Source organism: Enterococcus lemanii (assembly GCF_016909125.1).
GTDB classification, from domain to species: domain Bacteria; phylum Bacillota; class Bacilli; order Lactobacillales; family Enterococcaceae; genus Enterococcus_I; species Enterococcus_I lemanii.
Genome location: NZ_JAFBFD010000005.1, coordinates 1 through 57,671 on the forward strand (window position 1 = coordinate 1; position 57,671 = coordinate 57,671).

Annotated in this window: 58 protein-coding genes and 1 other annotated feature; of the genes, 11 read left to right on the top strand and 47 right to left on the bottom strand. The window is 36.6% G+C overall.

Features of this window, described 5'->3' with window-relative positions:
• Nucleotides 1-474: transposase (locus tag JOD14_RS02230; protein ID WP_239576048.1), on the top strand; the 474-nt coding region annotated here is incomplete at its 5' end.
• 454 nt (nucleotides 475-928) lie between these two features.
• Here JOD14_RS02230 and JOD14_RS02235 read toward each other — a convergent pair.
• The 7 genes from JOD14_RS02235 to JOD14_RS02265 form a co-directional block, all read right to left on the bottom strand.
• Nucleotides 929-1,159, bottom strand: coding sequence for a YkuJ family protein (locus JOD14_RS02235; protein WP_204653067.1), 231 nt, complete (start codon nucleotides 1,157-1,159; stop codon nucleotides 929-931).
• Nucleotides 1,160-1,248: 89 nt separating this feature from the next.
• A complete protein-coding gene (locus tag JOD14_RS02240) occupies nucleotides 1,249-2,127 on the bottom strand; it encodes an NAD(P)-dependent oxidoreductase (RefSeq protein WP_204653068.1) in 879 nt (292 codons plus the stop codon).
• A gap of 22 nt (nucleotides 2,128-2,149) precedes the next feature.
• Nucleotides 2,150-3,382, bottom strand: coding sequence for a glycosyltransferase (locus JOD14_RS02245; RefSeq protein WP_204653069.1), 1,233 nt, complete (start codon nucleotides 3,380-3,382; stop codon nucleotides 2,150-2,152).
• A gap of 20 nt (nucleotides 3,383-3,402) precedes the next feature.
• Complete coding sequence (locus tag JOD14_RS02250; RefSeq protein WP_204653070.1) at nucleotides 3,403-4,413, bottom strand: LTA glycolipid anchor biosynthesis glycosyltransferase, IagA/BgsA family; 1,011 nt, start codon at nucleotides 4,411-4,413, stop codon at nucleotides 3,403-3,405.
• 419 nt (nucleotides 4,414-4,832) lie between these two features.
• On the bottom strand, nucleotides 4,833-6,560 hold the full coding sequence (gene ptsP / locus JOD14_RS02255; protein ID WP_204653071.1) for a phosphoenolpyruvate--protein phosphotransferase: 1,728 nt from the start codon (nucleotides 6,558-6,560) through the stop codon (nucleotides 4,833-4,835).
• Complete coding sequence (locus JOD14_RS02260; protein WP_204653072.1) at nucleotides 6,560-6,826, bottom strand: phosphocarrier protein HPr; 267 nt, start codon at nucleotides 6,824-6,826, stop codon at nucleotides 6,560-6,562. The genes ptsP and JOD14_RS02260 overlap by 1 nt, the downstream gene beginning before the upstream one ends.
• A gap of 160 nt (nucleotides 6,827-6,986) precedes the next feature.
• Nucleotides 6,987-7,178: a hypothetical protein gene (locus JOD14_RS02265; protein WP_204653073.1), complete on the bottom strand. Its 192-nt coding sequence runs from the start codon at nucleotides 7,176-7,178 to the stop codon at nucleotides 6,987-6,989.
• A 203-nt stretch (nucleotides 7,179-7,381) separates the two neighbouring features.
• Here JOD14_RS02265 and JOD14_RS02270 point away from each other — a divergent pair, with 203 nt between their 5' ends.
• Together JOD14_RS02270 and JOD14_RS02275 are read left to right on the top strand one after the other, a co-directional pair.
• Complete coding sequence (locus JOD14_RS02270) at nucleotides 7,382-9,616, top strand: ATP-dependent Clp protease ATP-binding subunit (RefSeq protein ID WP_204653074.1); 2,235 nt, start codon at nucleotides 7,382-7,384, stop codon at nucleotides 9,614-9,616.
• Between the two features lie 247 nt (nucleotides 9,617-9,863).
• The gene (locus JOD14_RS02275; protein ID WP_204653075.1) at nucleotides 9,864-10,193 is read left to right on the top strand and encodes a DUF1827 family protein; all 330 of its coding nucleotides are present in this window, start codon (nucleotides 9,864-9,866) and stop codon (nucleotides 10,191-10,193) included.
• 71 nt (nucleotides 10,194-10,264) lie between these two features.
• On the opposite strand, the gene JOD14_RS02280 is transcribed toward JOD14_RS02275, so the two are convergent.
• Nucleotides 10,265-11,845, bottom strand: coding sequence for a peptide chain release factor 3 (locus JOD14_RS02280; protein ID WP_204653076.1), 1,581 nt, complete (start codon nucleotides 11,843-11,845; stop codon nucleotides 10,265-10,267).
• A gap of 182 nt (nucleotides 11,846-12,027) precedes the next feature.
• Entirely contained in the window at nucleotides 12,028-13,404 is a 1,377-nt protein-coding gene (locus JOD14_RS02285; protein ID WP_204653077.1) for a hemolysin family protein, read from the bottom strand.
• Nucleotides 13,405-13,676: 272 nt separating this feature from the next.
• Between JOD14_RS02285 and JOD14_RS02290 the strand changes: the two genes are divergently transcribed.
• Entirely contained in the window at nucleotides 13,677-14,132 is a 456-nt protein-coding gene (locus tag JOD14_RS02290; protein ID WP_204653078.1) for a GNAT family N-acetyltransferase, read from the top strand.
• Between the two features lie 15 nt (nucleotides 14,133-14,147).
• On the opposite strand, the gene ntdP is transcribed toward JOD14_RS02290, so the two are convergent.
• From ntdP to recX, 3 genes are all read right to left on the bottom strand, one after another.
• Nucleotides 14,148-14,681 (bottom strand): nucleoside tri-diphosphate phosphatase, encoded by a 534-nt coding sequence (ntdP, locus tag JOD14_RS02295; RefSeq protein ID WP_204653079.1) that lies wholly within the window; start codon nucleotides 14,679-14,681, stop codon nucleotides 14,148-14,150.
• A 110-nt stretch (nucleotides 14,682-14,791) separates the two neighbouring features.
• Entirely contained in the window at nucleotides 14,792-15,934 is a 1,143-nt protein-coding gene (gene mutY, locus JOD14_RS02300; protein WP_204653080.1) for an A/G-specific adenine glycosylase, read from the bottom strand.
• Nucleotides 15,927-16,721 carry a recombination regulator RecX gene (gene recX / locus JOD14_RS02305; RefSeq protein WP_204653081.1) on the bottom strand — a complete coding sequence of 265 codons (795 nt, stop codon included), beginning with the start codon at nucleotides 16,719-16,721 and terminating at the stop codon, nucleotides 15,927-15,929. The genes mutY and recX overlap by 8 nt, the downstream gene beginning before the upstream one ends.
• 105 nt (nucleotides 16,722-16,826) lie before the next feature.
• On the opposite strand from recX, the gene rlmD reads away from it, so the two are divergent.
• Nucleotides 16,827-18,203, top strand: coding sequence for a 23S rRNA (uracil(1939)-C(5))-methyltransferase RlmD (gene rlmD / locus JOD14_RS02310; protein WP_204653082.1), 1,377 nt, complete (start codon nucleotides 16,827-16,829; stop codon nucleotides 18,201-18,203).
• Between the two features lie 46 nt (nucleotides 18,204-18,249).
• On the opposite strand, the gene JOD14_RS02315 is transcribed toward rlmD, so the two are convergent.
• From JOD14_RS02315 to JOD14_RS02360, 10 genes are all read right to left on the bottom strand, one after another.
• Nucleotides 18,250-22,584: a PolC-type DNA polymerase III gene (locus tag JOD14_RS02315; protein ID WP_204653083.1), complete on the bottom strand. Its 4,335-nt coding sequence runs from the start codon at nucleotides 22,582-22,584 to the stop codon at nucleotides 18,250-18,252.
• Between the two features lie 70 nt (nucleotides 22,585-22,654).
• Complete coding sequence (locus JOD14_RS02320) at nucleotides 22,655-24,220, bottom strand: His/Gly/Thr/Pro-type tRNA ligase C-terminal domain-containing protein (protein WP_204653084.1); 1,566 nt, start codon at nucleotides 24,218-24,220, stop codon at nucleotides 22,655-22,657.
• Between the two features lie 29 nt (nucleotides 24,221-24,249).
• Nucleotides 24,250-25,515 (bottom strand): RIP metalloprotease RseP, encoded by a 1,266-nt coding sequence (gene rseP, locus JOD14_RS02325; RefSeq protein WP_204653085.1) that lies wholly within the window; start codon nucleotides 25,513-25,515, stop codon nucleotides 24,250-24,252.
• 165 nt (nucleotides 25,516-25,680) lie between these two features.
• Nucleotides 25,681-26,487 carry a phosphatidate cytidylyltransferase gene (locus tag JOD14_RS02330; RefSeq protein ID WP_204653086.1) on the bottom strand — a complete coding sequence of 269 codons (807 nt, stop codon included), beginning with the start codon at nucleotides 26,485-26,487 and terminating at the stop codon, nucleotides 25,681-25,683.
• Nucleotides 26,484-27,284, bottom strand: a complete 801-nt coding sequence (locus JOD14_RS02335; RefSeq protein ID WP_204653087.1) for an isoprenyl transferase — start codon at nucleotides 27,282-27,284, stop codon at nucleotides 26,484-26,486. The genes JOD14_RS02330 and JOD14_RS02335 overlap by 4 nt, the downstream gene beginning before the upstream one ends.
• Nucleotides 27,285-27,497: 213 nt before the next feature.
• On the bottom strand, nucleotides 27,498-28,055 hold the full coding sequence (frr, locus tag JOD14_RS02340; protein ID WP_204653088.1) for a ribosome recycling factor: 558 nt from the start codon (nucleotides 28,053-28,055) through the stop codon (nucleotides 27,498-27,500).
• Nucleotide 28,056: 1 nt separating this feature from the next.
• Nucleotides 28,057-28,779, bottom strand: a complete 723-nt coding sequence (gene pyrH, locus JOD14_RS02345; RefSeq protein ID WP_204653089.1) for a UMP kinase — start codon at nucleotides 28,777-28,779, stop codon at nucleotides 28,057-28,059.
• A gap of 136 nt (nucleotides 28,780-28,915) precedes the next feature.
• Nucleotides 28,916-29,797, bottom strand: a complete 882-nt coding sequence (gene tsf, locus JOD14_RS02350; protein WP_204653090.1) for a translation elongation factor Ts — start codon at nucleotides 29,795-29,797, stop codon at nucleotides 28,916-28,918.
• A 107-nt stretch (nucleotides 29,798-29,904) separates the two neighbouring features.
• Nucleotides 29,905-30,696 carry a 30S ribosomal protein S2 gene (gene rpsB, locus JOD14_RS02355; protein WP_204653091.1) on the bottom strand — a complete coding sequence of 264 codons (792 nt, stop codon included), beginning with the start codon at nucleotides 30,694-30,696 and terminating at the stop codon, nucleotides 29,905-29,907.
• A gap of 172 nt (nucleotides 30,697-30,868) precedes the next feature.
• Nucleotides 30,869-31,810, bottom strand: a complete 942-nt coding sequence (locus JOD14_RS02360; RefSeq protein ID WP_204653092.1) for an AEC family transporter — start codon at nucleotides 31,808-31,810, stop codon at nucleotides 30,869-30,871.
• Between the two features lie 177 nt (nucleotides 31,811-31,987).
• Here JOD14_RS02360 and JOD14_RS02365 point away from each other — a divergent pair, with 177 nt between their 5' ends.
• Nucleotides 31,988-32,449, top strand: coding sequence for an arginine repressor (locus tag JOD14_RS02365; RefSeq protein ID WP_204653093.1), 462 nt, complete (start codon nucleotides 31,988-31,990; stop codon nucleotides 32,447-32,449).
• Between the two features lie 57 nt (nucleotides 32,450-32,506).
• Here the strand turns inward: JOD14_RS02365 and JOD14_RS02370 are convergent, their stop codons facing one another.
• The 14 genes from JOD14_RS02370 to JOD14_RS02435 form a co-directional block, all read right to left on the bottom strand.
• Nucleotides 32,507-32,665 (bottom strand): hypothetical protein, encoded by a 159-nt coding sequence (locus JOD14_RS02370; RefSeq protein WP_204653094.1) that lies wholly within the window; start codon nucleotides 32,663-32,665, stop codon nucleotides 32,507-32,509.
• A 207-nt stretch (nucleotides 32,666-32,872) separates the two neighbouring features.
• Nucleotides 32,873-34,564, bottom strand: a complete 1,692-nt coding sequence (gene argS / locus JOD14_RS02375) for an arginine--tRNA ligase (RefSeq protein WP_204653095.1) — start codon at nucleotides 34,562-34,564, stop codon at nucleotides 32,873-32,875.
• Nucleotides 34,565-34,657: 93 nt separating this feature from the next.
• Nucleotides 34,658-34,851: a binding site (T-box leader), on the bottom strand.
• 58 nt (nucleotides 34,852-34,909) lie between these two features.
• Complete coding sequence (gene tsaD, locus JOD14_RS02380) at nucleotides 34,910-35,935, bottom strand: tRNA (adenosine(37)-N6)-threonylcarbamoyltransferase complex transferase subunit TsaD (protein WP_204653096.1); 1,026 nt, start codon at nucleotides 35,933-35,935, stop codon at nucleotides 34,910-34,912.
• Between the two features lie 13 nt (nucleotides 35,936-35,948).
• Nucleotides 35,949-36,398 (bottom strand): ribosomal protein S18-alanine N-acetyltransferase, encoded by a 450-nt coding sequence (gene rimI / locus JOD14_RS02385; protein ID WP_204653097.1) that lies wholly within the window; start codon nucleotides 36,396-36,398, stop codon nucleotides 35,949-35,951.
• Nucleotides 36,395-36,931, bottom strand: a complete 537-nt coding sequence (gene rimI / locus JOD14_RS02390; protein ID WP_204653098.1) for a ribosomal protein S18-alanine N-acetyltransferase — start codon at nucleotides 36,929-36,931, stop codon at nucleotides 36,395-36,397. The genes rimI (JOD14_RS02385) and rimI (JOD14_RS02390) overlap by 4 nt, the downstream gene beginning before the upstream one ends.
• Complete coding sequence (gene tsaB / locus JOD14_RS02395; protein WP_204653099.1) at nucleotides 36,915-37,631, bottom strand: tRNA (adenosine(37)-N6)-threonylcarbamoyltransferase complex dimerization subunit type 1 TsaB; 717 nt, start codon at nucleotides 37,629-37,631, stop codon at nucleotides 36,915-36,917. The genes rimI (JOD14_RS02390) and tsaB overlap by 17 nt, the downstream gene beginning before the upstream one ends.
• A gap of 125 nt (nucleotides 37,632-37,756) precedes the next feature.
• Complete coding sequence (locus JOD14_RS02400) at nucleotides 37,757-38,542, bottom strand: PHP domain-containing protein (protein WP_204653100.1); 786 nt, start codon at nucleotides 38,540-38,542, stop codon at nucleotides 37,757-37,759.
• An 18-nt stretch (nucleotides 38,543-38,560) separates the two neighbouring features.
• Nucleotides 38,561-39,379 (bottom strand): energy-coupling factor transporter transmembrane component T family protein, encoded by an 819-nt coding sequence (locus tag JOD14_RS02405; protein WP_204653101.1) that lies wholly within the window; start codon nucleotides 39,377-39,379, stop codon nucleotides 38,561-38,563.
• A 3-nt stretch (nucleotides 39,380-39,382) separates the two neighbouring features.
• Nucleotides 39,383-41,074, bottom strand: coding sequence for an ABC transporter ATP-binding protein (locus JOD14_RS02410; RefSeq protein ID WP_204653102.1), 1,692 nt, complete (start codon nucleotides 41,072-41,074; stop codon nucleotides 39,383-39,385).
• On the bottom strand, nucleotides 41,074-41,931 hold the full coding sequence (locus JOD14_RS02415; protein WP_204653103.1) for a DUF8171 family membrane protein: 858 nt from the start codon (nucleotides 41,929-41,931) through the stop codon (nucleotides 41,074-41,076). The genes JOD14_RS02410 and JOD14_RS02415 overlap by 1 nt, the downstream gene beginning before the upstream one ends.
• Nucleotides 41,932-42,122: 191 nt before the next feature.
• The gene (locus JOD14_RS02420) at nucleotides 42,123-43,112 is read right to left on the bottom strand and encodes a LacI family DNA-binding transcriptional regulator (RefSeq protein WP_204653104.1); all 990 of its coding nucleotides are present in this window, start codon (nucleotides 43,110-43,112) and stop codon (nucleotides 42,123-42,125) included.
• 18 nt (nucleotides 43,113-43,130) lie between these two features.
• The gene (galT, locus tag JOD14_RS02425) at nucleotides 43,131-44,615 is read right to left on the bottom strand and encodes a UDP-glucose--hexose-1-phosphate uridylyltransferase (RefSeq protein ID WP_204653105.1); all 1,485 of its coding nucleotides are present in this window, start codon (nucleotides 44,613-44,615) and stop codon (nucleotides 43,131-43,133) included.
• An 11-nt stretch (nucleotides 44,616-44,626) separates the two neighbouring features.
• A complete protein-coding gene (gene galE, locus JOD14_RS02430) occupies nucleotides 44,627-45,616 on the bottom strand; it encodes a UDP-glucose 4-epimerase GalE (protein WP_204653106.1) in 990 nt (329 codons plus the stop codon).
• A 22-nt stretch (nucleotides 45,617-45,638) separates the two neighbouring features.
• Nucleotides 45,639-46,802 (bottom strand): galactokinase, encoded by a 1,164-nt coding sequence (locus JOD14_RS02435; protein ID WP_204653107.1) that lies wholly within the window; start codon nucleotides 46,800-46,802, stop codon nucleotides 45,639-45,641.
• A gap of 158 nt (nucleotides 46,803-46,960) precedes the next feature.
• On the opposite strand from JOD14_RS02435, the gene JOD14_RS02440 reads away from it, so the two are divergent.
• Nucleotides 46,961-47,128, top strand: a complete 168-nt coding sequence (locus JOD14_RS02440) for a DUF3042 family protein (RefSeq protein WP_204653108.1) — start codon at nucleotides 46,961-46,963, stop codon at nucleotides 47,126-47,128.
• Between the two features lie 55 nt (nucleotides 47,129-47,183).
• On the opposite strand, the gene JOD14_RS02445 is transcribed toward JOD14_RS02440, so the two are convergent.
• The 5 genes from JOD14_RS02445 to JOD14_RS02465 form a co-directional block, all read right to left on the bottom strand.
• Nucleotides 47,184-47,579, bottom strand: coding sequence for a rhodanese-like domain-containing protein (locus tag JOD14_RS02445; protein WP_204653109.1), 396 nt, complete (start codon nucleotides 47,577-47,579; stop codon nucleotides 47,184-47,186).
• Nucleotides 47,580-47,594: 15 nt separating this feature from the next.
• Entirely contained in the window at nucleotides 47,595-48,563 is a 969-nt protein-coding gene (locus JOD14_RS02450) for an ROK family glucokinase (protein ID WP_204653110.1), read from the bottom strand.
• A 2-nt stretch (nucleotides 48,564-48,565) separates the two neighbouring features.
• A complete protein-coding gene (locus JOD14_RS02455; RefSeq protein WP_204653111.1) occupies nucleotides 48,566-48,772 on the bottom strand; it encodes a YqgQ family protein in 207 nt (68 codons plus the stop codon).
• A gap of 153 nt (nucleotides 48,773-48,925) precedes the next feature.
• A complete protein-coding gene (locus JOD14_RS02460) occupies nucleotides 48,926-49,615 on the bottom strand; it encodes a rhomboid family intramembrane serine protease (protein ID WP_204653112.1) in 690 nt (229 codons plus the stop codon).
• Complete coding sequence (locus JOD14_RS02465; protein ID WP_204653113.1) at nucleotides 49,608-50,174, bottom strand: 5-formyltetrahydrofolate cyclo-ligase; 567 nt, start codon at nucleotides 50,172-50,174, stop codon at nucleotides 49,608-49,610. The genes JOD14_RS02460 and JOD14_RS02465 overlap by 8 nt, the downstream gene beginning before the upstream one ends.
• Nucleotides 50,175-50,549: 375 nt before the next feature.
• On the opposite strand from JOD14_RS02465, the gene JOD14_RS02470 reads away from it, so the two are divergent.
• The 3 genes from JOD14_RS02470 to JOD14_RS02480 are packed head-to-tail and all read left to right on the top strand — an operon-like array spanning nucleotide 50,550 to nucleotide 51,534.
• Nucleotides 50,550-50,735: a type II toxin-antitoxin system HicA family toxin gene (locus tag JOD14_RS02470; protein WP_204653114.1), complete on the top strand. Its 186-nt coding sequence runs from the start codon at nucleotides 50,550-50,552 to the stop codon at nucleotides 50,733-50,735.
• A 50-nt stretch (nucleotides 50,736-50,785) separates the two neighbouring features.
• Nucleotides 50,786-51,172 carry a type II toxin-antitoxin system HicB family antitoxin gene (locus JOD14_RS02475; RefSeq protein ID WP_204653115.1) on the top strand — a complete coding sequence of 129 codons (387 nt, stop codon included), beginning with the start codon at nucleotides 50,786-50,788 and terminating at the stop codon, nucleotides 51,170-51,172.
• Nucleotides 51,173-51,204: 32 nt separating this feature from the next.
• Nucleotides 51,205-51,534: a tyrosine-type recombinase/integrase gene (locus JOD14_RS02480; protein ID WP_239576049.1), complete on the top strand. Its 330-nt coding sequence runs from the start codon at nucleotides 51,205-51,207 to the stop codon at nucleotides 51,532-51,534.
• A gap of 97 nt (nucleotides 51,535-51,631) precedes the next feature.
• Here JOD14_RS02480 and rpmG read toward each other — a convergent pair whose 3' ends face one another.
• Both rpmG and JOD14_RS02490 read right to left on the bottom strand, forming a co-directional pair.
• On the bottom strand, nucleotides 51,632-51,781 hold the full coding sequence (gene rpmG, locus JOD14_RS02485) for a 50S ribosomal protein L33 (protein WP_161903421.1): 150 nt from the start codon (nucleotides 51,779-51,781) through the stop codon (nucleotides 51,632-51,634).
• Between the two features lie 486 nt (nucleotides 51,782-52,267).
• Nucleotides 52,268-53,377: a baeRF6 domain-containing protein gene (locus tag JOD14_RS02490; RefSeq protein WP_204653116.1), complete on the bottom strand. Its 1,110-nt coding sequence runs from the start codon at nucleotides 53,375-53,377 to the stop codon at nucleotides 52,268-52,270.
• A gap of 188 nt (nucleotides 53,378-53,565) precedes the next feature.
• Between JOD14_RS02490 and JOD14_RS02495 the strand changes: the two genes are divergently transcribed.
• Complete coding sequence (locus JOD14_RS02495) at nucleotides 53,566-54,276, top strand: pseudouridine synthase (RefSeq protein WP_204653117.1); 711 nt, start codon at nucleotides 53,566-53,568, stop codon at nucleotides 54,274-54,276.
• A 66-nt stretch (nucleotides 54,277-54,342) separates the two neighbouring features.
• Here JOD14_RS02495 and JOD14_RS02500 read toward each other — a convergent pair whose 3' ends face one another.
• The 4 genes from JOD14_RS02500 to JOD14_RS02515 are packed head-to-tail and all read right to left on the bottom strand — an operon-like array spanning nucleotide 54,343 to nucleotide 57,586.
• A complete protein-coding gene (locus tag JOD14_RS02500) occupies nucleotides 54,343-55,155 on the bottom strand; it encodes a MetQ/NlpA family ABC transporter substrate-binding protein (protein WP_204653118.1) in 813 nt (270 codons plus the stop codon).
• Between the two features lie 9 nt (nucleotides 55,156-55,164).
• Entirely contained in the window at nucleotides 55,165-55,839 is a 675-nt protein-coding gene (gene emtB / locus JOD14_RS02505; protein ID WP_204653119.1) for a metal ABC transporter permease EmtB, read from the bottom strand.
• The gene (locus JOD14_RS02510) at nucleotides 55,836-56,558 is read right to left on the bottom strand and encodes an ATP-binding cassette domain-containing protein (RefSeq protein ID WP_204653120.1); all 723 of its coding nucleotides are present in this window, start codon (nucleotides 56,556-56,558) and stop codon (nucleotides 55,836-55,838) included. Before JOD14_RS02510 ends, emtB begins: the two co-directional genes overlap by 4 nt.
• Before the next feature lie 11 nt (nucleotides 56,559-56,569).
• On the bottom strand, nucleotides 56,570-57,586 hold the full coding sequence (locus JOD14_RS02515; RefSeq protein ID WP_204653121.1) for a lipoate--protein ligase: 1,017 nt from the start codon (nucleotides 57,584-57,586) through the stop codon (nucleotides 56,570-56,572).
• Between the last annotated feature and the right edge of the window lie 85 nt (nucleotides 57,587-57,671).

Here is a 57,671-nt window from a genome sequence, read left to right on the forward strand (position 1 = left end):
GAATTGCATGCTTTGGATTTAGAACCCATCATTCCACTAAAATCCGTGCCGAAAAACGATGGAGAAGTCGATGCTTTTTACGCCCCAACTTGCCTGCTTGAACATAGCTACAAATATGATAGCTATGATCGTCGATATGGTGCCATTAAATATGTTCAGCCGAAAAGCCACTGTAAAACTTGCCCGTTACAGCATGAAGGCCTGTGCCAAAAAGTGATAAAAATCAAACAAATGAATGATCCAAGAAAGTACAATCATCCAGCTCGTGGCACGCAGTCTTGGGTGTTAAAATATAACGAACGAAGCAGCGTGGAGCGGGTCAACGCTTATTTAAAAGAGAATTACCAACTCAACGATACTCGTTTTTACAAAGCCCAGCATGCCGTTGTTTTTTACCATTTAATCCAACTTACTTACAATGCTCGAACCTTTGCGAATCAACGTTTTGCCAAAAAAGTAACCGAAAAGGAATAGTCATGAAATTTCGAAAAATTTACACAATTCGAAATTGGATGAGTGTTGTCTTTTCTATAAAAGTGAATTATGAAATTGGTTCCATTAAAAACTTCCACTAATAAATTATTGATACTTTCAAAATCAGGGCTCATTTCCTCACCATCCAAATAGTTTGATTATCAAATCATTTGACAATCAAACTATAATTTATATTGGTAATAAATGCAAGCTTATTTTTCATTATTTAAACAGTAAACAAGCTTATTTTTTATATTTATATAACAAAAACACTGATAAATCAGTGTTTGAAAGGTTTTTATAAAAAATAAAATACATTTAAATATTTTATTCAAATTTGCTTGTTTTCAAGAAAACAAGGTAGAAATTCTTGAAAAGCAAAAATATATTTTACAAAGCTTAAGTGGTGTAAAAAAACTGAAAAGCAGGATTTATCCTTCTTTCCAGTTTTTTATTATTGAATTAAATCATAAATTTCAATAGCTACCATGTCGATATTATCAAATTGATATGGCTGATTTGACTGACTCTCAGTTAATTCAAAAGTTTCTGTTGAATGATCATAGCTAACGGTACATTTTTCCACGCCTTCTTTTTCAAAACGACGAATTTGCACTTCATTATCTTGTGCTTCAATCATTGCCTCTAAACGCTTAATGATCGCGACTAATTGAGAATGTTTCATTCACTAGTCCTCCTTTTTCTCACTTCTGTTACATTGTATCAAAAGTATAGAGCTCTTGCATTTATTTTTAGCATTTTTTTTAATTTTTTTTATTCTTTTTCATTTGTCGGCCACCAAAGTTTAATTAAGGCTTGCGTTCCGGCATCAGAAAAGCCTTCCTCGGCTAAGTTTTCATACAACTTAAGAGCTAAATCAGTCATTGGCAAAGCTAAATTCATTTTCTCAGCTTCGTCTAAAGCAATTTTTAAATCCTTAACAAAATGTTTAACAAAGAAGCCGGCACTATAATCATTGGCTAAAATTCGTGGCCCATAGTTGGTAAGCGACCAATTGGCGGCACTTCCTCCTGATAAGGTTGCGATAACCTTATCTAGATCTAATCCAGCTTTTTTTGCATAAACGAGCGTCTCTGTTAAGCCAAGCATCGTGCTTGCTACCATAATTTGATTTGCCATCTTGGTGTGTTGCCCTTTGCCAGCACTACCATGGAGCGTGAAGCTTTGACCAAACGCTTGAAAGAGTGGCAAAACTTTTTCGTAAATCGCTTTTTCGCCACCGACCATAATAGTTAAGGTTCCTTTTTGCGCTCCTAAATCCCCACCTGAGACAGGCGCATCCAGACTATGTGCTTGACGCTTGTTTGCGGCTTCTGCAATTTTCACCGCTAAAGAAGGCGTACTTGTGGTCAAATCAACAAATATTTTATTCGTAATATCAGTAGCAAACAAGCCCGTTTCAGCAGTAAAATAGATTGCTTCAACGTCATTTGGATAGCCTACCATTGTAAAAATGATGTCACTGGCTTGTGCGACTTGCTTTGGTGTCTCGCCCCACTTTGCACCCATTTGAATTAGTTCATCTGCTTTACTCTTAGTCCGAGTATAAAGGGTGACTTCATAACCTTTTTTCATTAAATGTTTGACAATTGACTGGCCCATTACCCCTGTACCAATAAATCCTACTTTCATTTTTACGCCCACCTTTAATTTATTATTTCACTAAAATTTTGAATGATTTCAATTTACTTTTTAAACTTTCACTCTTTGAATGTTCCATTTTTTCTTGTGTAAGCTGTTGAAAATGTTGTTGCATTTCTAAATAAAATCGAATCATCTCTTCGCCAAAATACTCGGCCGAAATTTCATGCATTTTCACTTGATGAACAATCGGATCAAATGGTTGATCCACTTGCATATAAGCTAAAACAGTTTTAGGAAAATCTTCTTCTTTTTTAAAAGTACAACCAAGCGACGGGTGACTTAAGAGATTATCTAAATAATCATTACCTAAAACAACCATTTGCGTTTTCGCTGCCATCGCTTCAGTATAAGTTAATCCTTGGGTCTCAGAGGTTGAAGCACTCACAAGGTACTTCGCCGCTCGATAATAGATTGCAACATCTTCATTTGGAACTTCTCCGACAAATATAACAAAAGAAGTTAAGTTCATTTTTTCTACAAGTTGTTGAAGCTCTTCTTTATATGGGCCGTTACCAACAATCATTAGTCGAACTTGCGGTTGTTGTTCAATGATTTGAGGCAAGCCACGAATAATCGCTTGGATATTCTTTTCATAAGAAAGCCGGCTCAATGAAAGTAGTAAGACGTTCTCTGGTCCCACGTTCCACGACTCACGAACAGAGGCAACCATTTTTTCAGTAATATCGGTTCGATCAAAGCGTTCTAAATGGATACCGGTTGGAATAATTCGCATCGGAACCGTTGCACCATACCGGCGAAGCGTATCAACAACTCTTTGGCTCGGACAAACAATCCCTGTCGAATGATTAACAAATTGGCGCGAAAGGTATTTTACATGGCTTGGTCGTACAATTTTTCCTTTTGCAACATAATGTAAATAATCTTCGTACATCGTGTGGTACGTATGAATAACTGGGATTTTCATTTTTTTTGCAACGAGTTTCCCTAATAAACCCGCACCAAATTCTGTATGGGTATGGATCAAATCTAATTCGTGCATTTTAGCCATTAAGTAAGCATCCCACATTCCTCGGATAACGACTCTTCTTTCTTTAAATGAAATAAAAGGGACGCTTGGCATGCGTATGATATTTACTTCATCTTTAGGTGCTTTTGGATCTGTTGTTGTAAAAATGAGTACCTCATGTCCTTGTTTTTCCAGCTGATCTTTTAATGTCTTAATTGATGTCGCTACTCCGCTAACTTGTGGCAGATAAGTATCGGTAAAAAAACCAATTTTCACAAAAAAACCTCCTAACTTCCCTAATTAATAGAAAGTACCTCTTCGTATACATTTTTTAATTGCTTGCCTATTTCTTTTAAATTCCTTGCCTCTGCACTCAACAATCCTTTTTGTGTTAAATCTGGTAATTGTCCTTCAACAATTTTTTCTAAATAATTAGCAAATTCTTCGTTTGTTTTTCCCATGTAACAATTCTCTCCATGAAATAACCATTCATCATAAACAGGAATTTTTCTAACTAAAATATTTTGTCGACTGGCTAATGCTTCTAACACAACAATTCCTTCTGTTTCTTCATAGGAAGGAAAGAAAAATAAATCCGCACCAGAATAAGCCCCCTCTAAAATATCACCTTTGATGTACCCGGGGAATATGACATTGCTTGGATGGTTACCTTGAACAATTTTTCTAATTTGACTAGGAATTGAATACAATGGCGTATCTCCAAACCAAATAAACGTATATTGTGGAAATTTTTTAGCGATTTCAATAAAATCAATAATTCCTTTCCGCTCAAAATATAAGCCCACTGAAATAATTACTTTTTGATCCGCAGCTAAGCCAAAATACGCGCGAAATTTTTCTTCTTTGGATTGGTTAGGAGCATACTTTTCAATTTCAATCCCATTCGAAATCACATCGATTGGTTGCTTGATGCCATAACTATGGATGAGTTTTTTTGAATAAGGAGTTGGCGTAATCAAGCGATCGGCAGAGGAATACAATCGAACTAAGCGTTTTTTATAAAGAGAGGATAGCTGATTTGAGCCTATAAAAGAATTGCGAAAATCTTCTTCCGTTGAATGCGCATGATATATAATTTTCTTTTGATTTTTCCGGGCTTGTTTAATCACTTTTTGACTATGAATGCCGTAAGTATTGATATGTAATATATCATAATCTGTTTGATTTAATTCGCAAGTATATTCAACATCGACCGCCTCTAACGCTTTTCTTTGGTGGTCGTAGGCACGGCCAATTCCTGATTTTGAAAGTAGGTGTTTTCCTTCAAAATAAAGCAACACTTTCATGAAGTTTCCCTCCTAAGTTATTTTCTTGCCTAAGTATAACATAGGAGATTAAGCAATTCCCCCTTCTATAGTCTGATTTTTTAACCCAACGATTTTTAGAGTTTATTTTTAAACAAACAGATTAATCAAAATCTGCAAAAGTAAGTGGCGGGTAAATTTGTGATTTATATATTAGAAGCTTCCGATCTTGATAAAAGTCCACGATTTTCCGTGTTTTACCGTTAAAAGTCTTGCATTTATTCTATAAAATATCGAAGTCAAACTAAAACGGCCCCATAGATAAGAATAGTTTGAAAAAAGCACCTGAGCGATTGGGCCACTTTACTTAATCGGCAGACATTATATAAGGTATCTCTCTTGAAATTCAAAAAAACACGTACTCTTGTCCGAATCGACAAGAGTACGTGTTTTAAAAAAGGTTATTTGATGTATTCTTCCATAATTTCAAGAACATCTTCCATTGTATCGCACTCTGTTAAGGGACGATCAGCTAATTCTTTCATTTTACTTGTATCTAATTTTTTCATTAGGCTACGAGTTTTAAGGATTGAAGTCGCACTCATAGAAAATTCGTCCAGACCAATTCCCATTAACAATGGAACAGCAGTTTGATCGCCAGCCATCTCGCCACACATACCTGCCCATTTCCCTTCAGCATGTGCTGCATCAACTACATTTTTAATTAAACGTAAGATTGATGGGTTATATGGTTGGTAAAGGTAAGAAACTTGTTCGTTCATACGGTCTGCAGCCATTGTATATTGAATTAAGTCGTTGGTTCCAATACTGAAGAAATCAACTTCTTTTGCAAAGCGATCAGCAATGATAGCTGCTGCCGGAATTTCAATCATGATACCAACTTGAATCGTATCAGAAACGGTTACTCCTTCAGCAATTAATTTTGCTTTTTCTTCATCGTATAGTTTTTTCGCTGCTCTAAATTCTTTCAAAGTAGCAACCATTGGGAACATGATACGTAAGTTACCATACACAGAAGCACGTAATAACGCACGTAATTGTGTACGGAACATGCCCTCACCTAGTTCAGATAAACTAATACGCAATGCACGATAACCTAAGAATGGGTTCATTTCGTGTGGTAATTTTAGATAAGGTAATTCCTTATCACCACCGATGTCCATTGTGCGAACAACGACTGGTTTACCATCCATGCCTTCTAGTACTGCTTTATAAGCTTCAAATTGATCTTCTTCTGTTGGGAAATCAGGCGAGTCCATATATAGGAACTCTGTACGATACAACCCAACTCCTTCAGCGCCATTGTTATGAACACCCTCTAAATCTTTAGGTGTTCCAATGTTTGCTGCTAGTTCAAAGTGTTTGCCGTCTGCCGTTACTGTTTCAGCATTTTTTAATTTTTCCCATTCCGCTTTTTGTGCAGCATATGCTTCACCAGCTTTTAGGAACTCAGCTTTTTGTGCTTCTGTTGGATGCACAATGACATCGCCTTCGATTCCATTTACTGCTAAAATATCACCAGCTTTTACTTTATCTGTAATTACACCGGTTCCAACAATTGCAGGAATTTCTAAAGAACGAGCCATAATGGCTGAGTGAGAAGTACGTCCACCAATATCCGTTACAAAGGCTTTCACAAAATTACGATCTAATTGAGCAGTATCGCTTGGCGTTAAATCGTGTGCGACAACAATTACTTCTTCGTTAATCATTGATGGGTTTGGCAATGTAACATTTAATAAGTGAGCTAAAACACGTTTAGCTACATCGCGGATATCCGCGGCTCTTTCTTGCATGTAAGCATTGTCTTCCATCGCTTCAAACATCCCAATATACATATCCGTTACTTCTTTCAATGCAGACTCTGCATTGACTTTTGTATCAGTAATTGTTTGTTTGATTTGACCAACCATTTCTGGATCACTTAAGACCATTAAATGTGCATCGAAGACTTGTGCCTCTTCTTCGCCTAAGCTTTGTGCTGTTTTATTTCGAATTTGTTGTAATTCGTCAGAAGATTTGCTTAACGCTTCATCTAATCTAACCGTTTCTGCAGAAGTATCTTCTACCGTTGTTTTTGTAAAGGATAAGTCAGGTTGTACTAATAGATAGGCTTTTGCAACAGCGACTCCATCACTTGCAGCAATTCCTTTTAGCATTTCAACCATTAGTTAGACAATCCTTCCTTTTTCATTGTTTCAGCGATTGCAACCATTGCTTCTGCTTCGTCTGTTCCTTCAATAGTAATTGTTACATCAGATCCTTGACCTACGCCTAAAGACATAACGCCCATGATTGATTTAAGGTTTACTGATTTACCTTTGTACTCTAAGTTAATATCAGAGTTAAATTTGCTCGCTGTTTGAACTAATAAAGTTGCAGGACGCGCATGAATTCCTGTCTCAGCAATTACGTGAAAATCTTTCTTTTCCATATCGATTAATCTCCTTCATGAAATCAATTATTTTTTTAAGGAACCTTAATTAGATATCGTGTAGATGGCTAATTATAAGTTACCCTTTCAATAGTTAAGGTTACCATTTTTTTAAGACTTAGACAACTATTTTTGTAATAATTACTAATAATCTCCTAGATTATTTGTTCAAGTTGACATATCGGTAAACAACCGTTCCTTCTAATTCTGCTTCACCGACATAAGCTTCTCGGTTTTCTAAAGTTAACCAAACCTCGCGAAATGAGATGAATTCGTCTCGTTTCACAATAATTTCAGTAATTTCACCGTCCCTTAGTTGCTGAAGCTCTTCAATAAAATTCCGTTCACTCATTTATATTTATTCACCTCGAATCTTCTTATTTTCTACTTAATTATAAGCGTTTTTCTTTCACTTGCAAAGAATCCTTTAAGCACTCAGGTAAATTGCTTGCCAATTTTTCAATTCCTTGTATAATAAAATCACAAAGGTCAAAATAGGTCAATGAATTATTTTAACCTTTTAAAAATTCCCTAAAGAAAGCTAGGTGTGAAAATATGTTATGTCAAAATTGTCAAAAAAATGAAGCAACCATTCACTTATATACAAATATCGGCGGGCAAAGAAAGCAAATTGACTATTGTCAGAACTGTTATCAAGCAATAAAAAATCAACAAATCCCCCCTCAGGCAGATAACGGCCCAAAAGATCCTTTTGGTTTTAATAATCTCGAAGACCTTTTCCGCCAATTTTCTCAAGGAATGCGACCAGAAAACCAAATGCACCAAACCGGACCTGCAACTAAAAGTGGCGGAGGCAACCATCACTTTGGTGGTCCAAATGGAAATCAGCCCCAAAACAATTCGCTACTAAATGAATTTGGCACAAACATTACTGAACTCGCACGTCTTGGAAAAATTGACCCTGTGATTGGCCGTGATGCAGAAATTAAGCGAGTAATTGAAATTTTAAATCGACGAACAAAAAATAATCCTGTGTTAATTGGCGAACCTGGTGTCGGAAAAACAGCCGTTGTTGAAGGTTTGGCTCAGAAAATTGTTGATGGAACCGTTCCTCAAAAATTAATGAATAAAGAAGTCATTCGTTTAGATGTTGCTTCTTTAGTTCAAGGAACTGGAATTCGCGGACAATTCGAAGAGCGTATGCAAAAATTAATGGACGAGGTAAAACAATCAGACAATATCATTTTATTTATTGATGAAATCCATGAAATCGTCGGTGCCGGTAGTGCTGGTGAAGGAAACTTGGATGCTGGGAACATTTTAAAACCTGCACTTGCACGTGGCGAACTCCAACTGGTTGGCGCAACAACTTTAAATGAGTATCGTATCATTGAAAAAGATGCTGCTTTAGAGCGAAGAATGCAGCCCGTGCGTGTTGAAGAACCAACTGTTGAAGAAACAATTGAAATTTTAAAAGGACTGCAACCGCGCTATGAAACGTATCATCACGTGCGTTACACAGATGAAGCAATCAAAGCCGCTGCTATTTTGTCCCATCGTTACATTCAAGAGCGCTTCTTACCGGATAAAGCAATCGATTTACTTGATGAATCAGGATCTAAAAAGAACTTGACGATTCAATTACTCGATCCTGCAGTGATTGAAAGCCGTCTAGCACAAGCCCAAGAACAAAAAATGCAAGCTTCTCAAATAGAAGACTTTGAAAAAGCGGCTTACTATCGTGATCAAATTGCTAAATTTGAAGAGATGAAACAAACACAAATGAGTAACGAAGAAATACCTGTTATTACAGAAAAAACGATGGAAGAAATTGTGGAAGAACAAACGGGTATTCCAGTTGGTGAATTAAAAGAAAAAGAACAAATCCAACTAAAAAATTTGGCGACCGATTTAAACAAACACGTGATTGGTCAAACTGAAGCGATTGAAAAAGTTGCTAAAGCGATTCGTCGCAATCGTGTTGGTTTTGGTAAGAAAAACCGACCAATTGGTTCTTTCTTATTCGTCGGCCCGACAGGTGTTGGAAAAACAGAATTAGCTAAGCAATTAGCTTATGAAATGTTTGGTTCAAAAGAAGCCATGATCCGCTTTGATTTATCTGAATACATGGAAAAACACAGTGTCTCTAAATTAATTGGTTCCCCTCCAGGTTATGTCGGCTATGACGAAGCAGGACAATTAACAGAAAAAGTTCGTCGTAATCCTTATAGTCTAATTTTACTAGATGAAATTGAAAAAGCGCATCCCGATGTTCTCCATTTATTCCTCCAAATTTTGGAAGATGGACGACTAACCGATGCCCAAGGAAGAACGGTTAGTTTTAAAGATACTTTAATTATTATGACTAGTAATGCTGGTACGCGCAATGTTGAAGCAAATGTTGGTTTCGCTGCTTCAAGAGAAGGGATTAGCCGTTCGATTTTAAATCAATTGCATCATTATTTTGCACCCGAGTTTTTAAATCGTTTTGATGGCATCGTTGAATTTAAAGAACTTTCAAAAGAAAATCTATTAGCGATTGTTTCGCTGATGATTGATGAAGTAAACGATCAACTCAGTGAACAAGGAATTTCAGTGACCATTACACAAGAAGTTCGAGAAAAACTTGTTGACCTCGGTTATAACCCTAGTATGGGGGCGCGTCCTTTGAGAAGGGTGATCCAAGAACAAATCGAAGACGGCATTGCTGAATTTTATCTCGATCAGCCAAAAGAAAACCAACTAATCGCCATTTTAACTGAAGATGGAAAAATTGAAATTCAAGCGTTCGTTGAAACACCTCCAATCGTCACCGTTGACAACAATTAAAATTTTACTTAAAAGAGTAGGGATTAAAAAAGTCTCTACTCTTTTTCATCCCCGATTCGATAGTAGTAGAAACACTTTTTCATCATTCTTTATTTTCAGTATGACTTTTATTATATTAAATTTAAAATTCCGGCTAAAAAATAGCTCTTTTTGACTTTTTTAACTAAAATTGGTCGATTTTACTTTCATTCTGGTTAAATTATAATTATAATTATCTTAACAAAGAAAAAAAGGCGAGGTGATTTAGATGCGACTTATTAATGTAACCAATAGTTATTCCCGGCTTGTGCTCCAACAACTCGAAAATACCGATGCAGAGTTAGTTAAAGTTTACACATCGGGTAGCCTAACGATTATTTATACGTCTGCACCACTACACAATGAGATAGTCATTGTAAACAAAAAAAGACCGATCAAATCGGAAGAAGTTGATGAAGTCTTAAAAATATTCTTAAGCAAACCTTCTTCTGCTAATGCGCTTAAAGAAGAAGTTTCAATTGTAACTGCCGCCCCTGGCTTAGTTGAAATTTCGATTCCAAAAAAATTAAATAGCAGTCAGCATCGCGTATATGGCTAAGCATCACTTCCTATACACGAAAAGAAACTAGCAATCAACTATGGGTAAGATAGTCTGATTGCTAGTTTTTTTTACATTAAACTCTTTAATTTCACATCTGGATATTTATCCGCAAACCAACGTTCCGCAAATTGGTTTTCAAATAAGAATAATGGTTGATCAAAACGGTCACGAGCTAAAATATTACGACTTGAACTCATTCGCTCATCTAGATCTTTTGGATCAATCCAGCGAGCAATTTTCGAGCCCATTGGCGTCATGACAACTTCTGAATTGTACTCATTAAGCATGCGATGTTGAAAGACTTCAAATTGTAATTGACCAACGGCACCTAAAATGTATTCTTCCGTTAAATAGGTTTTATACAATTGAATGGCCCCTTCTTGTACAAGTTGATAAATCCCTTTATGAAAAGACTTTTGTTTCATCACATTTTTGGCTGATACTTTCATAAACAATTCCGGCGTAAAAGAAGGCAATTCTTCGTAAGCAACGTTTAGTTTTCCTTCAAAAATCGTGTCCCCGATTTGATAATTCCCTGTATCGTAAACACCAATAATATCACCAGCAACCGCTTCTTGCACATTTTCTCTTGAGTCAGCCATAAACTGGGTCACGTTACTTAATTTCATTTTCTTTTTCGTTCGTTCTAGTGTGACATCCATTCCACGCTCAAAAGTTCCGGAGCAGACGCGGACAAAAGCAATCCGATCTCGGTGAGCGGGATTCATATTTGCTTGAATTTTGAAGACAAAACCTGAAAATTCTTCTTCATATGGGCTAATTGAACGACCATCAATGGTATCGTGAGCGTAAGGGGCATGTGCAAATTGTAAAAAGGTTTCTAAAAAGGTTTGTACACCAAAATTCGTTAATGCTGAACCAAAGAAAACGGGTGTTTGTTCGCCACGTGCGACTTTTTCTGGATCAAACTCGTCGCCAGCTTCGGTTAACAACTCAACTTCTTCTAATACTTGCTCATAGATACTATTTTTAGTTAACGGGTAATCCTTTGCTAACTCCCCGTTTTCATCAAGTGAAGTAAAACGTTGCCCACCATAATTTTCTGGACGGTAAAACTCAACTCGACGATTGTAAATATCGTATAATCCTTCGAGCCCTTTTCCCATACCAAGTGGCCAATTCATTGGGTAAGACTCAATATCGAGCAACTCTTCTAGTTCTTCTAATAGATCAAGCGGGTCTCGCCCGTCGCGATCTAGTTTATTAATAAAAGTAAAAATCGGAATTCCACGGCGTTTTACAACTTGGAATAATTTTTTTGTCTGTGCTTCAATCCCTTTTGCACTATCAATTACCATAACCGCACTATCGACGGCCATTAGCGTTCGGTAAGTATCTTCCGAGAAATCCTCATGCCCAGGAGTATCTAAAATATTCACACGTTTTCCTTGGTAATCAAATTGCATAACCGAACTTGTAACTGAGATTCCTCTTTGTTTTTCAATTTCCATCCAGTCAGAAGTAGCAAAGTTCCCTGTCTTCTTTCCTTTTACCGTTCCGGCTTGGCGAATCGCCCCACCAAAAAGCAAAAGTTGTTCTGTAATCGTTGTTTTCCCTGCATCCGGGTGAGAGATAATCGCAAACGTCCGGCGACTATCAACTTGGTTTTTTAACTTTGGATTGTTCATATATATCTATTAATCCTTCCTTTTAATTCTCTTTATTAAAGTGAGCAAATTTCAACTTTCATAGTATAACATGGATTGGGCGCTGACAAAAGACTCTCATCTTCTTAAAAGTCGCGAATCGATCACTCAAAAGAAAGACTGTGACAATTTACTGGCCACAGTCTTTTAAAATTATTCTTAGCTTATCTTCTTGGTTCGTCTTCTTCAAAGTCTTTTCGAAAGAAGCGTCTTTCTTCTTCTGGTTCGACTTCTACTTTTTCAGGATCGTGGAATACGACATGAATTTTTAAAACGCGCGCGCCTTCCATTTCTTCTGACGTCAACGTAATATTGTCTACATTAAAAGATAATTTTGAATCTTTTTCAGGAATTGTCCCTAATGCTGTAATTAAATACCCCGCCATTGTATCGACATCTGACATATGTAGATCAGTATTAAAAGCCGTGTTAAACTCATCGATTAACATTCGACCTTGAATCATATATTCATGGTCATTGATTTTTTCATATAAAGTTTCGACTTCATCTGATTCATCATCAATTTCTCCGACAATTTCTTCTAATAAATCTTCTAGTGTGACTAGACCAACGACGCCGCCATATTCATCAAGTAAAATCGCCATTTGATTTTGGGTTTTCTTTAATTCGTAAAGCAAATCGTCAATAAAAACAGTCTCGGGTACGAATAACGGTTCTTGTAGCAATGCATGGATATCTAAGTGTTCAAAACCAGCTTCATACGCACCTTTAAGTATGTTTTTTGTATGTAAAATACCAATTACTTTATCTTTATCCTCATTGTATACAGGAATCCGTGAGTAATTTTCAGATAAAATCCGAATAAGTGTTTCTTTCACTGGATCATTAATGTCTACCATAAACGCGTCTGTTCTTGGAACCATTACTTCTCGAGCAACTTTTGTATCTAGCGAGAAAATCCCTTGAACCATTTCTAATTCATCGTCTTCTAAGACGCCTTCGTTTTCTAACATGTAACGCATTTCGTCACGTGTCATTTTCGTATCTTCATCATCAAATTCCATTGGTGTTATACGCGATAATAAATTCGTTGAAGCTGAAAGCAACCAGACAAAAGGTTTCGTGATGATTCCCAATATCCGAATGACACCTGAAGTATACCTTGCGACCTCTTCTGATTTATTCATCGCAATTCGTTTTGGATACAATTCACCAAATACAATTGACACATACGTTAAAATGGTTAAGACAATAAACGTAGCAATACTTTTAGCTGCTGCGCCATTCCCAATAATAGGTGCTAAACGAACCGCAAGACTGTCTGCAAGTGACGCCCCTGATAAGATGTTTACCAAGGTAATCCCGACTTGAATCGTTGATAAAAAATTGGTTGGATTATTTAAGATTGTTAATATTTTTTGTGATTGTTTGTCGCCTTCTTCTGCTTTTTGTTCCACTCGGTTCTTATTGATGGATACAACCGCAATTTCTGACGCAGCTAAAAAAGCATTGATCAAAGTTAAGACGATTAATAAAATAATTTGCGCTAGTAGCGACTGACTCTCGGGGTCAGCATTCATAGTTGTTTTCTCTCCTTGTTTCTTAAAAATTTTTATAAAAAAAGCGTGGGTTTCACCACGCTAAAATCGTATCATAATCTTTGAATCAATGCAATAAAAAACATTTGTTAAAATAGATTATCCATACAAAAAAACTTAACGGTAACTCTTGCTTTATATTTACTAACATTCTTAACCCTAGCAAGTAATTGTCTAGAATAAATCCAAAAGAAAGTTATTTTAAACTTTGCTTCTTTAACATTTCGGGCTATACTTAAGTGAGGTGATGAAAGATGAAAATCATAAAAAGAACCAAAGACACAATGAGTCAAATTTATTTAGATGCCCTTTTTATTCGCCATGAAGTATTTGTAAAAGAGCAACAGGTCCCGATTGCGCTTGAGATTGATGAACAAGAAGCCAAAGCAATCCATTTCGTTTTATATGAAAACGAGGAAGCACTTGCCACTTTGCGTCTCCTACCACTCGGAAACCACGAGGTAAAACTACAACGAATGGCCGTTTTACCCGCTCATCGACAGCGACATTTTGGCAAAGACTTAATTGTAGCTGCACAAGATTTTGCGAAAGAACAAGGTTTTAATAAAATTAAACTCGGAGCACAAACAACGGCCATCCCTTTTTACGAACATCTAGGTTTTGTGCCTGAAGGTGAAGAGTTTTTAGATGCTGGTATTCCTCATCGAGCGATGAGCAAAAATATAATAAATAAAGAAGACTGGTTTTAAGCCAGTCTTCTTTATTTATTTCTGTGACAATTGCTTGTAACGATTGTACCAGATATCTATATATCCTGGTGAAAAAGGTCCCTTTTCATTATTAATCCAATCAACTAAAATCTTGACATTTTCTTTTAAAATAAAATCAATATCATCTGGATAACCCATGATTTTACTGTGTAATTCATACTCATCGACATCCAACAATCTTTTTTCTCCATCTGGAAAAACTTTGATATCTAAATCATAGTCAATATACTTTAGTGCTTCTTCATCTAGTAGATAAGGCGAAGCAAGATTACAATAATAGGAAACCCCCTTTTCTCGAATCATGGCAATAATATTAAACCAATATTTTTTATGAAAATACACAATCGCTGGTTCTCGTGTCACCCAACGACGACCATCAGATTCTGTCACTAATGTATGATCATTTACGCCAATCATCGAATATTCACTGGTTTTTAAGACCATGGTATCACGCCACGTGCGATGCAAATTGCCATCATGTTTGTAACTTTGAATACTTACAAACTCTCCTTCTCTTGGAACTCGCATAGCAACCCTTCCCTCAGCGGCATTTTACGCATTTGTTTGGGTGTTCATCGTTCTGACACCACCATCGTTCATATTATAGCAATAAATTTCGTTGTTGCCTAGATAACATTTTAATGATTCACGTTTTCAAGCCATTGTTTGACTAATTTTTGCTGCATTGTTGGAAAAACGACTTGCGAGAAATCAAGCGGTTTTAACCACTGGCTATTTTCTAACTGAATTTCTTCCTTTGTTCGCCCATAAAATAAAAGCAAATGCCACTTCAAATGACTAAAGACATGGGTCACTTCCCCTAAATGACGTTTTTGCCAAACCACTGGAAATTCTGGAAAAGGTTCAACTTCTTCTTCTGCAACTAAAAATAAATCGCCTTGTTGATTTTGCGGTGTCATTTTTTCTTTCATTTCTAAAAAGGCTACTTTTGAAACTTCCTCTAAAGGAAAATGCCACATATTCGCTAACAATCCTTGCGTCGGCCTTTGAACAATTAAAAGTTCACCAACTGCATTTTCAATTACTGCAACAAAATAATAGACGTCTTTTGGCGGCTCTTTTTTAGTTTTCACGGGATATTTTTCTTGTGTATCAGTCTTGTATGCATAGCAAAACTTACTTAGCGGACAATTGTTGCAATCAGGCTGCTTAGGCGTGCAAACACTTGCTCCTAAATCCATAAACGCTTGATTCATATCACCTGGACTTTCAGTTGAAATAATCTCGCGAAAAGCCTGATCAAAAACTTTTCGACTACTGGCTTTAGCAATGTCTGCATCAATGCCAAACAAGCGGCTCCCTACCCGCATAAGGTTGCCATCAATTGCCGGTTCAGGTAAAGAAAAAGCAATACTGCCAATCGCCCCTGCTGTATAAGGGCCGATCCCTTTTAAACTTTGAATTTCTGTAATGGTTGCTGGAAACTCACCAGCAAACGTCGTCATGACTTGTTGAGCAGCAATTTGTAAATTTCTAGCGCGCGAATAATAACCTAATCCTTCCCAAACCTTTAATAATTCTGATTCTTCTGCTTGGGCCAATGCTTCAATCGTTGGGTATTTTTCCATAAAACGATGATAATACCCGACAACTGTTTCAATTCTGGTTTGCTGTGACATAATTTCTGATATCCAAATTTGATAAGGATTTGTCGTGGTGCGCCACGGTAAATAGCGTTTGTTTTGATAGTACCATTTTAAAAAAATAGTTTGAAAATCGGTTATCTCTTGTGCTTGCCATTGTTTTTCTTGGTCATTCATCTTGTAGTAATTCCTCATTAATAAAAACTTGTATTTGATCTAGTTGAAACCCTTTTTGATACAATTGGGTTTTAATTTTTTGCTTTCTTTGTGAGTATGGTAAGCGTTGATGTCGGCGAATAAGCTTTTGGCCTTCTTTGACAAGCGCTTGCCATTCCATTTCTTCGTCTTTTTCAACTGCTAAATTTGCCATTGTTTGTTGAATGATTTCTGAACTAAAACCTTTTTGCATTAAGCCTATTTTGATTTTATTCAATGCTTCTTGATGACTTTTTCGTTGATATTTCTTCAACGCTTTTTCAGCCGCCTTCAATGAAACTTCTAGTTGGTCTTCAAGTGTATATAAGTGCATCGCCGATTGGATGATTTCTTCGTGAATCCCTTTTTGTTTTAACTGTTGTGATAAATAAAAAGGCCCTTTGTCACTTAGACGTATTTGTGTACGAATGTAGCTTTCCGCAAAAACTTGATCGTCAATTAAACATAATTCCTTTAAACGCAGCATAATTTTTTTGCGATCCGTTAGCGTAATTTCTTTTTTCTTTAAATATTGATCCATTTCTTTTTCACTACGTAATTGATAGCTAACATAGTTATAGGCCAACTGTAAGCCAATTTCAACGCCCGATTCCTCTTGGATTGCTTGATAGGTAGCGTCTGTAATTTCCATTCCTTTTAACAGCCGATGCTTAACAAGAACATCTTCTGAAACACGAATTTTTTCGCCACTTTCAAAAGTTACAGTATAAAAAGTTTGTTTTTCTTTTACAATTTGCTTTACAATCATCTTCTCACCTCACAAATTACCAACTTATAGTTTACCACACTTTTTTATTTCTCACGTTAATTATGGTAAAATGAGTCGAATAAAAAAAGAAAGCGGAGACGGATTATGAATGCGATACAATTGAAAAAAGACCAAACGTTACAAATTAAAATTAAGCGCCTGGGAATTAACGGTGAAGGGATCGGTTATTATAAACGTTTAATTATTTTTGTTCCACGTGTTTTACCTGGAGAAGAAGTGCAAGTAAAAGTGACCAACGCGACCCCTAAGTACGCTGAAGCGCAACTCACAAAATTAATTAAAGCAAGTCCAGACCGGATCAAGCCTCCTTGTCATTTTTATGATCGTTGTGGTGGTTGCCAATTACAACACCTGACTTATAAAAAACAATTGGATTTTAAAAAGGATTTACTAAAACAGGCCCTCGAAAAATTCAAACCAAAAGACTATCAAAAATATATTTTAAAAGACACGATTGGCATGGATGACCCTTGGCATTACCGGAATAAAGCACAATTCCAATTACAATACAACGCCGTTCAAAAAAAAGCGGAAGCAGGACTTTATGAAATGAACTCTCACCGACTGGTCGCCATCGATGACTGTCTCGTCCAAGAAAAAACAACACAAAAAGTCCTTAATACCGTTGTTCAATTAATTAACAAATATGCGATTCCTATTTATAACGAACGAAAAAACAGTGGTATTTTGCGAACGTTGATGGTTCGAATTGGGATAGAAACTGGTGAAGTCCAACTAGTTTTTGTTACATCAACACCAAAATTACCTTTAAAAAATGCTTTAATTCGAGAAATCAACGAAAAATTACCCGAAGTTGTTTCAATTATGCAAAATGTTCAAAAGCAAAAAACGTCGCTTGTTATGGGAGACACAACGATTCATTTGTGGGGCAAAGAAGCCATTTCTGAAAAAATTCAAGATTTAACCTTTGATTTATCCGCTCGCGCTTTCTTTCAATTAAACCCGAAACAGACGCGCGTTTTATATGAAGAAGCTCGTAAAGCGTTAGATTTAGCCCCTAATGAGACGCTCGTTGATGCTTATTGTGGCGTTGGTACCATTGGACTGAGTTTAGCGCATCAAGCAAAAGAAGTTCGAGGAATGGACATTATCCCACAAGCAATTGAAGATGCCAAAAATAACGCAAAAAATAAAGGTTTTCATAATACAAAATATGAAGTTGGAACCGCGGAAGAGTTAATTCCTAAATGGTTAAAAGCAGGTTTTAAACCAGATGCTATTGTCGTTGATCCCCCTCGTACCGGTTTAGGTGAACCACTTTTACGAGCGCTAAGCCAATACCCAGCTAAAAAATTAGTTTATGTCTCTTGTAATGTTTCAACTTTGGCAAGGGACCTAACTGCACTGACTAAAATTTACAAAGTCGACTATCTTCAATCCGTTGATATGTTTCCGCAAACCGCTCGTTGTGAAGTCGTTGTGAAATTATCTAAAATTTAAATGAAGCAACTCTTAAAAAGCTTCGGGAAAATTCCCGAAGCTTTTTTTAAAACATATCAAATAAGGATAATTGATTTTCATCTGGCAAATCTTTCAACACACCATTTTCAGTCATATAATCAATTAACGTTTTTGAGACTTTCCCTCTTGTTGCAAGGTCTTCTTTTGATAAAAACGGACCATCTTTTCGCGCTTCAACAATTTGCTTAGCCACGTTAGCCCCTAAACTTGGGACCGCTCGAAACGGCGCAATTAATTTATTTCCTTCAATCACAAAATTCTCGGCATCAGACTTATATAAATCGATCATCTCAAATTCATAACCACGCTCAAGCATTTCATTCGCGATTTCTAAAACGGTCAATAAATTCTTTTCTTTGGTTGAAGCATCCATTCCTTTGTGATTAATTTCATCCATGACTTCTTTTACAGCTTCTTTCCCCTTAGACATCGCAACTAAGTCAAAATCATCTGCCCGGACACTAAAATAAGCACAGTAATATAGGATTGGAAAATAAACTTTAAAATAAGCCACTCGCAAAGCCATTAAAACATAAGCTGCCGCATGGGCCTTGGGGAACATATATTTTATCTTCAAACAAGATTCAATATACCATTCCGGTACATTTTGTTTACGCATCTCGACTTGCCAATCATCTGGAATCCCTTTTCCTTTACGAACACCTTCCATAATATTAAAGGCAATACCATCATCTAAACCGGCATGCATCAAATAAACCATAATATCGTCACGACAACCAATTACATTTGCTAAATCAGCCACGCCATTGCGAATCAATTCTTCGGCATTTCCTAACCAAACATCGGTTCCGTGAGAAAGTCCAGAAATTTGTAATAATTCAGCGAAGGTCGATGGATGCGTCTGTTCTAACATCCCTCGAACAAAACGAGTCCCAAATTCAGGAATACCTAGTGTCCCGGTTTTTGAAAGAATTTGCTCCGGTGTCACACCCAAAACTTCCGTCCCTTCAAAAATTCGCATCACTTCAGGATCATCAGTCGGTATCGTTTTTGGATCAATGCCAGAGAGGTCTTGCAACATACGAATAACAGTTGGATCATCATGACCTAAAATATCAAGTTTTAAAATATTATCATGAATGGAGTGGAAATCAAAGTGCGTTGTTTTCCATTCAGAGTTTAAATCATCTGCCGGAAATTGAATCGGTGTAAAATCATAAACATCCATATAATCAGGAATAACAATAATACCACCCGGGTGTTGTCCAGTCGTTCTTTTTACCCCAGTTGCCCCTTTCGCTAAACGATCAATTTCAGCGCTTCTATAGTGCAAGTTATTATCTCTTTCATAGCCTTTCACAAACCCAAAGGCCGTTTTGTCAGCGACTGTACCAATCGTTCCCGCACGATAAACGTATTCTTCACCAAAAAGGACTTTCGTATAATTATGAGCTTGCGGTTGATATTCTCCCGAAAAGTTCAAATCAATATCGGGAACCTTGTCGCCATGGAACCCTAAGAATGTTTCAAAAGGAATATCATGTCCATCTTTTTTTAGTCGCGTTTGACATTTTGGACAAGCTTTTTCAGGCATATCAAAACCAGAACCGTAAGAGCCATCCTCATAAAACTCAGAGTACTGGCAATTTGGGCAATAATAATGTGGTGCCAATGGATTCACTTCTGTAATCCCGGTCATTGTCGCAACAAAACTCGAACCTACCGAACCACGTGAACCAACTAAGTAGCCATCTTCATTACTTTTATGCACAAGCTTTTGTGAAATTAAATAAATTACCGAAAACCCATTCCCGATAATTGAATTTAATTCTTTTTCCAAGCGTTTTTCAACAATTTCTGGTAAAGGATTGCCATACAACTCTCTTGCTTTATTGTAACTTAAATCCGTGATTTCTTGCTCAGAACCAGGTATTTTTGGTGTATATAAATCATCTTTAACTGGAACAACGGTTTCACAACTATCAACGATTTTATTGGGGTTATCAATCACGAGTTCTTCTGCTAAATCATTGCCTAAAAATTGAAATTCCGTCAGCATTTGATCGGTCGTACGGAAATGAACTTCCGGTAAAGTATGGCGATTTAAAGGATTCCCGTGTCCCATGGAATTAATTAAGATTTTGCGGTAAATCGCATCTTCTTCGTTTAAGTAATGCACGTTACCAGTTGCAACAACCGGTTTATCTAATTCTTTACCAATTTGAACAAGTTTTTTTATGATATCTTCTAAATCGGCCTCATTTTTGACTAGTTCTTGTTCAATTAATGGTGCATACACTGGTTTTGGCATTACTTCAATGTAGTCATAAAACTGTGCTTTTTCTTTTGCTGCCTCGTATCCTTTTTGCATCATCGCTACAAAAACTTCACCTTTGTCACAAGCCGTGCCGATTAATAGTCCTTCTCGCAATTTTTTCAACTCAGAACGAGGAATACGAGGCGCTTTATCATGAAAATACACGAGATTTGATAAAGAAATTAACTTGAACAAGTTTTTTAAACCTGCTTGTGTTTGAGCTAAAATCGTCGCATGAAATGGACGTGCTGCCTTGATTGAATTTGCGCCCCCAACGTGACGGTTCAAATCTTCATGTAAAAACATTTCGTGTTTTTCCATCGCTTCTTTTACAAAGAGCCAAGCGAGGTGACCGGTCGCTTCTGCATCATAAATCGCACGGTGATGTTGCGTTAAACTAACACCAAATTTTTTCGTTAAAACACCTAAGCCAAAACGTTTGAATTCTGGATACAAGTAACGAGCCAATTCAAGTGTATCGATGACCGGATTGTTTGCTTCAGGCAAGCCATGTTTTTTATAAGTCATATTAATAAAACCCATATCAAAAGAAGCGTTATGGGCCACTAAAATACAGCCTTCACAAAACGCTTGAAAAGCTTGAATCACTTCTAATTCGCTTTTTGACCCACGAACCATTTCATCGGTAATTCCCGTTAATTCAATTGTTGTTTTGGATAACGGGTGACCTGGGTCAATAAATTCTTCAAAGGTTGCTTCCACGTTCCCTTTATTCATCTTAACAGCCGCAAGTTCAATAATCGTATCATAAACGGCTGAAAGCCCCGTTGTTTCCACGTCAAACACAACATAAGTCGCATCGTTTAAGGGAATTGGCTGTGCATTATAAGCAACTTCAACCCCATCATCAATGACGTTGGCTTCAATCCCATATAAAATTTTAACACCCGCTTTTTTTCCAGCCTGGTGTGCATCTGGGAAAGCTTGAGCGCCACCGTGATCCGTAATCGCCAGCGCTTTGTGCCCCCACTTTCCGGCTTGGGCAACTAAATCACTGATGCTATTGGTCGCATCCATTGTACTCATATTGGAATGCAAGTGCAACTCCACGCGCTTTCGATCTTCGGGTGCGTAATCTTTGCGACTTTCATGAGCAACTTCAATCAAATCCTGCGCATTCATTACTAAGTCACGCATAAAGGTATCTTCTTGTACGCTTCCACGAACTTTTACCCACGAGCCCTTTTTAATCGCATCAAAAATTTGCTCGTCTTTTTCACCATTTGAAAATTTCTTAACAATAAAAGAAGAAGTATAATCGGTCATTTTAATAATTAAAATTTTGCGATTTGAGCGCAACTCACGAACTTCTTTATCAAAGATATATCCTTGAATGGTTACTCGTCGTTCTTCTTCTAGAATATTCGCCATTGGTGTAATCAGTTCATCCACTGGAATATTTCTACCTAGCATAATCGGACCAGATAACGGCCCCACCTCTTGTTGACTCTTTTTGCGTTTTTCATTTAAAGCAATTGCCTCGGCTGCTTGCTGCATGTAAAAAGCTTGTTGCTCTTCTTGACGCTTCGCCAATGCCTCTAAATCCGCTTGAATTTGCGCTTCATTTGTTTGCGGGAAAAAACGGAATTTAGGAAAACCAAATGTTTGGTATAATGTTTCTAACATTGGAAAATATTGCTGTTGTAAAATAGGGATGACGGCTTCATTTGTTACAGGCAACAGAATTTTTTTATCGACTTTGACGGGCAATTGCGTCTGTAAAACTTGCTTGACAAATGGCGTCGCACATTGTGGTTGCATCAGAACAAACGGCCAATAAGCTTGCAATAAATCTTCATCAAAAGTTGCCATCTTCGTTTGAATGGTCATCTCAATTTCAGCAATTTCTTGAAAAGCCAAAACTAAGTGTTGTTGGAACGTTTGGTAAATTTGCACTGGTAAAACTTCGTCAAATTGAAAAGTAAACACCCATCGTTTCGCTTGTTTATGAACTAAAACTTCAACAATTTCTCCACTTTGGATAATGTGATGTGTTTTTAGCTCTTGCGTCAAATTCATTTGTTCCAATAATATATTAAATTTATCTTTTTTAGCAGACAACTTCGGTTCACCTTCTTATTATTTTTTTCAGGAAAAAGTCTAGGATAACATACTATCCTAGACTAGCGGATTATTCAGTTGTTTGCAAGAGGATTGCTAAAGTATCCGCTAACTCTTCTTTACGGACTTCAACCACCGCTTGGCTCGCTCGAATTTTTATTTCTACCACGCCTTCAACGGCTTTTTCTCCAATCACAATTTCAACAGGACAACTGATCAAATCGGCGTCTTTTTGCTTTTCTTCTAGAGAACTATCACGGTCATCAATCAAGACTTCATATCCTTTAGCAACCATCATTTCTTCAACTTCTTGTGCAAGTACTTGTTGATAAGAATTTTGATAATCGATTGGAAGAATATGCAAATCAAATGGTGCGACTTCTTCTGGCCAATTTAAATGCCCGTTTTTATGATGCTGTTTGGCAATCATTAAAAATAGAAGCGATAAACTTAACTGATAATGGCCAATATAAACTTTTTTTTCTTCATTAGCTGTGTCACTTGTTTTTTGAGTAATCATTTTTTTCATAAATTGCCCAATCTTTACCCCTTTTTTAAAAAGCAATGTCCCTTTTCCATCAGGTGCTAGATCACCTTCTTGTACATATGAAAAATCCCCGAAAGAAACATTTGGCAAATCACGGCCTAAATTAATATTTTCATAATAAGAAGCTTCGTCTGGATTCATCATGGTCATATTCGTTCGATTTTCCACTTCTAAATCAGCTAAAATGGTCCAATCTGGCGAAATCAAATCAAAAGAAAACAACTCATAGGAAGTTCCAAAATACTTTTCAACTTCTTGCTTTTTGATTTCAACCACTTTATGTTGCATTTTTTGACTGATTTTAGCTAAATTTAAACGGTCATTTTTTGCTAAAAATAAAAGAATAGGCTTTTTACTCGCTCTCAAAAAGTAACAAGTAAGCTGATTGCCATCATCGAGTTTAAAACCCGTTGCCGGTATTTTTCTTTCAAGTGGTAAAAAAGTGGCATGGGATTTTTTGACTAATGAATAACGAGTGGCCGCCTCAACTTTGGCGCTATAATCCCCTTGAGTAGACTCGCAAAAAATTGTTTTTCCTTCTGAACTGATGGCTAAAAGATCTTTTATTTCTTTATGAATCGCTTTTTGAGGCAAAGCAATCACACTTTTATATTCCAATTGACAACGAGCTAAAATTCTTTGAAAAGCTTGCTCAAAGCGATGAAAAACTTCGGATAGCTCTGTACTTGCCGAGTGGAAAGAATAACCATCAAGTTCCGTTGGTTCAAGCGCGATTCCACCTGGAAATTGGTATTCTTTGTTTTGTTCAACTTTCACTTGTATTTGGAAGATGTTTAGCAACTCTTTTGAAGTCGCCAGCTGCCCTTCTGTGAGTAACTGAAGCAAGTAGGTTTCACCTTGATCAGCTACAGCGACCGGCAATTGAAATTCAATCGCCGAAAGACTGTGCAACTCCTCCAAAACAATTTTTTTTATTTTTTCCATGACAAGCATTCCCAACGGTAGAAAAACAAAACGATTTTCTTGATATTCCCCTAAAAAACCACCCTCTATTAACAAGGAGGAGGCGGCTTCCTCATCATTTATCGTATTTTTGACATTCGGAACTAATAAATTTGACTGTTTCATAATTTTCTCCTTTACCAACTACCCTATAATTAAAAGAAAAAGCGTTGAATATCGTTCCAAGTTACAAGAATCATTAATAACATTAACAAACCAAAACCAATAATTGAAATAAGCCCCTCTTTTTCTTGACTGATTGGTTTCCCCCGAACACCTTCAATCAAGTTTAATAATAACTTTCCGCCATCTAGTCCAGGTATCGGTAATAAATTAAAGATACCTAAGTTCATTGAAATCATTGCCATTAAATAGATAACCGTCATCGCACCTTGGCTAGCTGCTTGAGAAGACATTTGATAAATAGCCACTGGGCCACCCAGTTGATCAATTTGAAAATTAAAGACAATGCCTTTTAATGCGGTTAAAATTTGTGTAAAACTATTCACACTCTCTTGTAAAGCTCCGACTATTTTTGCAGCAAATCCCGTTTTCATAGGGGCTTCAATCCCTAACTGGCCATAGTCTTTTCCTTCAACCGTCACACTAGTCGAAGTTGCCACAACTGTTATTTTTTGCCCATCACGTGACAGTTCAATTTGTAAGTCTTCGTTTGGATGTTGTTGAATTTGCGTTCGCACTTGTGCCCAATCGCTTACAGCTACCTCATTAATGCTTAAAATCTCATCCCCTGCTTGGATTCCTGCAACTTCTGCTGGACCATTTGGGCTGACCCCGCTAATTATCGTCGAGTTTGGATCAAGTACCCCGCCACGAGCAAAAACCATCCCTAAAAATAAAACAAAGGCCAAAATAAAATTATTCATCGGACCTGCAAAGTTTGTCAGCGCTCTTTGCCAAAGTTTTGCTGATTGAAATTGCACATCTCTTGGAGCAATTCGAACTTGTGTCCCATCTTCTTCAATTATAAAGGCATCATGTGCGACAGGATAGGTAACCGTTTGGCTTTCGTCGCCATTCATAAACCCTGTAATCGTTAATTCATCGATTAAATCTTGGCGAATGAATTCTAGCGGTACACCATTATTTAATTGGACTTTTTTACTTGTATTAATTGTAGTTACGACACCATTTTCATCGATTAATAAACGAATCGGTGTACCAGGCTTTAGTTCTTCTTCTTCATCATAGCCTGCCATTCGAACATACCCCCCCATTGGGAGTGCCCGAATCGTATAAGCTGTTCCGTCTTTTCCTTGATGACTAAAGATTTTTGGCCCCATGCCAATCGCAAATTCACGAACTAAAATTCCAGCTTTTCTTGCAAAATAAAAATGACCGAGTTCATGAATGACAACCACCACAGAGAAGACAATTAAAAAGGTAAGTAATGTCTTCATTTATTTTCCTCACTTTCAATATCTATTGTTATTATTATCGCGTGAATCAGCGAAACCTCTCCACTATTTTATCATAATCGAGAAATTACACAATTCTTCTCCCACTTTGTAACGAGAACGTAAGAAAAGCATGGTGTTTTATGGAAAACGACCATGCTCAACTTTTTAAAAAATACCAAATAAATGCATTATCGGAAACACAAATAACAAACTATCAAAGCGGTCTAAAATCCCACCATGCCCCGGCAAAATAATACCAGAGTCTTTTACACCATAATGTCTTTTGATTGCCGATTCAACCAAATCACCAAATTGACCAACCACAGATAATACTGCTGTCATCAAAATTAAAACAAATGAGCTTTGATTAAAATACGTTTTCCCAGGAAAAACAATTAAATACACAATTGCAATGACTATCGCACTTAATATGCCACCAACTGCTCCTTCAATTGTTTTGTTCGGTGAAATTTCTGGCCAAAGCTTATTTTTACCATACTCGCGACCGACCATATAAGCACCAATATCCGTTGCCCAAACTATCAATAAACCAAAACACAATACAATTAGACTTTCTTTACGTGCGTTGGCAAAAGCACCAAAACCAACCCCTGCATACAAACTAACTAATATCGGAAATCCGGCTTCATCAATTGTATAGGTGTTTTTTGAAATAACAGAAATTCCTAATAATAAAAGAACAATAAGATAAAACAACATAAATTTATCTGTTTTCTCTGGTAAGAATTGAAACCAAGGGTCTCTTGGGAGTGCTAAAATTAAAGCGCCAATTAACGAAAGGCCACCTTCTAAACTAAGTAGTGTTAATCCCTTCATTCGAAATAACTCATAAACACCAACGCCGGCTAATAAACCTGCTAATAAACCAACTGAAATTCCTGCAAAATCAAAATAGACAATTGGAATAAATAATACTAATGCTACAACAGCCGTAATCACTCTTTGCCTCATACTGATTCCTCCTCATTTTTTACAGCACCAAACCGTCGATCTCGATTTTGATAACTCGCAATCGCATTTTCTAACGCTTGTTCATCAAAATCTGGCCAAAATGCTCTCGTAAAAAATAATTCACTGTAAGCAATTTGCCAAAGTAAAAAATTACTAATTCGCTCTTCGCCACTTGTTCGAATGACAAGTTCTGGATCTCTTAAGTCCGTCGGTAAAAAGCCCGTCATTAAATAATCAGCAAACGTGTCTTCCGTAATTTCATTAATATTTCCTTGATTTGCTTGCAATTGGGTATATAAAGATTGAATCGCAGTAATAATTTCTGCTCGGCTGCCATAATTTAAAGCGAAGTTCAAGATTAGTCCTGTATTGTTTTTTGTTTCTTCCATCGCTCTTTCAACCGCTTCTTGTGTATGTTTGGGTAGAAATTCTTTATAGCCCATTACCTCAACGCGGACGTTTTCTTTTTTTAGCTCTGGTACAAACGTATCAAAAAAATCAACGGGCAATTGCATCAAAAAATTCACTTCTTCATTCGGGCGTTTCCAATTTTCAGTTGAAAAAGCATACAGCGTTAATACTTTAACACCCAACTTTGACGCATGCTTCGTAATTTTTTTAACCGTCTCCATCCCTTCTTTATGTCCGGCAACTCGTGGCAAACGACGATTTTGAGCCCAACGACCATTTCCATCCATGATAATGGCAATATGCTTTGGAATTGGCAATTCTTTTGAAAAAGAAAATTCGCTTTCTTCAACAATGTATTTATTTTTTTGCGGCAAAAAACGCAGCATTCATTTTTCCTCCTCTTCGTCAAGTATTCATTCAAGTCATCTAAACTATTATAGCAATAAACGAAAAGAATGCCTATATAAAAAGAATGCTTCAGAATAATTTATAAAAATCTTCGTCTATTCCTCTTATTTTAAACAAATAGAACCATTTTAAGCGTAAAAAAAGTAGCTAGCTTCTCAATTTATTGAAAAGCTAGCTACTACAAACAAATATTAGATTTCTAATAATTCTTTTTCTTTTTCGGCTGCAATTGCATCTAATTTTTTCACGCTGTCGTCTGTTAATGTTTGAATTTCTTTTTCAGAATTTTTCAAATCATCTTCTGTAATCTCACTTGCTTTTTCTTGTTTCTTGTAAGCATCGATTGCATCACGACGCGCATTGCGGATTGCAATTTTAGCATTTTCAGCTGATTTCTTAACATCTTTGGCTAACTCTTTACGACGTTCTTCTGTCAATTGTGGCATAACTAATCGGATCACATTCCCATCGTTGGTTGGTGTAATTCCTAAATCTGAAGCCAAAATTGCTTTTTCAACATCTTTTAAGATCGATTTATCAAAAGGTGTAATCATTAATACACGCGCTTCTGGAATTGTGATTGAAGCCATTTGATTTAGAGGTGTTGGTGCGCCATAGTAAATCACTGAAATGCGATCTAACAGGCTCGCATTTGCTCGGCCAGCACGAATTTGACCTAATTCACGTTGAAGGCTTTCTGCTGTTTTGTCCATTTTTTCTTTTGCTTCGTTAAAAATTGTATCTACCATTTTATTTCCCCCTTACTGTCGTTCCGATATTTTCTCCCATTACGGCACGTTGAATGTTTCCTGGCTCATTTAAATTAAAGACAACCAACGGAATATCATTGTCCATACTTAAAGAACTTGCAGTAGAATCCATCACTTGAAGACCTTTAGAGATTACTTCTAAATGCGTTAACTCTTCAAACTTAACTGCTGCCTGATCAATTTTCGGATCCGCAGAGTATACCCCATCAACATTATTTTTTGCCATTAAGATGACATCTGCATTAATTTCTGCAGCACGTAAAGCAGCGGTCGTATCCGTAGAAAAATAAGGGTTCCCTGTTCCACCTGCAAAAATCACAACACGGCCTTTTTCAAGATGACGTTCTGCCCGGCGACGAATATATGGTTCAGCGATTTGACGCATTTCAATGGATGTTTGTACTCGTGTAGGTACACCCGCATTTTCAAGGGTATCTTGTAATGCTAAAGCGTTCATTACGGTTGCTAACATGCCCATATAATCGGCTTGTGCGCGCTCCATTCCCATTTGTGCACCGATTTGACCACGCCAAATATTGCCACCACCAACAACAATTGCTAGCTCAACACCTAAATCGTGAACGGCTTTTAATTCTTTTACAAATTCTTGAATCGTTGGTGGGTTAATGCCAAAGCCTTCATTTCCTGCTAACGCTTCGCCACTTAATTTTAAAATTACTCGTTGATATTTTGGTTTATGCATGATGTTTCCTCCGTAGTTTCTCTGCTTCTATTGTAGCATAGTCAATGCATTATAGCAGTCAAATTCCTTGAATTTTTCCTAAAAAAAGGGAGCGCATCTAAAAATGCGTCCCCATCCTACTTCTTTCAAAATAGAATTATTTTTTAATTTGGCTCATTACTTCTTCTGCAAAGTTTTCTTCACGTTTTTGAATACCTTCGCCTACTTCAAAGCGAGTAAATGATTTCACTTTTCCACCTTTAGAAGCAACAAATTTTGCTACAGTCATATCTGGATCTTTAACAAATGGTTGATCCACTAATGAGATTTCTGCTTTGAATTTGCTTAAACGGCCAATAACCATTTTATCAACAATGTTCGCTGGTTTGCCTTCGTTTAATGCTTGTTCAGTTAAAATATTTTTCTCGTGCTCTAATTCTTCTGCAGGAATTTGAGATTCGTCTACGTAACGAGGGTTAATCGCTGCTACGTGCATTGCAACGTCTTTTGCTGCTTCTTCATCCGTTGTTCCTTCAAGAAGAGCCAATACTGCAATACGTCCACCTTGGTGTAAGTAGCCACCAAATGCGTCTGCATCCGTTTTTGAAACTAGATGGAAACGACGGAAGTTAATTCTTTCACCAATGACTTGTGTTGCTTCGATTAATGTTTCTTCTACTGTACCTTTAGATGCAGGTAAAGCCATTGCAGCTTCTAAGTCAGCTGGTTTGTGTTCAGCTACTAAAGTTGCCAATTCTTTTACTAACTCTTGGAACATTTCGTTTTTTGCAACGAAGTCTGTTTCTGAGTTTACTTCAACGATTGCTGCTGTATTTCCGCTAATCGCAACTGCTGCTAATCCTTCAGCTGCAATACGGTCATTTTTCTTAGCAGCTTTAGCCATGCCTTTTTCACGTAAGTGGTCAACTGCTTTTTCAATATCGCCTTCTACTTCAACTAACGCTCTTTTTGCGTCCATCATACCGACACCAGTCATGTCGCGTAATTCTTTTACTAATTTAGCTGAGATTTGAACCATCTTTGTTTCCTCCTGATTATTTCGTAATTTTTTAAAAAAAGCTGTTTCAAAGAGTGTTAAGGCTTTGCGCCTAGCCCTTGAAACAGCTCGCTTAATTGTGTATTAAATTATTCAGCTGAAGCGTTGTTTCCTTCAACAACATCAACAATTTCTTCAATTGAAGTTGCATTTTCAACGTCTACTTCTACAACAAAGTCTTCTTCAGCAACTTGATCTTGACCTTGGTTTGCTTCGATAAACGCGTCTGCCATTTTAGCAGTAATTAATTTAACTGCGCGGATAGCATCATCGTTTGATGGGATAACAACATCGATTTCATCTGGATCACAGTTTGTATCAACCATTGCAACGATTGGAATATTTAATTTACGAGCTTCTTGAATTGCAATACGTTCTTTACGAGGGTCAACTACGTACATAACGTCTGGAATTCTTGGCATGTCAGCGATTCCGCCTAAGAATTTCTCTAAGCGTTCGCGTTCTTTATTTAAACCAGCTACTTCTTTTTTAGGAAGTAACTCAAAAGTACCATCTGCTTCCATCGCATTGATTGATTTTAAGCGTGCAATACGTTTTTGGATTGTTTCCCAGTTTGTTAAAGTTCCACCTAACCAACGGTGGTTTACATAGAATTGACCTGAACGAATTGCTTCGTCTTTAATTGCTTCTTGTGCTTGTTTTTTTGTACCTACGAATAGAGCGATTCCGCCTTCGTCTGCTACATTTTTCATGTACTCATAAGCTGCATCAACTAATTTAACTGTTTTTTGTAAATCGATGATGTAGATTCCGTTTCTTTCTGTGAAGATATATTTCTTCATTTTTGGGTTCCAACGGCGAGTTTGGTGACCAAAGTGTACACCAGCTTCAAGCAATTGTTTCATTGAAATTACTGACATTTGTGTTTCCTCCGATTGTTTTTGTATTTCCCTCTTCAACCTCTCATTTTGACAAAAGAACTAATCGCTTAGCAACCCTTCTGCAATCAAGGTGAATGTGGATTTGTGGCTAGCATTCCAGCACACTCCTAGTATTATACAGATAAATTCACTTAGATGCAAGATTTTTCTATTAAAAAATAAACTTCAATAAAAGAATAATCACAAATAAATACCCAAAGATTGAATAAACCAAACTACTCGTTGCAAATTCTTCATCTGCACCATATGCTTTTGCTAAGATTGCCATGGAATTTTGGACAGGCATCGCTGATTGTAAAATAAACACATGGAGCATTAAACTAGGGACTGCAATCACCTTTGACAAAAGAATAACCACTAGCGGACTAATCAGATAACGCCCTAATAAAACGCCCAATACATCTTTATCTAACTTTAAGTTTTTAAAACCTGTTTGATAAATAATAATGCCAATAACAAATAGCGAAAGCGGGGTCGTCATTTGGCCCAGATAACGGGAAAAATCGCGCAATGGCGTCACAAGTGGGATCTCAAGCAACATCCAACATAAACCAATAAAAAAACCGAGTAAGGCTGGCGAAAATAATTTACGCAGCATAAATCGGAAACTAAAGGTTGTTTTTTTACCTGTTAACGTTAAATTGTCATTTTGAATCAAATAAATGCCCCATGTAAAAAAGAAGGTCGTATTACAAATATAATAAAGTAAAGCGTAAGGCACTGCTTTCTCACCAAAAACAGCAATATTAACAGGTAATCCCATAAAAATCGTATTTGAGGCCGTAAACATCACTCGAAAAACACCGGTACGACCAGCCGGAACCTTCGTCCATTTCGCATATAGTACACTAATAAAGTAAGTGAGCGCAATGGATATAGCGGGCAATAAGATTCCTTTAAACAAGGTCAAAAATTCCGCTTTTGTAAATTTTTCCGTCATATTTAAAAACATGCTTAACGGTAAAGTTAAATTTAATACCAATTTTGAAAAGGCATCTGCCACGTGATCGTCAAACCACTTCTTCCACGATAGTGCATAACCAACTAGCATAATCGCAAAAATTACCATAATATTTAAATATGCTTCTATCAAATAAATAAACACTCCTATCAACTTTTATTTTCTATCTTGTATTTTACCATGCTTTAAAGTTTATTGGCGCTTGTTTTCTCATTTTCTAATGAAGAAAGATTCTCTGAATGATTTTTCTAGGAATATACTTTATTTTTTGATATGATGAAGCAAAACCAACACAAGGAGGAATTCCGCTTGAAAAAAAGCGAACGTCACGCACTAATTGAAACTTTAATCCAAGAAAATGTTGTAAAAACACAAGAAGAATTACTCGCACTTTTAAAAGAGAAGGGCGTGAATGCGACACAAGCAACCATTTCTAGAGATATTCGTGAATTAAAACTTGTAAAAACAGCAGATCTCACTGGGCAAGTACGCTTTTTACAATTCCAAGAAGAAATCGAGGAATCAAACACCCAAACGACTCATCTGGAGCAACTCACACAAGACGTTGTGACAAAAGTTGATCGGGTACAATTTATGACGATTTTACATACCGTCGCAAACAATGCGCCGATTTTAGCTGCTGCGATTGATGAAATTACAATGAAGGAAAAAATTTGTACTTTAGCAGGTTTTGATATTGTTACGGTCATTTCCCCTGATGAAGCATCTGCGATTATTTTAGAAGATTTTTTCAAGAAAAACTTAGATTAAAAAAACGAGTGACTCCTATGAAGTCACCCGTTTTTTTGTGTTTCGAACAAAAAAATCTTAATAAGAAAAATCAATTAACATTTTTTCGTCTTTGTAAATCTTGCTTTTACGAATCTTGCGAAAATTGGTTGCATAACATAACGCTTCACGATAAGTTCTAAATCTTTTTTCCTTCGTTTCTTTCGTGGATGTGACAGCAATGACCGAATAATTCAATTCATTCAACTCCCTTTCCATTATGCTTGCGCAATTAAGCGACTTTTTTGACTCTGTACTTACACTATCGGCTGATTTCACTCATTGGTTAAGGCCTTGAGACCGATTCTGATTAAGATATAAATCCGCAAAAATAGGCCCACTTCCCACGGCAAAAAAATTGCAATGTGGGAAGCGAAACCTTATTTAGTCAGGTTCAATTATTTTTTACATTTTATCTGGTGCGTGTAATCCTAATAGACGCAAATCTTCTTTTAGTAAAACTGTTACGGCATAAACTAAAGCTAAACGCGCTTCTTTTTGTTCATCTTCAACTAAAATTTTAGTATTTGCATAATATTTATTAAAGGCCTGAGCTAATTTGATTGCGTGTTTTGCAATCACAGAAGGCTCATACTTATCGGCTGCTTGCAAAATGGTTTCAGGATAGCGTTGGATGTATTTCATTACTTCCCAACTACCTTCATCATTTAATGGATAAGCTTTGGTTTCGTCCGGCGTGAAATCGGCTTTACGCAAAATACTCATTGCGCGAGCATGTGCATATTGTACGTATGGACCAGTCTCTCCTTCAAACCTTACCACATCTTCTAAGGCAAAGTCAAAGTTGTTTAAGCGATCATTTTTCAAATCATGGAAAATAACTGCCCCCACACCAACTTGTTTGGCAACCTCTTCTTTGTTTTCGAGTGTTGGGTTCTTCTCACTAATTTGCTCTTTCGCTAAAGAGATTGCTTCATTTAGTACTTCTTCTAACAACACAATTTTCCCTTTACGTGTAGAGAGTTTTTTACCATCTTTCGTAATAAGACCAAATGGAATATGATGCATTTCATCTGCCCACGCAAAGTCCATTTCTTTCAAGACGGCTTTTAATTGCTTAAAGTGATAACTTTGTTCATTTCCAACTACATATAATGATTTTGCGAAATGATAGTTACGTTTACGGTAAAGTGCAGCTGCCATATCACGTGTAATATAAAGCGTTGCACCATCTGATTTTCGAATTAAAGCCGGATTTAAGTCATAAGCGGAAAGATCGACAATATCCGCCCCTTGATCTGAAGCCAGTAGATGCTTTTCTTCTAACAATTCGACAACCTCAGCCATTTTATCATTATAAAAAGCTTCACCATTTAATGAGTCAAAAGAAACTTCTAACATGTCATAAATCTTATTAAACTCTTTCATTGACTCATCGCGGAACCATTGCCATAACTGATTGGCTTCTTGGTTGCCATCTTCTAATTTCTTAAACCAAGCCCGTGCTTCATATTCTAAAGTCGCATCTTCTTCGGCTTTCTCATGAAAATCAACATAAAGACGCAATAATTCATTAATTGGGTGTGCTTTGACGGCTTCTTCACTGCCCCATTTTTTATAAGCAACAATTAGCTTCCCAAATTGTGTGCCCCAGTCCCCCAGATGGTTAATACGGATTGGTTGATAACCGATTTTTTCTAAAATAAAGCCAATTGAGTTTCCGATAACGGTTGAACGTAAATGGCCCATTGAAATTGGTTTGGCAATATTCGGTGAAGACATGTCAATTGGGACATTTTCACCCATCCCAATTGATTGATCACCAAAATGATTTTTTTCTTTTATTACTCGTGTTAAAACAGCTTCTGTGATTGCAGCTTTATTCATAAAGAAGTTTAAATAAGGCCCTACGACTTCAATCTTTTCAAAAGAAGTACCATCAATTTTTTCAGCCAATTCTTGTGCAATTTGTTGTGGAGCTTTTCGGTAAGCTTTTGCTAAACCGAACGCTGGAAAAGCAACATCTCCATGGTCAGCCGTTTTCGGGTTTTCTAAAAAATTTGCCACTTGTTCAAGCGTTAAATCTTCTTTTACAACCGCATAAATCGCTTTTGCTACGATTTCTTTATTATTCATTCTTTTTTCCTCCTAAATATCTATTCATTATGGTCAACACGCACTTGCTAATTTTCCTTATTTCTACACAAAAAAATCCCTAGTGTTCATCACACTAGAGACGAGACTACCCGCGGTACCACTCTAATTGTTCGTTTAACCGAACCCACTTTATCTAATAACGGTAGATGCCGTCTGCTAAGCAAATTTTCACAAGCGCGTTTCACTTTCTTTCTTTTCTTCGGCTCCCACCTTCCCGAATTCGCTTAAAAAAATTGAAAGTTACTTTTCTTGATCATCAAATCAATCATTCAATTGTTAAATCATAGCGATTATAACAAAAACTCTGCCGTTTTGCTAGCTATTTCATTCATCTTTTTTATTTGGAAAAACCAAACTTGGATTTGCGTTTAAGTCCATACACGCTAGTTGTCCTTGCGACAAAGTAACGTGGGCTGCTGCGCCAATCATTGCTGCATTATCACCACATAAACGTAACGGTGGGAAAATGACTTTAACTTGTGGCAGGTGAGTTTCAACAGCCACCGTTAATTTTTCTCTTAATCCTTGGTTTGCTGCAACGCCACCAGCGACAACGAGTTGCTTTACAGGATATTGCTCACAAGCGCGGACGGTTTTTGCCACTAAGACGTCAATCACACTCGCTTGAAAACTAGCTGCCAAATCAACTAAAACCAACTCTTCGCCTTTTTGTTTCGCATTATGAACTAAATTAATAAACGCACTTTTCAAACCACTAAAACTAAAGTCAAAGTTATCTTCATGCAACATCGCACGTGGAAACTGATAAGTGTCTTGTCCTTGATGGGCTAGTTGATCAATTTCTTTCCCGCTCGGGTAAGCCAAACCAAGTACACGTCCAACTTTATCATAAGCCTCACCGGCCGCATCATCACGCGTTTCGCCAATAATTTCAAACGATCCATCTTCGGCCATATAAACAAGTTCGGTATGCCCACCACTAACTAAAAGAGCCATTAAAGGAAAAGCTAGCTCCTCGACTAAACGGGCAGCATAAATATGTCCGGCCATATGATTGACTGGAATTAAAGGTAATTGATGCGCCCAAGCAAAAGCCTTTGCTGCTGAAATTCCAATTAATAAAGAACCAACTAAACCCGGTCCTTGCGTTACTGCTACTGCGGTTAAGTCTTCTACCGTAACATTGGCTTCTTCTAGCGCTTCTTCGATACACAAAGTAATTTGTTCCACATGATGACGACTCGCTACTTCAGGCACAACACCACCAAATCTTTGATGGCTTTTGATTTGTGAAGCGACAATATTACTTAAGATTTCTACGCCATTTTCAATTACTGCAACACTCGTTTCATCGCAGCTACTTTCAATTGCTAATATTAATTCTCTCATTCTTTGTTCCTTCTCATCTTTTTTTCACCATTAAAATTGCCTTTTCAACTGGATTTTGATAATAATTTTCACGTTCTCCAATGACTTCAAAACCACTTTTTTCATATAAATGGCGCGCTACTTTATTTGACTGACGAACTTCTAAAAAAATTTGACGGATTTCTGCTTTTTTCGCCTGCTGATTTAACTGCCCCAAAAGCGCATAACCGATTTTCCCCCCTTGATAAGCAGGTAATACGACAACATGCATAACTTCAATTTCATCAAAAATTTGATGAAAAGCAATGAATCCAATGATTTTCGTTTCTTCTAACCAGATTAAATACTGGCTATACGGATTAACCAGATCCTCTTGGAATTGCTTTTGATTCCATGGTGAACCGTGTAAGTAACTTTTTTCGGCAACTTCATATAGTTTTTCAGCTAAATCAAGTGGTTCATAATTTTCTTTTGTGATAATCATAAATATTTCACCATATCAATTGCATCTTCATTTTCTTCTGTATAATAATTTTTAATTACTTTGCGTGAAACAAAGTCCAATCGACGATAAAAACGTTGCGCATCTTTATTGCCTATCCGTACTTCAAGTGACATCGTTTGGCAACGATTTTTATAAGCAAATTTTTCTGCTTCTGCCATTAAAATTGCTCCTAACCCAAAATTTTGCCATGCAGGAATGAGTGCGATATTCGTAATATGCGCATCCCCTCGAAAAACACGGACCCCCATAAACCCAATCATTTCCCCTTCATGAATCACCGCTAAATATAAGTGAGGATAGCGAGAATAAATTTCTGCCAAAAAAGCACTTTTAGTCCACGGTGTTTCCCCAGCATAAGTCAAACGTTCAACATCTAATAAAGCTTTCATATCAGAAAATTCAATTTGACGAATGACAAAAAGTTGGTTTTTTAAAGTAACATTTTGGGGTTTATATTTTATTTTTCGATTTTTTAAAAAAGTATACTGAAAAGGATTAAATTTTTTCCACATAACTTTCAGCTCCTGCTTCATGCGTAGCCAGCCAATTTTCTTCTGCTTCAACTAATTTTAAATAATCCGGTAAAAAAGCATGGATATCTTTTTCTGGTTGGGCAAGCGCTCCTAATTGAGCTAAAGTAATGCCATTCGGGTATTGCCAAGCTGGTATTGTATTGATTTGTGCTTTGGGTAATTTTTTCTGGATTTCTGCTTGAAAGTCAGCCACATCAACACCGACAAAATAGACCGATTGATCTTGGAGTTTTTCACACAATTGTTCAAATGAAAGATGTTGATCGGCGACAATTGTTTGTAATTGACCATCTAGCCATTGGTACACCCCTGCATAGACATTTTGGCGACGAGCATTAAATATAGGGACAATCCAACCAGTCACACCAACACAATTAGCTGCTAGTGTTTTTAAGCTTGAAACACCAACGAGTTCGATTTTTAAAGTATCAGCTAATGTTTTCGCCGTTGTAACGCCAATTCTTAAACCGGTATAAGAGCCTGGTCCTTGTGCCACGACAATTCGGTCAAAGTCACTTGGCTTGATGCTAATTTTTTGAGTTAAATCTTCTAAAGCTGGCATTAATGTCGTGCTATGATTTTTATTTAAAGTTGTTTGAAGCTGACCTAAAATCTTGTGATCTTCCATTATCCCAATTGCTAATGTCTGATTGGAAGTATCCAGAGCTAAAATCTTCATCTTTTTCCCTACCTTTTAGATATTCCTATTCAGTTTATCATAAAACATGGATTAGATACAATTGAGATTTCCCTAAACAAACAGAAAAGAGCAGCCTTTAGAAAAATAAAAGGCTACTCTTTCGTTTATTCAATTCCTAAAGGTAAATCATAAGAACCACCTTGATTGTGAAGCTGCTTCAATGCTTTTTTGACAAAGTTTGCTCCCTCGACCTTTTCATTCACACTTGGACTGATATAAAGTTCATATGCCCCTTTGGCTACCTCATTACGAAATTCAGCAATCGTCGTAAATTCTTTTTCAAATCGATTATAAACAGAGCCAAACTGTAAAAATTGATGGGTATCACTTCCCGCTAAGACCGGCTTCCCATATTTTTTTGCTATATCTATAATTTTTGGATAGTTTTCTTTTCCAACAACCGCCATGTCTTTGCCGTTTAAATCAAAGAAATCATATTGTTGAATGAGTGTCTCAGGTAGTAATAAATTGTGAACTCCTTGCCGGTAAACATGTGCTGCACCAAAAAGAACATCATACTTTTTAATCAGAGGAAAAAGTTCTGCCGCCGGTAAAAATTCCTCTACAGAAGAAAGACGCAAAATTTCTTCTCTTAAAGCTAGAATTGTTTCATAGCGACCGATAACTAAATTATGCCCGCCTTCTTGCATGTCGATTTCAAGGCCAGGAAAAACACGCACTCCTTCAACTAGAAAGGCATCCCCTTGTCTTGGATAATTTTGATTAATAAATTGATAGATATGATCAAATTCCTGCGTATTAAAATGCTCCGTCAAACATAGTGCTTCTACACCACGTTTTTTAGCTTCTTTATAAAGTGTTTGAGTATATTTTTTTGAAAAAGGTAAATATTTCGCTAATTTACCATGTGTATGCGTGTCAAGAATCAAGTGAAAAACTCCTTTTTATCATAATTGATTGGATAAAATAAATAAAACAACAAAATAACAACAGGAACCTAGTAAAAAGTAACCATCTCGGCTTTTGAAGGAAAGATGATTTAATTTCATCTGTCGAACAGCTTTATTTTCTAAAGCGCGATGAAATCCTTTTATCTCTAACACTTCAACCGTCGTTCGACTTCTTTTCGCCATATTTAACATTAAAGGATAAAAAGCTTGTATCATAATTTTTAATTGATAAAAAATACGTTGGCTTTTCCCTTTCAAGCCGGTTCCATTCGGTCGAATACCTCGAATTTTATAAGATAATAAAATCATCTGATACTCTTCCATTAAAATTGGTAAAATGCGATAGGAAAAAGAAAAGCCAAAAGAAAATTTTTCTGGTAAGCCAATAGCCATTAAGCCACTAGCTAATTTATCTGGGTCCATCCCGGCAAATGCGCAAATAGCTGCAAGTGAAACAACCGCTATTTTTAAAGTTAATCGGAGTAAAGGAAAGATACTTTCCCAACCACCTCCAAAAAACAAAGTAAATACAAATAAAAAACCCGTTTGAGAAAATATACCTAAACAAAAAATAAATAACACCAAAGGCACTGTATCAGCTATTTTCGTTAAAACTGCCACAAATAAAAACAATCCAAACAAAACAACCATATCGGAAACAAACCACGGAAGCAAGCCAAAAATAATATACCAAACAAACATTGTTCGCGGATCTAAACGTGCAATAAAATTCCCATTACGTCCATAAGCATTTTTTAAAACTTGGCTCTTAATAAAATCCATGTTTATTTTTTCAATAAAACGACTATTTTCCAATTTTCACTTTACCTCCTCTAAGCAATCCATCCATTGAGGAATTGAAAAAATCGCATCTGATCCTAATTTTCGACTTAAAGCAACTAATTCAGGTATTTGAATTCCTGCTTGCTTTAGTAGTATTGGATTATTAAATACTTCTTCTCGCGTACCATCCCCAACAATTTGTCCGTTGTTCATTACGATAATTCGTTCCGCCCATTCACAAACTAGCTGCATGTCGTGGGTTGCAATAACAATCGTCTCAATTGCAGTTGTCAAAGATTTTAACGTTTGTGTAATTTTTTTTCGAGTCGCTAAATCTAAACTTGCCGTTGGTTCATCTAACAATAAACATGTTGGTTCCAATGAAATACCAATTGCAAGTGACGCACGCCGCATCTGCCCACCACTAAGCAAACGACCATCGCGATTTCTAATTTCAATCAAATCAAATTGCTCTAATAAGCGTTGGGTTCTTTTCTTATAATCTTTCACACCACGTGCTTTTAAAGAAAAGGCAATGTCTTTTTCAATGGAATCTTCAATAAACATGTTTTCTGCATTTTGATACACATAGCCAATTCGTTCAGCAATTTCTTCTGTTTTCATTTGTAAACCATCTAACTGATCCAGTATCATTTGTCCTTGTGTCGGTTTGATTAAACCAACGCACAACTTCATTAAACTAGATTTTCCAGCACCATTATTGCCAATAATCGCTATTTTTTCACCTTGACGAATCGTTAAATCTAACTGATCGATTACTTTTTTTGGTTGCTCATTAATTCGTGGATATGTGATTGTCATTTTTTTAAACTCAATAAAAGGCATTCGTCGTTTGGATTGGTCTAAAGGAGCTTTTGAAGGACTGCTCGAGTACAATGAAACGCCCGACATAAAATCAAGTGCTTCCGTTTGATTAATTGGTAATAGTCGCGACTTTTGATGCCCTTTTTTAATCATTTCATGAGCTAGTAGGGTCACTTGCGGCGGATAAACACCTGCATTTATCAATTCTTCAACCTTTTGCAAAGCCATTTTCGTCGGTAAAAACCAAGAAATTTGTTTTTCTTTCATCAATAAAACAGAGTCACAATAACGACCAATAAATTCAGAATTGTGTTCAATCACCAAAATTGTTTTGCCTAATTTTTGATTTAGATAAGCAAGATTTTCGTATATTTTATTGGCATGAAATGGATCTAATTGAGCAACAGGTTCATCTAGAACAATGATTTCTGGTGCCATCACCAAAACGCCTGCTAAGGCTAATAAATGCTTTTGTCCACCGGATAATTGCCAAACATATTCATCTGCCAAGTGTGCTAAATCTAATGTCGCTAGAACTTCTAACGTCATTGCTTCGTAGTTTTTTTCGCCTTCATTTAATAATCCATAAGAGGCGTCATCTAGGACTTTTGGTCGAATGATTTGATTTTCAAAATCTTGATAGACATACCCGATTTTTTTAGCGATGGTAGCCGGGCTCTTTTGACGAATTTCTTCCCCTTCTAAAAAAATCGCTCCTGTTAAATCCCCATCAATAAAATGAGGGATGATTCCATTTAACAACTTACAAAAAGTTGACTTTCCAGCACCGTTATCGCCCACAATTGCTACAAAAGAACCTTTCGGGATAGATACTGTCAAATCATTCAAGGCTTTATTGGGGGCATCAGCATAAGTAAAACTAACATTTTTTAACTTTATCATCAGGCTTCCTCTTCACGAAGTTTATTATTTTCTTTTAATTTAACGACTAAAAATAAGACAATCGCAAGGGCAACCAATATTCCTACCGCATAAGCTAAAATACTTTCAGCCCACGACGCCTCAAAGCTAATGAGCTCAACACCGACCGTCGAAGCTAACTCCATCGTGGTCGCAATGGCCATCAAAAGAGCACTCAAAATCAAAAACTTACCTGTCATCACTTCTTTTATCGTTGGGCGTAGTTGTGGCGTACGTTTACGAACACCTAATAAAGGTTCAATTTTACCGTATAAACGCGGCACTAGATACAAAGTTGGTAATACACAAAATAAAATACCTGAAAATAAAATATCATTTAATGCACTAAATAACTCAACAAAAACAACTGATTGCGGTAGACCAGTAACTACCTCAAAATCTTCAACTGCTAAAACGACTTTTAAAATATCAACGACTGCCCCTAAAATTTGATGAATAGCAATCCCTGTGATCGATGCAACAGCTACTTGTCGCTTATTTAAAGGATTCTTCACTAACATCCCAGCCACATAAATTCCTAAAGAAAACAAAATGAACTTTTCTACTTCACTAAGTCCACTAAATTGCCCTAACATAATTTCGCTAAAAACAACCTCCCCTGTTGCGGCACCGATAGCGGCAGAAAATGGATCAAATAAAATCGCTAAAGTTAACGGAATAAACGCAAAATATTCCACCGAAAATTCAATTACGCCTAAATGGATCGAGGGGATCAATTCTGTAAAGAGTGTTGCAAGTCCATACAAAGACATTGATAAGACAAAAACCATCATTTTTTTTGACTGACTCAGTTGATAAACTTCTTTTGATTCAAACATTCTTAATTCCTCCTTTTTAATAAACTCATCATATAAAACGATTGTTAATGTCCCACGTATTTTAAGTAAATTACCCGTAAACATTTTTATGATAGTTGTTAAGAATTCGATTTTATTAACTTTAATGGATCCATTCGTACTATATCACGCTAAAAAAACTGCCTCTCCCGTAGGATAGACAGTTTTTATCGCTATTTTTTAATTTTAGTTGAGTCACGTAGGACAAGCTCCGTGCCTACTGTAATTTTCCGTGAAACGGGTGCTTCTTCTTGCATTAATTCAAGTAGCGTCGTCACCGCTAACTCCCCCATCCATTCCGTATAAACCCGAATGGTTGACAAAGCTGGGGAAACATATTTTGCAACGGACACATCGTTAAACCCAATAATCGAGATGTCTTCTGGAATTTTCAACCCGTGTGCTTGAATGGCGCGCATCGCTCCAATGGCTAACGCATCACTTGAAGCAAAAAAAGCACTTGGATAAGTTTCTGTTGTTGCCAAATAATTTTCCATTGCAGCAAATCCGGCTTCAATCGTGAAATCGGCCGCTAAATGATAACTTTCCTGATACATTTTCAAACGTTGAAGTGATTCACGAAAAACAAGCCAGCGCGTATCGGTAATTTCGTGACCGCTTTCTTTGGTAAACTCCAAGCCTGAAAGTATTCCTATTTCTGTGTGACTTTCTTTGATAAAATGATCAATCACAAGTTGAACACCTTGCGCAAAATCAACAACTAATGAATTATGCCCCAGTGACATCGCGTCAAAATCAACAAACAACAATTCACCACTTAGATTTTCTAAACGTTTTACTTGTTTTTGATCAAATTTCCCTAACGCAATTGTGCCTTGTGTTTGAGTATCAGATAACTCACTCATCGCTTCTTTAATGACACGCACATTTAACTCTTCCGCTTTTTTTTCAATTCCCAAACGAATGGCTAAATAATACAAATCCGCGAGTTCTTCTTCGCTATCGTACCACTGCACTAAACGCAAAGTAACCAATTCTCGCTTTTTGTTTTTATGTTTAGTGTAATTTAAAGCTTCCGCAATTTCAAAAACCTTTTGCTCTGTTTCTTTACTAACGGACAATTCCGGATCGTAATTCAAAACTCTTGAGACGGTTGCAGGAGAAACACCTGCTTTTTTTGCAATATCTTTAATCGTAGCCATTCGTTTCTCCTTTCTTATTTATAGACTTGCTACAAAAGCATGAAACGCTGCTTGACCTGCTTGATTGCGTTTAAAGACACCGGCATCTTCTAAGACACGTGCAAAAATCAAGCCCACTTCTTCTTGAACAATTTTTTTGACATTTTCTTTGGTGAATGCGTATTTCTCTTGCATTGTTTGTGCCCAAGGTAAATGATAATTCGCCATCGCATTCGTTTCATCTAGAAGATATTTTTCCACTTCAACTAATTCTTTTGCTAGGCGAGGAGGCAAGACAGCTAAGCCCATCACTTCAATTAAGCCGATGTTCTCTTTTTTAATGTGTTGCACGTCTTGATGTGGATGGAAAATGCCATCTGGATGTTCTTCTGAGACATTATTATCACGCAATACTAAATCCATTTCAAACAACTCGCCACGACGACGAGCAATTGGCGTGATCGTATGATGCGGTGTGCCATCTTCACTATAAGCTTGAATCGAAAGCTCTGGCACCGAATAGTTTTGCCATTTTGCTAAAATCATTTCAGCTGCATCGACTAATGCTTTTTGATTGATGCTTTGCAAACGAATGACCGACATTGGCCAATTCACAATCCCTGCTTGTACACTTGAAAACCCAGGAATATTAAAAGAATGTTCAATTGGAGCTTTGGCCATTGCAAAATCATAGCGCCCCCCTTGATAATGATCATGCGATAAAATCGAGCCACCAACAATTGGCAAATCAGCATTAGAACCCACAAAATAATGTGGTAAGACTTCAACGATTTTAATTAAGCGTTCAAATGTCGCTCGATTGATCTTCATCGGACGATGCTCTTCCGATAAGATAATACAATGCTCGTTGTAATAAGCATAAGGTGAATATTGAAATCCCCAAGCTTGGCCATCTAAATTCATGCGAATAATCCGATGATTCGTCCGCGCAGGATAATTCATGCGCCCTTGATAACCTTCATTTTCCATACAAAGCATACATTTAGGATAATTCACACTTGCGAGATTCTTTTGGGCCGCAATTTCTTTCGGATCTTTTTCTGGTTTTGATAAATTAATCGTAATATCTAACGCGCCATATTGTGTTTCAATTGGAAAAACAATATTTTTAGCAATTGCACGTGTTTTGATATAGTCATTTCTTTGACACAATTCAAAAAAGTAATCCGTTGCTTGTTGCGGGCTTTTTTCATAGTGCTGGGCAAAAAAGGCATTCACAACAGAAGGAGGAGGCGTTAAGAAATCCATCAGTTCTGCTTCTAAAATTTCGATTTCGGCTTGCGTATCGCCAATCACTTGGTTTTCTTGTGCTCTGATAATTAATTGATCCATTAAATTAATTGGTAAAGTCGTTAAAGGTAAAACAGATACTTCCTCAGCTAAAGAGTCTTCACCAATTATAGCTAAAATACGATTTTGAACATATAAACGGTCCATTTCCATCCAACCACCAGCTTGAATCGCTGCTGTGGTAAAGTCTACAATCACTTGACTTATTGTCATTTTAACAACCCCTAATCTGCATAACCACTTGGATGGCTGACATGCCAATTCCAAGCTGTTTCAATAATTTTTTTCACATCCGTGTAGACCGGTTGCCACCCTAAAATTTCTTTCGCTTTTTGACTTGAAGCGACTAAAGAACCCGGATCACCCGCTCTTCTTGGTGCTATCATTGCCGGAATTTCTTTGCCTGTAACGTCACGAGCTGCTTCTAGCATTTCTTTCACTGAATAACCATTGTTTGACCCTAAATTAAAGACATCACTTTTATTTCCAGCTTTTAAATACTCAAGCGCTAGAATGTGAGCCGCAATTAAATCTTCAACATGCACATAGTCACGAATACAAGTGCCATCTGGTGTGTCGTAGTCATCACCAAAAATTGAGAGCGCCTCTCTTTGCCCTAGAGCAACTTGTAAAATAATTGGAACAAGATGGGTTTCTGGCGTGTGGTCTTCCCCGATTGAGGCATCACTTTTAGCACCGGCAACATTGAAGTAACGCAAAGCCACAAACTTCATACCATAAGCTTCGTCACACCACTTCATCATTTTCTCCATCATTAATTTACTTTCACCGTAAGGATTCTTTGGATTCGTTGGTGTTGTTTCGACAATCGGATTTTCTTTAGGCTCACCATATGTCGCTGCTGTCGAAGAAAAAACGATATGTTTCACGTCATATTCTTGCATAACTTCCAATAAAATTTGCATCCCATAAACATTATTATTAAAATATTTTAACGGTTTTTCAACAGATTCACCAACTAAAGAGCTCGCAGCAAAGTGCATGACCCCTTCAATTTTTTCTTGTTTAAAGACTTCTTGAACAAACGATTTATCCCGTACATCCCCTTCATAAAATGTTGCTTGTGGATGTACCGCTTGACGGTGTCCGGTCAATAAATTATCAATGACAACTACTTTATACCCTTTTGTTATTAACTGGTCTACCGCATGTGAACCAATATAACCAGCTCCACCTAGTACTAAAATTGACATGAAACCACTCCTTTGATCGTTTTTAAGCTAATTTGCGTGCCCCATCATCAATACTCGCTTGATAAATGTCAGTCGCATAACCAATTTTCTCTAAGTATTGTTTAGAAACATTTGCGACAAAATCTTCCCAATCACTTGCTTTGACCAGTGCAATCGCACATCCACCAAAACCAGCTCCCGTCATACGGGCCCCTAGTACACTTGGATGAGCTTGAGCGGCTGCGACAAGTGTATCTAATTCAATCCCTGTTACTTCATAATCCTCTTTTAAAGAAGCGTGAGAAGCGTTTAACAATTGACCAAATGCGACTAAATCGCCGGCTTGCAAGGCTTCTTTTGCTTTTAGTGTTCGTTGATTTTCCGTTACCGCATGTTTTGCCCGTTTCACTAAAGTTTCATCAGCAATTAAATTGGTATGTGCAAAAAATGTTGCTTCATCGAGTTGACCGAGCGTTTGAATGGCTAATTCACTTTGCAAACGACGAAGTGCTTCTTCACATTCACTGCGACGCTCATTGTATTTAGAATCAGCTAACTCCCGACGTTTATTTGTATTCATGATTGCAACCACGTACTCCCCAAATTCAGCAGGCACCACCTCATATTCAAGTGTATTCGTATCCAAAAGTAGGGCATGGTCTTTTTGGCCCATTCCAATCGCAAATTGATCCATGATACCTGAATTTACCCCAATAAATTCATTTTCAACTTTTTTACCTGTTTTAACTAAGTCTAACATTGCAACCTCTAAGTCATATAAATCACGTAGAATAACACCTGTTAAAAGTTCAATCGAAGCCGACGAAGAAAGACCTGCTCCATTTGGAATGTTGCCATAATAAACAACTTCAAATCCTTGCTCAATAGGGTAACCGGCTTCTTTTAAGAAACGCACCATGCCTTTAGGATAGTTCGTCCAGTCATGTGCTTTATCATAATCTAAATTGCTTAAGTCAAATTCAATAATCCCTTTTTCAGGAAAATTTTCAGAATACAAACGAACTTTTTGATCTTCCCGTTTTTTAGCTAAGCCATAAGTTCCAATTGTAATGCTCGCAGGAAAAACATAGCCCCCATTATAATCTGTATGTTCTCCAATTAAATTAATTCTTCCTGGTGCAAAATACTCACCTGTTGCTTCCTCACCAAATTTTTCTACAAAAATACGTTTTAAGTCTTTTTCCATCTCCGTCACTCCTTTTATTTTCGTTAGTAAATATATTGTAAAACATTTAGTAAAATATTTCAATAGTTTTTATTTAATCGTTTTCGTGGTTTTCTCTTTTCAAATAGCAACAATTGCTTCATAATAAGAATAGATAACTAAAGTGAGGTGAAAGAACAATGAAAAAATTCGTATCTGGTTTCGTCGTTGGTTCTTTAATTACAACTGCAACAACCGTTTGTTTATTAGCGACAATTAAAAAAACGGTGATTGATCCGTTGGATGAAAAAGACGCCATGTTTGAAGAAAGTCGTAAAAAAGCAAATCGTAAAAGTTTTGCCCGCTAGTAAGCCAAAAAAACCTTTGAAGAATGACGCATTCTCCAAAGGTTTTTTTATCATCTTATTTTGCTTTTGTTTTACCAGTCCAATCCTGGTAACCACCTTTTAAAACATAGATATCCGTAAAACCATTTTTCTTTAATTTTGACGCCGCACGCACACTTAATGTTTTCGTTTGGTCATACAAATAAATCGGTTGATCTTTACGCAAACCATTCATCGATTGTGCAAAAACTGTAAAAGGAATATTGCGTGCGCCTAAAATATGGCCCGCATTAAAATCATCCTTTTCGCGTACATCAATAACTTGAGCTTTACGCATGCCTTCTTTGAACTCTTCTTCGGTTAGAACTTTAGCAGAACGCTTGCCCATGATGTAATAAAACAACCAGTTCAAACCAATCAATAACAATACTGAAGCTAAAAATAAATTTAACCATAAAAGAAATTTACCCATTTAATGACGACTCCTCTAATCTAAAAACTGCATAGCTAATGATGAAGCACCAATTACGCCTGCATCATTGCCTAGTTCTGCTAATTTAATTTTTGTGCTTTGGTTAACTTGCGGGAAAGTAAATTGGAAGAAGTATTTTTCAACACGACTACGTAAAAATTCTCCAGCTGCACTTACCCCACCACCTAAAACAATGCTTGATGGATTCAACGTATTGCCTAAATTTCCACAAGCTAAACCTAAATAAAAACAAACTTTATCGACAACCATTAAAGCAAAATCATCGTTTTCTTGCGCTAACTCAAAAACGTCTTTACTTGAAATATCTTGCCCGTCATCTAAACGACGCTTTAATTCAGAATCGCCTGCATACTCTTCGGCTAAGTGACGCGCCACTCGCACAACACCCGTCGCACTTGAGACCGTTTCTAAACAACCAACTTTACCACAAGTACAAGGGAAACCATTTGGGTCAACCGTAATATGGCCAATTTCACCCGCACAACCTGCCACCCCATGAAGCAACAAGTTTTCCATGATAATTCCGCCACCAACACCAGTACCTAAAGTAATAAAGATGACATCAGGATTATTTTCCCCGGCACCTTTCCAACGTTCACCCAAAGCAGCGACGTTCGCATCATTATCCATCGCAAACTTAATTCCTGTTCCGGCTTCAATTTGATCACGAACCGGTTGCAATGTTTTCCAATTTAAATTATAAGCGCCAATTACAGTACCATTTTCACGATCAACACTTCCAGGTGTCCCCATGCCAATGCCAATAAAGTCTTCTGCTTTTAATCCATATAATTCTAAATGATGATTCACTGAAGCAATAATATCTGGCACAATATGTGAACCCTCATCCAAAATATTCGTTTCAATACTCCATTTTTGCTGAATTTCGCCTTCTTTAGTTAAAATGGCGAACTTCACTGTTGTCCCACCTAAATCAATTCCAATTAACTTTTTTTCTGACATTGTTACTTTTCCTCCCGACTAAGCTCAATTTGATGTTCTCTTTTTAAAATGGTCCATGCTCTAAGATAGGTTTGTTGATCGATTAAACGCCCCTCATATAAGTGCTTAACCTCTTGCGACATCATTTCGATATCATAAATTCTTTTGCCAAGATAAATAATAATTCCGAAACGTTTGAGTAGCTGCTGTACGTCATACAAACTTTCCATTTAAAAACACTTCCTACATTATACTATAATTGTTATTTTTTGAAACCTAAAATCCGACTTAAACTTTTTATTATGGGTGTCTACTTAACAAATCATTTTACCAAAGATAAATTGATTGAATGTTTCTTATCTGTTCTCATATTATTCATTGATTTATAAATTTCTATATCTCATAAACCCATAAAATAAACAAAAACCAACGATAAAAATTAAGATTAATGCAGACAAAATTTTAACATGAATCGAATAGGTTTTTCCAACTCTTGGTGGAAACCCAACTAAATTTCCCATCAAGATTCCGCCGACTAAACCACCTAAATGCCCAAGTAGATCAATCGAGCGATCAAACATCCCAAAAATAAAACTCAACGCAACAAATAAAGCAAACTGCCGAACCATCGCTTGAATCGCATAATTATTTTTAAAATGATAACCCAAAATAGCAAACGCACCAAACATCCCAAATAAAGCCGTACTTGACCCCGCCGATTGTACGCGCGGATCATTAAACGCAAAACTCAGTAAATTCCCAAGCACACCGCTCATTAAATAAATGGCAAAAAAGCGCCAATGCCCATAAATCGCTTCAACTTGTTGTCCCATATAATAAAGTACCACTGAATTAACCGCAAAATGCATTAAACCAAAATGAATAAACATCGGCGTAACAAAGCGCCAAAACTCTTGATTAAAAACAATGGATGGGCCAAACATCGAACCACGAAACTCAATTAATAAGCTTGGAAAGACATACGCCAGTAAAAAAACTGCCGTTTGAATAGAAAGAAAGCTTAAAGTAATAAAAGGTTGATTCTTTAAATTTTTAAAATTTATTTTATTCATTTACTGCCCCGCCTTTATAAGAATCTGTGTAAATTTTTTGTACAGGAATATCAAATTCTTCTACTTCCCAATCATCATATAATTGCTCTGAGAAAACCAAACTACATGTTTTCCCTTGATAATCAGCTAAATAGCGGTCATAAAACCCACCACCAAAACCAATGCGAAACCCCCGACTAGAAAAAAGTAAACCGGGAACAACAATTAAATCAATTTCATCTTTAGGTAAAAATAAATTTGAAAGCGGCTCTTCCACTCCAAATTTCGTTGTCGTATATTCCGTCTGCGTATCCACTTCATAAAAGGCTAAACGTCTTTCAGGCAATGACTTTGGCACTAAAACTTTCTTTCCTTCTAAAAAAGCTTGTCGCATCACTTTACTTGTATCAAACTCAAAATCGACTGCTTTCACAACCGCAACTGACTGCGCCTCTTTCCACTGCTTTGAAGCAAAAAATAATGCTAAGATTTGTTTTTCTTTTTTATTTTTTAATTTTTCATGACGTGCCAATTCTTTTAATTTTTGAATAGCAAACTGTCGTCTTTCTTTTTTATCCATCATCCACACTCCTACTGAAAATAGTACCGAAAAACAGACAGAATAGCAAACTGAAATCACTTATTCACAAAAAGTTCAAAGATGAAAAACGTATTTAGAAAATGAATAGCCAAAAATACATTTTCATACAATGGCTAGTTTTTGTTTTACCGATAACAAATTTTCAAATATTCGAGTTTAAAACCAGATATAAGCTAGGTTGGCTGAATAGATTGCGGTACTTTTAAGTCGCCGATTGAGTTAATGCAATTTGCTTACTTCCTTTCAATAATTAGCAATCACGATAAGGTAGTTCTTACTTACTATATATTTCAGCATCTCTATTCACACGTACTTTAGCACGTGTTATAATAAACACATAGAAAGGAGACAGGAATGAATGCGAAACAAGTGATTAAAATATTGAATCAAGATGGTTGGTATCTCGATTCCCAACGCGGGAGTCATAAGTATTACAAACATCCTAGTAAAAAAGGAAAGGTGACCGTTGCTGACCATGGCAAAAAAGAGATACCTCTCAAAACACTTAACTCCATTTGGAAAACAGCGAGTCTGAAATGATATGCTAGCTTCCAAGCATTCTATCTATCTCAAAAGAAAGGATTGATTCTATGTATCTTTATTATGCCGTTTTCAATTTTGAAGATGAGGCTATTAACGTTTCGTTCCCTGATTTAGAAGGTGCTGTTACTTTTGGCGAAAATATGCATGAGGCACTCTATATGGCAAAAGACTTACTAGCTGGATGGCTTTTAGGAGAAGAAGAAGATGGCAATACTTTTCCCATCCCTACTGAACCGAATGATATTAATGCCAAAAAAGGCGATTTAGTCATCCCTATTGAAGTAGATCTTGATTTTTATCGTAGAAAATTCGACAGTACTCCAATCAAAAAGACTTTAACTATTCCTAATTACCTAAATGATTTAGGTAAGAAAGCAGGCATCAACTTCTCTCAAACTCTAACAGAAGCTTTAAAAGAAAAATTAGGCGTTTAATTGTATTCAACAAAAAGATTGCTCAACTAGTATTGTGCGATCTTTTTGTTGCGATTAATCACCGCATAGTTTACAGATACAACCTTGTCTTTTGCAGCACTTACGGAGAGATTATTAGCCACCAAAGTGTTTATGGTCGTTCTTCACGTATTGCAGAGAAAGCAGAATTGCCTAATATTGGTTTGCACGGCTTCCGTCACACGCACGCTACTTTGTTATTCGAGAGTGGTGTAAACATCAAAGAGATTCAACATCGCTTGGGACATTCCGATATTTCTATGACAATGGATGTGTATACGCACGTCACGGATAGCGTAGAAAAGAAGGCAATTTCAACATTAATTGAACACTTTGGTTTTTAGCGAACGTAGTCAAAAGCGTAGTCAAAAACTTTCCTAAAAAACAAAAAAGAGCTAGAAACCCTGACACACAAGGCTTCTAGCTTCGACTAAACGTTAATTATTTAGTTTCACGGTGTAAAGTAACTTTTCTTTCACGTGGGCAGTATTTTTGTTTTTCTAAACGATCTGGAGTGTTACGTTTACTTTTGCTTGTTAAGTAGTTACGTTCTTTACAAGAAGTACATTCTAAAGTGATGTTTACGCGCATGATTTTCCCTCCCATACAAAAAGAATTCTCTAAGACATTTCTCAGACTTGAATATAATAGCATGATTCTGTAACAAATGCTAGTCTTTTTTTGAAATTCGTTAAGTAGTTTTACTTGACGAATTATTTTTTATTTAAAATCATTGGTTTATCTATTTTGAGTTGTTTTTTTGTTTAGAATCTTTTTTTATTGTTACTGAACGAATGTCATTATGATCTTAAAGGCGTTTTGTCAATGCTTTGTATGGTATTCTTAAAAATAAGAACCTATGATTTCAACCTAGAAGCCTATTTTGAAGTTCATTCATTTTTATTTTTCGCTTTGTTAAATTCGTCAAGTAAAACTACTTACATTTTTGTCTTCTATTTTCCAAACCTTCTTTTTCTCATTCTAAGCTTCTTTCATGCTTATACGAAAAAAACAGCATACAAACTTCATTCAGAAGAGGTATGCTGTTTTTTTATCGCTAATATAGCTTCACTTATTTTAGTATCTTAAAATCGCAATCAAAGCTTTTTGGCCAGGGGCATCTGCTTGATCTAATAACGAAACTTCTCCCCCGTGGTTAATTACATCAATCGCAATCGTATTTAATTCTTGACGCCAATCGTATTCTTCATCGACGTTTTCACCAAAACCTGGAACTAAATTCGAAGTGGCAATAAAGAGTTGTGAAATACGTCCTAGGCTAGCCGTTTGTTTAATATCAGCTAGTTGATCATAATATTTCGCTTCAATTAATTTTTTATAATTTGAAATTTGTTTTTGAGCTAATTCAATGGAAATAATTTCTGCTCCTCTAGATAATTCAGCAACGCTTAAAGAAGTTGGAGATAAAGGAACGCCGACACCTTCAGTTGAAACAATATTTTTGGCATACTTTTTGAACATCGCTTGATTCTCTGGTAAACCAAAAAGATAAAGGGGTAATTTTTCTTCTTTTTCAATAAAATTGCGTAAAAAGTCCCCGATTGCAATATAATAGTTCGCCCAGTCAATAGCAACTTCTTCTTCTTTATCACTTGTTCCGTGTTGTCCAGAACCGCTCGCATTCCCCGAGGAACGGAAATTCGCGCCGCCTCCAGTAATTTCTTCTCCTAAAGCTTTTTTCAATGTTGTGGGGGCTTCTTCTGGTAATTCAACTGTATTTAATCGATTGTTCTCCATTTTGTACAATGACATGGAATCGCGATTTAATGCTAATAAATAATAGTCGTAATTGTATTGTGCGTTTTTTATAATTGCAAGCAAGTAAGGTGTATCCCCTACATAGTACTGATCATCAACTTCAATGTTTAGATGGTGCACCAATGTTTCTTCTGGTGTCAAAATAATCGCAATACTTTTTGTCGTATTACGCCAAAAGTCTGCGCTGTTTAAAATGGCGTCTGCTTTTGTTTGAATTTGGTTCCAATCTAAATCTGGATAACGTTTTGTGTAGCGTTTTTTCGCTTCTTTGATAAAATTTTTGAATTTCAAAATGTCTTTTTCGATTTCTTGATGTGCAACATGTGTATTTAACATAACAGTAACAAAGGGTCCTTTAACCTGATCTGATGCGAGTCGATTGAGTAATTCTCTACCAATTTTTGCCATAAATAATCTCCTCCTACAATGTTTTTAATACAACTCTAGTTTAGCAGATAAAGTGAAACTAGCAAAATAAAACGGTTACACAAATGGTTTTTTCATATAAATTGTAGCATTCTCAATGAAAAAGACTTGCTTTCCTTTGATTATCACGTATAGTAAGAATTGAAAAAAACTAAAAGAGGATAATAAAAATGCGTGTAAATAAATTTATTAGTGAAGCCGGCAAAGCTTCGAGACGCGGGGCCGACAAACTGGTCGAAGAAGGCCGCGTAACGATTAATGGAAAAAAAGCGAAAATCGGGAGCCAAGTCAATCCTGGTGATGATGTACGAGTGGATGGCAATCAGCTTTATGTCGCTCGAAATAATGTCTATATTGCGTTAAACAAACCAGTAGGAATTACCAGTACAACCGAAAAAGGCGTCAAAGGTAATATTGTCGATTTAGTCAATCATCCTTTTCGTGTTTTCCATATCGGTCGACTAGATAAAGATTCTGAAGGGCTCATTTTACTCACAAATGATGGCGATATTGTCAATGAAATTTTGCGTTCTGAAAATCGCCACGAAAAAGAATACATTGTTTCCGTTGATCGTCCAATTACGCCTGACTTTTTAGCAAAAATGGCGAAAGGTGTCAAAATCCTTGGCCAAACCACACTCCCTTGTGAAGTGACCCAGTTATCAAAATACGAATTCAATATTATCTTAACCCAAGGACTAAATCGCCAAATTCGACGTATGTGTGAAGAACTCGGATACAACGTTGTTCGTTTGCAACGAATTCGAATTATGAATATTCAACTAGGTAACAATTTACCAGTCGGACAATGGCGTTATTTATCAAAAAAAGAAAAAAGTGAGTTATTTAACGAGTTAGATTACGAACCACGTGAATGGTAACAATCGCTTCTAATCAAAAAAATCCCATGGCGGCAAAACCAGCCCATGGGATTTTTTTCGATTCCTTTAAAATGAAGGAACGAGTGTTGCAGAATGTTCATTTTCTAAAAACGCTAGAACTTCTGGGCTTGTCATCGCCTTTTTTAAAGCTTGGATTTTTTCTGAATCTTGATTGTCTTCTCTGGCAACCAACTGAATAGAAAAACGATCGTCAATTTCTTTTTCTAAGAAGATTGCATCTGCTGGTTTTAAACCAATTTTTGAAATATAAGTTGGGTAGTTATAAACAAGAGCCACCCCTGGTTCACTATATGCTTCAGCCAAGTTTAATAAGTCAACAGGCAACCATTCTAAATTCTTAGGGTTACTAACAATATCTTTTGTCGTTGCGTTTGTCCCTACCCCTTCTGTTAATTCAATTAAACCCACTTCATTTAAAATCGCCAGCGCACGGCCTTCATTCGACAAATCACTTGGAAGTGCCACTTTACTGCCTTCTGGAATTTCATCAATTGATTGGTAATCTTTTGAGTAAAAACCTACTTTTGCATCATAAATAGGTTGCAGTGCGACTAAGTTTGCGTCTTTTTCACTATTAAATTTTTCCATAAAAGGTTTATGTTGAGCAAAACTTGCATCTGCTTCTTTGTTTGCGACCATATCGTTGTAAGCTACGTTATCGTTGACTTGCACTAATTGAATGTCCCAGCCATCTTTTTTAGCCACTTCGGCTGCTTTTTTCACCACATCTGTCATTGGTGGGGCTTGACTAGCTACTTTAATCACTTTATCTGAAGCACTCTCTTGGCCACTCGTACCACAAGCTGCTAATAATCCAATAAAACTAATTCCAATCATACCTAAAATCCATTTTTTCATTCTTTTTTCCTACTTTCTATGATCAATTTGATAAGCGAGTTGGTTCCCTAACATTTGAATAATAAAAACAATCACAATCATAATTAGTACGGCTGTATACATAATCCCATATTGGTAACTTTGGTAGCCATACCGAATTGCAAAATCACCAATTCCACCACCACCAACAATCCCCATTACAGTAGAATAAGAAACCATACTGACAATCGTTGTCGTAAAGGCTAACACTAGCCCACTACGCGCTTCAACCAATAAGAAATGCCAAATGTATTGCCAAGTTGACGCTCCTAATGATTGCGCTAAAACGGTTATTTCTTTTGGTAAATCAAGTAAAACTTGTTCGACTAAACGCGCAAATATCGCGACCGCAACAAAACTTAAAGGAAATGCTGCTGGTACCGGACCAAAAGCGCGACCAATTACAAAACGAACAACAGGAATTAAAACAATTACAAATAACAAAAATGGAAACGAACGAACGATACTCACAAAAGCATTGGCCAGCCAATAATTCAAGGTTTGTTTGCCATCATTTGCTTGTGGATGACTTAAAAATAAATAGATACCTAAAAATAAACCTAGAAAAAAACCAAAACTAAGCGAAATGCCCATCATGATGCCTGTTTGTTTCAAAGATAACAGCAACTCTGGCCAATAATATTGAATTTGTTCAAATAAAGTCATTGGCCCAACCTCCTTTTTACTTTCTCAAAGTAGCTTTCTGACTCTTTGACTAATTTTTCAGGTTGGTGTGATAATTCACCGAGTAACCGACCTTCTTCCATCACTAAGATACGGCTACAAGTTTTTTTGACTGCTGCTAAATCATGACTAACAAAAAAGATCGTGACGTCCATTTCGGTATGAATTTTTTGTAACAAACGTAAGACTTCATCGGCGTACTCTTCATCTAAGGCACTTGTCACTTCATCACACAATAACAGCTCTGGTTTTCGTACCAATGCACGAGCTAAAGCCACTCTTTGTTTTTCGCCACCTGACAATTGGCTAGGATAAGCATGCGCTTTTTGTTCTAATCCAACGAATGTCAGTAAAGAGGTAACGACACTTGTTTCTTTTTGACCACTTAATTTTAACGGTAAGGCAATATTTTCTGCTACGGTCAAATTATGTAACAAATTAAATTGTTGAAAGACCATTCCAATTTTTTCTTTCATTTGTTGTTTTTCTCTTGCTGATAAAGTAGCCACTTCCCGATTTTCTAAATAGAGCTTGCCGCGAGTTGGCGCTTCTAGTAAATTCAATAAGCGCAAAAGAGTTGATTTTCCAGAACCACTTTTACCGACGATACCGACAAATTCATTGGATGATACTGAAAAAGAAAGATCAACTAAAGCCAATTTCTCATCATAAAGTTGCGAGACTTGTTCGAAACGATACATTTGACCGCCCCCTAGTGAAAGAATACAGAAAGAAAATCCGCATGAGATAAATTCAAGCAGTAGTCTTCAATCGGAAAATTTTCGATTTGCTCAGCTAATGCATCTTCTATAAATGGTAACCCGACTAAGAAGTGTTCGAATTCTTGAATTTCTTTCATTCCAAAAAAATCGCCGGTAATCTTAATCGCCGAAATTTTACCTTCATCGATTGAAAAATCAAAACTTAACAACCCCACACCAGGAATGCGACGTCGTTTCTTCCATTCAAAATTGGGCGTCTCTTTATAAATCCAATCATCATTTGCATAGCGTGAGTCATAGATTTTTTGAATGGCTGCTTCATCGCTAGGACTTAAAATGACTTCTAAATGAGCAATTTCTGCCCGATTTTTTACTTCATATAATTGACAAAGGGTCGCTTCCATTAAGGCTTCCATTGTCATATCTTGGTAATTTTTATCTAAATAAGGTTTGAGATTTGTCACACTTTTCCGAACTGATTTTGACGCTTTCGATTCAATTTTTTCTTGTGGTACGGTTAGAACTTTTTCTAAAACACTTAAATCGACATCAACCATTAATGTGCCATGAGAATAGGTCCGACCTTGCTTGGTATACATCGCATTACCGGAAAATTTCTTTCCTTCAATATAAAGATCATTTCTACCGCCAATCGTTGCGGCCTTTGCCCCCATTTTATGCAACGCGGCCAACATTGGTTCAGTAACTCCTTCGTAATCACCAAAAACCGTTTGTTGCTTATCAGTAACAAAGCTAAAACAAAAATTCCCTAAATCTTCGTAAACAGCTCCACCACCTGAAATTCGTCGGGTTAAGGTAATATCATTCGCCCTTAAATAGGCTAAATCGACTTCTTCATATACATTTTGATTCCGGCCAATGATAACACATGGCTTTTGCCGATACAACAGAATTAATGGTTCTGTTATATCTTTTTTATTTAAAAGATATTCTTCGGCTGCTAAGTTCCAACGAATATCTAGCTTATCTGAAACAAAATAGCGCATTTAAATCCCCCTATTTAAAAAGTTACAGCTTGAAAAACTGTACTTTTTTGATTATAAATCTGTTTCAAAAAAAATACAAATAGAA

What these genes read in the sequence shown, in the direction of transcription:
- rpsB (WP_204653091.1), bottom strand. Translation starts at nt 30,696, where the DNA reads ATGTCAGTAATTTCAATGAAACAATTGCTTGAAGCTGGTGTACACTTT.
- JOD14_RS02415 (WP_204653103.1), bottom strand. Translation starts at nt 41,931, where the DNA reads ATGTTTGAATCAAAAGAAGTTTATCAACTGAGTCAGTCAAAAAAAATG.
- JOD14_RS02320 (WP_204653084.1), bottom strand. Translation starts at nt 24,220, where the DNA reads ATGAAACAGTCAAATTTATTAGTTCCGAATGTCAAAAATACGATAAAT.
- JOD14_RS02330 (WP_204653086.1), bottom strand. Translation starts at nt 26,487, where the DNA reads ATGAGGCAAAGAGTGATTACGGCTGTTGTAGCATTAGTATTATTTATT.
- JOD14_RS02495 (WP_204653117.1), top strand. Translation starts at nt 53,566, where the DNA reads ATGCGTGTAAATAAATTTATTAGTGAAGCCGGCAAAGCTTCGAGACGC.
- rlmD (WP_204653082.1), top strand. Translation starts at nt 16,827, where the DNA reads ATGAATGCGATACAATTGAAAAAAGACCAAACGTTACAAATTAAAATT.
- JOD14_RS02410 (WP_204653102.1), bottom strand. Translation starts at nt 41,074, where the DNA reads ATGATAAAGTTAAAAAATGTTAGTTTTACTTATGCTGATGCCCCCAAT.
- JOD14_RS02460 (WP_204653112.1), bottom strand. Translation starts at nt 49,615, where the DNA reads ATGAATAAAATAAATTTTAAAAATTTAAAGAATCAACCTTTTATTACT.
- JOD14_RS02420 (WP_204653104.1), bottom strand. Translation starts at nt 43,112, where the DNA reads ATGGCTACGATTAAAGATATTGCAAAAAAAGCAGGTGTTTCTCCTGCA.
- JOD14_RS02455 (WP_204653111.1), bottom strand. Translation starts at nt 48,772, where the DNA reads ATGGAAAGTTTGTATGACGTACAGCAGCTACTCAAACGTTTCGGAATT.
- JOD14_RS02285 (WP_204653077.1), bottom strand. Translation starts at nt 13,404, where the DNA reads ATGAATGCTGACCCCGAGAGTCAGTCGCTACTAGCGCAAATTATTTTA.
- JOD14_RS02235 (WP_204653067.1), bottom strand. Translation starts at nt 1,159, where the DNA reads ATGAAACATTCTCAATTAGTCGCGATCATTAAGCGTTTAGAGGCAATG.
- JOD14_RS02500 (WP_204653118.1), bottom strand. Translation starts at nt 55,155, where the DNA reads ATGAAAAAATGGATTTTAGGTATGATTGGAATTAGTTTTATTGGATTA.
- rimI (WP_204653098.1), bottom strand. Translation starts at nt 36,931, where the DNA reads ATGTGGAAAAAATTTAATCCTTTTCAGTATACTTTTTTAAAAAATCGA.
- JOD14_RS02450 (WP_204653110.1), bottom strand. Translation starts at nt 48,563, where the DNA reads ATGTCAGAAAAAAAGTTAATTGGAATTGATTTAGGTGGGACAACAGTG.
- tsf (WP_204653090.1), bottom strand. Translation starts at nt 29,797, where the DNA reads ATGGTTCAAATCTCAGCTAAATTAGTAAAAGAATTACGCGACATGACT.
- JOD14_RS02250 (WP_204653070.1), bottom strand. Translation starts at nt 4,413, where the DNA reads ATGAAAGTGTTGCTTTATTTTGAAGGAAAACACCTACTTTCAAAATCA.
- tsaD (WP_204653096.1), bottom strand. Translation starts at nt 35,935, where the DNA reads ATGAGAGAATTAATATTAGCAATTGAAAGTAGCTGCGATGAAACGAGT.
- JOD14_RS02260 (WP_204653072.1), bottom strand. Translation starts at nt 6,826, where the DNA reads ATGGAAAAGAAAGATTTTCACGTAATTGCTGAGACAGGAATTCATGCG.
- ptsP (WP_204653071.1), bottom strand. Translation starts at nt 6,560, where the DNA reads ATGGTTGAAATGCTAAAAGGAATTGCTGCAAGTGATGGAGTCGCTGTT.
- mutY (WP_204653080.1), bottom strand. Translation starts at nt 15,934, where the DNA reads ATGAATGACCAAGAAAAACAATGGCAAGCACAAGAGATAACCGATTTT.
- JOD14_RS02335 (WP_204653087.1), bottom strand. Translation starts at nt 27,284, where the DNA reads ATGCTGCGTTTTTTGCCGCAAAAAAATAAATACATTGTTGAAGAAAGC.
- rpmG (WP_161903421.1), bottom strand. Translation starts at nt 51,781, where the DNA reads ATGCGCGTAAACATCACTTTAGAATGTACTTCTTGTAAAGAACGTAAC.
- JOD14_RS02240 (WP_204653068.1), bottom strand. Translation starts at nt 2,127, where the DNA reads ATGAAAGTAGGATTTATTGGTACAGGGGTAATGGGCCAGTCAATTGTC.
- emtB (WP_204653119.1), bottom strand. Translation starts at nt 55,839, where the DNA reads ATGACTTTATTTGAACAAATTCAATATTATTGGCCAGAGTTGCTGTTA.
- JOD14_RS02280 (WP_204653076.1), bottom strand. Translation starts at nt 11,845, where the DNA reads ATGAACAATCCAAAGTTAAAAAACCAAGTTGATAGTCGCCGGACGTTT.
- recX (WP_204653081.1), bottom strand. Translation starts at nt 16,721, where the DNA reads ATGATTGTAAAGCAAATTGTAAAAGAAAAACAAACTTTTTATACTGTA.
- JOD14_RS02290 (WP_204653078.1), top strand. Translation starts at nt 13,677, where the DNA reads ATGAAAATCATAAAAAGAACCAAAGACACAATGAGTCAAATTTATTTA.
- galT (WP_204653105.1), bottom strand. Translation starts at nt 44,615, where the DNA reads ATGACAATAAGTCAAGTGATTGTAGACTTTACCACAGCAGCGATTCAA.
- rseP (WP_204653085.1), bottom strand. Translation starts at nt 25,515, where the DNA reads ATGAAGACATTACTTACCTTTTTAATTGTCTTCTCTGTGGTGGTTGTC.
- pyrH (WP_204653089.1), bottom strand. Translation starts at nt 28,779, where the DNA reads ATGCATAAACCAAAATATCAACGAGTAATTTTAAAATTAAGTGGCGAA.
- galE (WP_204653106.1), bottom strand. Translation starts at nt 45,616, where the DNA reads ATGTCAATTTTAGTACTAGGTGGAGCTGGTTATATTGGTTCACATGCG.
- JOD14_RS02510 (WP_204653120.1), bottom strand. Translation starts at nt 56,558, where the DNA reads ATGTATCGTTTCGAACAAGTCTCGCAACTTTATGATGAGAAATTGGCT.
- JOD14_RS02265 (WP_204653073.1), bottom strand. Translation starts at nt 7,178, where the DNA reads ATGAGTGAACGGAATTTTATTGAAGAGCTTCAGCAACTAAGGGACGGT.
- JOD14_RS02470 (WP_204653114.1), top strand. Translation starts at nt 50,550, where the DNA reads ATGAATGCGAAACAAGTGATTAAAATATTGAATCAAGATGGTTGGTAT.
- JOD14_RS02475 (WP_204653115.1), top strand. Translation starts at nt 50,786, where the DNA reads ATGTATCTTTATTATGCCGTTTTCAATTTTGAAGATGAGGCTATTAAC.
- ntdP (WP_204653079.1), bottom strand. Translation starts at nt 14,681, where the DNA reads ATGCGAGTTCCAAGAGAAGGAGAGTTTGTAAGTATTCAAAGTTACAAA.
- JOD14_RS02440 (WP_204653108.1), top strand. Translation starts at nt 46,961, where the DNA reads ATGAAAAAATTCGTATCTGGTTTCGTCGTTGGTTCTTTAATTACAACT.
- JOD14_RS02445 (WP_204653109.1), bottom strand. Translation starts at nt 47,579, where the DNA reads ATGGGTAAATTTCTTTTATGGTTAAATTTATTTTTAGCTTCAGTATTG.
- tsaB (WP_204653099.1), bottom strand. Translation starts at nt 37,631, where the DNA reads ATGAAGATTTTAGCTCTGGATACTTCCAATCAGACATTAGCAATTGGG.
- JOD14_RS02275 (WP_204653075.1), top strand. Translation starts at nt 9,864, where the DNA reads ATGCGACTTATTAATGTAACCAATAGTTATTCCCGGCTTGTGCTCCAA.
- JOD14_RS02270 (WP_204653074.1), top strand. Translation starts at nt 7,382, where the DNA reads ATGTTATGTCAAAATTGTCAAAAAAATGAAGCAACCATTCACTTATAT.
- JOD14_RS02515 (WP_204653121.1), bottom strand. Translation starts at nt 57,586, where the DNA reads ATGCGCTATTTTGTTTCAGATAAGCTAGATATTCGTTGGAACTTAGCA.
- JOD14_RS02490 (WP_204653116.1), bottom strand. Translation starts at nt 53,377, where the DNA reads ATGGCAAAAATTGGTAGAGAATTACTCAATCGACTCGCATCAGATCAG.
- JOD14_RS02465 (WP_204653113.1), bottom strand. Translation starts at nt 50,174, where the DNA reads ATGGATAAAAAAGAAAGACGACAGTTTGCTATTCAAAAATTAAAAGAA.
- argS (WP_204653095.1), bottom strand. Translation starts at nt 34,564, where the DNA reads ATGAATAATAAAGAAATCGTAGCAAAAGCGATTTATGCGGTTGTAAAA.
- frr (WP_204653088.1), bottom strand. Translation starts at nt 28,055, where the DNA reads ATGGTAGATACAATTTTTAACGAAGCAAAAGAAAAAATGGACAAAACA.
- rimI (WP_204653097.1), bottom strand. Translation starts at nt 36,398, where the DNA reads ATGATTATCACAAAAGAAAATTATGAACCACTTGATTTAGCTGAAAAA.
- JOD14_RS02435 (WP_204653107.1), bottom strand. Translation starts at nt 46,802, where the DNA reads ATGGAAAAAGACTTAAAACGTATTTTTGTAGAAAAATTTGGTGAGGAA.